Below are 56,198 nucleotides of genomic sequence, written 5' to 3'. Positions count from 1 at the left end.
GTGCTCATGCTCGTGGTGATGAACGTGGCGCCGATCGTGATCACGCCCCGCCTCGGCGACCAGGCCGCGACCGCCGCGGCCTTCGGCTCCGCGTTCGTGCTGGCGCGGATCCCGCTGTTCCTGTTCGCGCCGGTGCAGGCGATGTTGCTGCCCTCGCTGACCAGGGCGGCCACCCGCGGCGAGTACGGCGACGTGCGTGCCACGCTGCGCAAGATCCTGCTCGCGGTCGGCGCCATCGGGGTGCCCGGCGTCCTCGCCTCCTTCCTCGTCGGGCCGTGGGCGGTGCAGGTGGTCTTCGGCGCCGAGGTCCGGCTGCCGGCGGCGGTCGTCGGGTTGTTGGGGCTGAGCACCATCGGGTTGATGATCGGCCAGGTGCTCCAGCCCGGGCTGATCGCGCTCGGCCGCCACCGGTCGGTCACCGGCGCCTGGTTGGTCAGCGCGGTGGTCCTCGTCGGGCTGCTCGCGCTACCGGGTGACCCGATCCGTGCCGGGGTGATCGCGCAGCTCGTGGGTGCCGCCATGGTCGTGGTCATCATGCTGGTCACGCTCTCGCGTGCGCTGGGTGACCAGCCGGCGCCGACCGGAGCGCCGGCGGGGACCACTGCCGGCTAGTCTTGGTAGCCGTGTCAAGCAAGGCGCCTGTCGCGCGCGCGCTCATCGTGGTGCCAGCCTGGAACGAGCAGCGGACAGTGGGTGAGACCGTCCGCGAGATCCACGCCGCCAACCCGCACCTGCAGGTGCTGGTGGTGAGTGACGGCTCGACCGACCACACCGCCAAGGTCGCCAGGCAGGCGGGTGCGCTCGTCCTCGAACTGCCGTTCAACCTCGGCGTCGGCGGCGCCATGCGGGCCGGCTTCCGCTACGCGGTACGCCACGACTTCACCGCCGTCGTCCAGGTCGACGCCGACGGGCAGCACAACCCGGCCGAGGTGCCGGCGCTGCTGGCCAAGCTCGACGAGGCCGACGTGGTCATCGGCGCCCGCTTCTCCGACCGCGACGACGAGTACCGGGTCCGCGGCCCCCGCAAGTGGGCCATGGTGGTGCTGTCGAAGATCCTGTCCATGATCGCCAAGACCAAGCTCACCGACGCCACCTCCGGCTTCCGGGCGACCGGCGGGCGGGCGTTGCCGGTGTTCGCCGAGCATTACCCCGTCGAGTACCTCGGTGACACGATCGAGTCATTGGTGATTGCGATGCGTGCCGGATGCACGGTGACGCAGATCCCGGCGCGGATGCGTCCCCGCCGCGGCGGCAACCCGTCCCACCGGCCGATCAAGTCGATGATCTACCTCTTCCGCGCCGGCTTCGCGCTGCTGCTCGCGCTGATCCGCCGGTGGGAGATTCCCCAGCAGGACGAGCCGGAATCGGCCGACGCGCCGGTCAAGGAGGGCAGCTCCCGTGGATAACACCACCTACGTGGTCGGGCTGGTGGCCACGATCCTCATCTTCGCCGGCATCGTGGAGTTGCTGCGCCGCCGCCAACTCGGCGAGAAGTACTCGGTGCTCTGGCTGCTGGTCGGGGTCGTGCTGCTGATCTTCTCGATCTTCCCCGCCCTGCTCGGGTCGCTCGCCCTCGCGCTCGGGGTGGCGATCCCCAGCAACCTGATGTTCTTCCTGGCCATCATCTTCCTCGTGGGCGTCGCGCTGCACCTGTCCTGGGAGGTCTCCCGGCTGGAGAACGAGACCCGCAAGCTCGCCGAGGACCTCGCGATCCTCCAACTCGACGTGGCCGAGCTGAAGCGGGAGAAAGTGACCGAATGACCACGCTGGACATCATGGTCCCGTTCTACGGCGAGGTCTCGCTGCTGCGCGAGGCCGTCGGCAGCGTGCTCGACCAGGACGACCCCCGCTGGCGGCTCACCGTCGTCGACGACGGCGACGACCCCGAGGTGGCCGAGTGGTTCGCCACCCTCGACGACGACCGGGTCCGCTACCTGCGCAACCCGCGCAACCTCGGCATCACCGGCAACTTCAACCGCTGCCTCGATCTCGTCGAGCACGAGCTGTGCACGCTGATGGGGTGCGATGACCGCCTGCTGCCCAACTACGTCGGCAGCGTGCTCGCCGTCAGCGCCGACCACCCCGACGCCGGCCTGATCCAGCCGGGCGTGCGGGTCATCGGCGGCGACGGCCGGCCGACCAAGACCCTGGTCGACGAGGCCAAACGCCGGCTGTACGCGCCGAAGGTCGAGGGTCGCCTGGAGATGTCCGGCGAGGACCTCGCGGTGAGCCTGCTGCGCGGCGACTGGCTGTACTTCCCGTCGCTGGTCTGGCGGACCAAGCTGCTCACCGGGCTCCGGTTCCGGGAGGAACTGCGGGTGATCCAGGACCTCGCGCTGCTGGTCGACCTGGTGGTCCGGGGCGCGAAGCTGGTGGTCGACGAGACGGTGGCCTTCGAGTACCGCCGCCACGGCGCCAGCGAGTCCTCCGCCGCCGCCTTCGACGGCTCCCGGTTCACCGAGGCCGGGGACTTCTTCGTGGACACCGCCGACCGGATGGTCGCCCACGGCTGGCCGAGGGCGGCCAGGGTGGCCCGCCGGCACCTGTCCTCCCGGCTGTTCGCGCTCACCATGCTCCCGCAGGCGGTGCGCCAACGCGCCGGGATCGGCCAGCTGACCCGGCACGTGTTCGGCTCCGGGCGCAGCTGAGGCTCAGCCGGCCTCGCCCGAGTTCGCGCCGCAGGCGGTCAGCCGGTACAGCTTGTTGCCGCCGTGCTCGGCGACCAGCTCGAAGCCCTGGAGGGACGCCGGGTCGTCGACCCCGTCGTAGTAGACCCACTTGCGGTCGCTCGGGCGGAACTCCGCCTCGCCGATCAGCAGGTAGTCCACGCCGAGGTCGGTGGCCGCCTGGCAGACCCTCGGGTCGGTGGCCGCGTCGTCCATGTTGTTGGCCAGGTAGGTCTGCTCCGGGCTGTGCTCGCCGCGGAAGTGCGGGAACAGCACCTCCCGGTCGGCCAGCGCCCACAGCATCGCGCTCCCGTTGAACGGGTTGCCGGCCACCAGGGCGTCCTCGGGGATCTCGTCCTTGATCTGTTCGAAGAACTCGCGCATGTCCGGGGTGGTCAGCACCCCGGCCGGCCGGGGAGCGTAGCCGGCCACCACCCGCGTGTACCGGTCCTGCGGGTACAGACCGCCGGTGGCGGCCACCAGCGCCAGGGTCAGCACCACGGCGATGCCGGCGGCCGGGACGGCGCCGATCCGGCCACGCCAGTCGGCCTTCGCCGAGGTGGCCGAGAGCACCTTCGCGGTCAGCAGGAGGATGCCGCCGACCGCGAGCGGGACCGCGGTGATCGGGATCATCGCGGCCAGCCGGTGCGAGTCGTTGTACCAGTAGCCGGTGAACTTCCTGGTGTCCGGCCGGTTGATGGCCGCGGTGAGCACGTACAGGAACGTCGTCGCCAGGTGACCGGCCACGATCAGTCGCAGGTTGGCGTGCCGGCGGGCGGCGAAGAACCCGACGATCACCACCGCCGAGAGCAGCCACAGGGCTTCCTTGGCGTGGGTCGCGTTCAACGCGACCTCGCCGACGGCGTTGGCCGGGGTCTCGAACGGCGGCCAGTACACCTGGCGGGTCGCCTGGAACGCCGGCGTGGTCGCCGCCCAGTACCAGGCCGCACCCGCCACGACGACCAACAGCAGGGCCTCGACCGCGCCGCGCGCGGTCCGCCCGTCGCGATGCAGGCCCCAGGCGCGCACGAACACCCGCGCGCCGATCGGGAACAGCGCGAGCACCCCCACCGAGAACACCACATTCGGGTGCGCGAAACCGGCGCCGACCAGCGCGATCACGAACATGATCCAGGCACGGCCGACACCGATCGCGTCGTCCTTGGTCCAGCGGGTCAGGGTGAACACGATGGCCAGCGCCGCCGGCGCGAAGGACATGCCGAGCAGGTTGGGCCACAGCACCCCGAAGCCGAGCAGGTCCCACGGGAACGCGGTGAACCCGATGCTCACCACGCCGGTGATGGCCAGCGCGGCCCGGTTGCGGCCGAAGAGCTGGCGCACCAGCAGCAGGCAGGCCAGCGGCCAGACGAGCACCGCGCCGACGAAGGTCACCAGGTTGGCCGCCGCCGGGATGCTGGTGCCGGTCGACATCATCAGCAGCGACCCGACGTCGTGCCAGGCCGCCGGGTAGAAGACCGGCGCGACCTCGGGGTTGCCCAGCGTGCTCAGCGTCAGCGAGGACGCCTGGTGGCTGTCCTGGATGTAGGCCAGCGCGTTGTAGTGGAACAGCGCGTCATAGGTCTGGGACAGCGCGTCGGGCGCGCCGACCGCCTGGGCGATGGTGATCGCGCCGAGCACCAGCCCGGGTACCCAGCCGGCGAGCGCGGTCAGCGACAGGCTTCGCGGGTCGGGGTCGGCGGCCAGGAACGCCCGGCGGCGCAACAGGAACGCCCCGAGCCCGACGATCACGATCGCGATCGCGCAGGCCACGAGCACGACCCACACCGACCAGTCGATGCCGAGCTGCTCGGTGACCACCGCCGTCGCGGCGATGAGCGCGATGCTCGTGATGGGGGCGAGTCCCCAGGCGGCCACGCCACGCAGCCCGAGCAGGTAGCTGATGGCGACCCCCGGCAGGAGCAGCCAGGCGGCGGTGACCAGCGCGATCGGGACGGCGTCCAACCAGTTCATCGAAGGAATGACCTCTAATCCCATCTGCCGCGTCCCGAGATAACGCGCGGATCTCGGCCGGATTCTATGAGGTCAGTTGGGCACCGGCGAGGCGGTACGGCGTAGGCCCAGTTCCGCGTTTCCCCCCGCGCACGCGGCGAGCCGGTAAAGCCTGCTCTGGCCAGCGGAGTCCACCAGTTCGAGCCCCGGTACGCGCGGTGATTCGGCGACCGCGGCGATACCCACGTACACGCGTTCGTCCGGCCGGCCCGTCGGCTTGCCGATCAGCAGGTACTCGACGCCGAGGTCGGCGGCCGCCGCACACACCAGGGGATCGGTGGCCACCTGATCGATGTTCGCGGCGAGGTAGGCCTGCTGCTCGCTGAGGGCGGTCAGGAAATGTGGGTACAACACCTCCCGGTCGGCCAGCGCCCACAGCAGCACGCTGCCGTCGAACGGGTTGCCGGCGACCACCGAGTCCGGCGGGACGTGCTCGGCGACCCGGTCGTAGAAGGCCCGCATCTCGTCGGTCACCAACTGGGCTTCGGCTGTGCGCGGGTAGGTCACCGACACCCGGCCGGTGCGGCCGTCGGCGTAGAGCATGCCGGTGGCGCCGACCAGGACCATGGTGAGCCCGACCGTGGCGGCGGTGGCGGAGGTGGCGAGCCGGATCCGCGACGTCGGCAGCGTGGCGAGCTTCTCGGCCACCTTCGCGGCGAGCACCAGGATGCCGGCGACGGCCAGCGGGACGCCGGTGATCGGCAGCATGGCGGCCAGCCGGTGCGAGTCGTTGTACCAGTAGCCGGTGAACTTCTGGGTGTCCGGCCGGGCGATCCCGGCGGCGACCAGGTACAGGAACGCGGTCGCCAGGTGACCGAGCACGATCGGCCGTAGTACCGGGTACCTGCGGTGCGCCGCGAGGCCGCCGACCAGCACGACCGCCGACAGCACCAGCAGCGCGCCGTGTCGGTTGGTGGCGTTGAGCAGCACCTCGCCGACGGCGTTCGCCGGGGTCTCGAACGCCTGCCAGCCCCAGCCGCGGGCCACGGCGAGTGCCGGCGCGGTGGCCGCCAACCACCAGAGCCCGAGCAGCAGGGCCAGGAACACGCCGATCTCCGTGACACCGCGCGAGGTCCGGCCAGCCACCCGCAGCCGCACGGTGCGCCGAACCAGGGCCGCGGCCACGAAGAACACCGACAGCACGAGCAACGAGAACAGCACGTTCGGGTGGGCCAGCGCCGCCGCGCCGACCGCCACGACCAGCAGCGGCCAGGCGCGCGGCCGCCCGATCGCGTCGTCGGTGGCGAAGCCGGTCAGCGAGACGACCACGGCGAGCACGGCCGGTGCGAAGGCCAGGCCAAGCAGGTTCGGCCACAGGACGCCCCAGCCCATCAGGTCCCAGGGAAAGGCGGGGAACCCGATGCTCAGTACGCCGGCGATCGCGAGCGCCGCCCGGTGGCGGCCGAACAGTTGGCGCACCAGCAGCAGGCAGGACAGTGGCCAGACCGCCACCGCGATCACCGCGACCAGCATGTTCGCCGCCACCGGGATGTCGGCGCCGGTCGTGCGCATCACCAGCGACCCGAGGTCGTGCCACGCGGCCGGGTAGAACGTCGCCGGCAGGTCCGGGTTGCCGAGCGAGCCCATCGTCAGCGACGAGGCGTGGTCGCTGTCCCGGATGTAGGCGAGCGCGTTGTAGTGGAACGGGGTGTCGAAGCGCTGCGAGAGCGCGTCCGGGCTGCCCATGGCCGCCACGACGGTCAGCATGCCGAGCAGGGCGACCGGGACCATGCCCGCCGCCGCGGCCAGCGTCAGCCCGCGCGGGTCGGCGTCGCCGGCGAAGAACGCGTGCCGGCGCAACAGGTAGGCCGCGCCGCCGACCACCAGCACGGTCGCGGCGCACACCGCGAGCACGACGGTCACCGACCAGTCGACGCCGACGACCTCGGCGCCGACAGCGGTCGTCGCGATCAGCGCGATCCCGATCACCGGCGCCATCGCCAACGCGGCCACGCCACGCAGGCCGATGAGGTAGCCCAGCGCGAGGCCGGGGCCGAACAACCAGGCCAGCGCGACGAGCGCGATCGGAACCGCGTCCACCAAGTGCATCGATGTCTCCCCCAGGAGGCGGCTCGATCATCCGCACCGTGCGGGACTCGAGGCCGTCGATGCGTTAACACCCGCAACTACCTGAAAAGGTTGCATTGACCGCTGAAGCTCAGCTGTGAGCAGTGATTTGCGCGCTGGGTGGTCCTGATCGTGTGAAACATGCCGACTCGATCAAGCGATTAAGCTCTGACGGCGCTACAGAGCGCGGTTACTTCGGATCTTCGGTGGGGGCTCGGCGATGGTGGTTACCCGACGGCGAGCGGCGCTCACCCTGGTCCTGGCGGTGATCGCCACGCTCGCGGTGACGCTGCCGGCGCCACCGGCGGCCGCCGCGCCGGTGTTGCGACCCGACTTCGTGCTGCGCGACCTCGCGACCGGCCTGCGCCCGCCCAACGGCGGCGACCCCGGCGACATGCTCACCGACTTCGCCTACCTGCCGGACGAGAGCATCCTGGTCACCGGCAAGTACGGCAAGGTCATGTGGGTGCCGCGCACCGGCACGCCCCGCCAGCTCGCCACGCTGCCCACCAACGGTGCTGGCGACCTCGGGCTCAACGGCCTCGCGGTCGCGCCGGACTACGCCACCTCGCGCACGGTGTTCACCGCCCGCGCGGTCTCCGCGACCGGCACCGGCACCGGCGCCAACGGGGTGTTCCGGGTGAGCGCCTGGACCGTCACCGTGGGCGCGGACGGCACGCCGAGCGGCCTGGCCGACGAGCGCGTGCTGGTCCAGATGTCCGCCGACAGCCACGTGCACGGCATCTCCGGCCTGGTCGCCTCGGCCGACGGCACGCTGTGGGTCTCGGTCGGCGACAACTCCGACTACCGCATCACCGACCGGCTCGCCCTGCGCGCGCTGGACGTGAACGACCCGCACGGCAAGCTGCTGCGGGTCAACCTGGACGGCTCCGGGGTGGCGACCAACCCGTACTTCGACCCGGCCGCGCCGCGCGCCGCGCGGTCGCTGGTCTACGCCAGCGGGTTTCGCAGCCCGTTCCGGTTCAGCCTCGAGCCGGGCACCGGCCGGCCGATCCTCGGCGACGTCGGCAACGGGCGGATCGAGGAGATCGACATCGTCGCGCGGGGCAACAACTACGGCTGGCCGTGCTGGGAGGGCCTGACCCGCACGCCCGGCTTCCGCGACCTGCCGGAGTGCGCCGGCGTCGCGACCACCAGCCCGCTCCACACCTACCCGCACGTCGGCGGCAGCAGTGTCACCGGCGGCGTGGTCTACACCGGCACCAGCTACCCGCAGGACTACCGCGGCCGGTACTTCTTCGGCGACTACACCGACCGGATCATCTGGTCGCTTGGCTATAACGAGCGCGGCGAGGTCACCACCCAGCCGGAGAACGGCGGGTTCGGCACCGACCTCGGCGCCCCGGTGAAGTTCGCCAGCGTGCCAACCGGCGGCGACCTCATCTACGCCGACATCTCCTCGGCCACGCTGCGCCGGATCGTCTACTCGCCGGGCAACGCCCCGCCGGCCGCGGTCATCAAGTCCACTGTGGACGCGACGACCAGGACGGTCACGTTCGACGCGAGCGGGTCCACCGACCCCAACGGCGACGAGCCGACCTACGCCTGGGACTTCGGCGACGGGCAGACCGGCACCGGCGTCACCGTGACCCACACCTACCCGGCCGGCCAGGACAGCTTCGGGGTCACGCTCACCGCGCGGGACGCCGCCGGCGCCACCGGGACCGCGACCGCGACGGTCTTCCCCGGCAACCACGCGCCCGCGCTGACCCTGCGCGCCCCCGACCCGGCACGGACCTTCGCCGTCGGCGACGTGGTGGCCGCGTCGGCGTCGGCGACCGACCCCGAGGACGGCGCGGTCGAGGTGAGCTGGTCGACGGTGGTCGTGCACTGCGCCGCGGTCGCCGACTGCCACCTGCACCCCGGCGAGCAACAACAGGGCCCGGACTACCGGCTGACCTTCGATGGCCACCCCGGCGACAGCCGGATCGAGGTCACCGCGATCGCCACCGACTCCCGGGGCGCCACCGCGACCGAGACGTTCACCGTGCGCCCCAAGCAGCGTCGGGTCACCATCCAGTCCAGCGTCGCCGCCGGGTTCACCATCGGTGACGAGGAGACCTCGTCGGGGTTGTTCACCGTCGGCACGCCGCTCACGGTCATCGCGCCGGAGCGGGCGCTGGACGGCGTCGCGACCTTCGACCGCTGGGCCGACGGCGACACCTCCCGGGTGCGCGAGCTGACCCTGCCCGACGCCGACCAGGTGCTCACCGTCGACTACCTGACCCCGATCGACCGCCGCTACGCCGGTGACGCCGCGCTACGCACCGCGCTCGGCGCGCCGACCGATGTCGAGCAGGGCGACCCGACCGTGCGCTGGCGCCAGTACGCCAACGGCCGGCTGTACTGGTCGCCGGCGACCGAGGCGCACGCGCTGCACGGCGCGATCCTCAACAAGTACCTCGCGCTCGGCGGGCACCTGGCACTGGGCCTGCCGACCACCGACGAGACCGCGGGCAGCGACGGCACCGGACGGTTCAACCTGTTGAGCCGCAACCAGGGCATCTACTACCACCCGCAGACCGGCGCGCACTTCGTCGTCGGCGCCATCCACACCCGCTACCGGCAAATGGGCGCGGAGGGCTCGGTGCTGCGGTACCCGACGACCGACGAGGGCGGCGCGGCGAGCGGACGGTTCAACCACTTCCAGTCGGGGTCGATCTACTACACGCCGGCCGGCGGGGCGCACGAGATCTTCGGCGCCATCCTGAACCGCTGGAACGCCCTTGGTGGCGCGTCCGGGCTGGGCTTCCCGATCTCCAACGAACTACGCACCGGCGACGGCAAGGGAACGTACGAGAACTTCCAGTACGGCGCCGTCTACTGGTCGGCGAGCACGGGGGCGTGGGAGGTCGTCGGCGCGATCCGCACGCGGTGGAACGCGCTTGGCCGGGAACAGTCCTACCTCGGCTATCCGACCAGCGGCGAGTTCGCCGTCACCGGCGGCAGGCGGTCGAACTTCCAGCACGGCTATGTCACCTATGAGGCCGCCACAGGTCGGGTGACCGACCGGCGGTACTGACTCCCTGTCCCCGGAGGTCCGGTTGAGATCACTGCTGTCCGCCGCGCTGTCGCTCGCGCTCACCGCCGGGTTGGCCACGGTCGTACCGGCGGCCGCCGCGCCCGCGGCTGCCGCCGCCGACGAGTCGACGTACACGCCACGGACGCCGGTGCGGGTGCTGGACACCCGGGACAGCCCCGTGTCCGTCGGCCCCGGCCGCACGGTCGGCATCAACCTGGCTGCCCACGTCCCGGCCGGCACGACGGCGGTCGTGCTGAACGTGACCGGGGTGTCGCCGACGGCGGCGACCTTCGTGACCGCCTACCCGACCGGTGAGGCGCGCCCGGCCACGTCGAACCTGAACCTGGTCAGTGGTGAGATCCGGGCGAACCTGGTGACCGTGCGGGTCACCGACACCCGGGCGGTCACCCTCTACAACCACGCCGGCAACACCCACCTGGTCGCCGACCTCGCCGGCTACTACGCCACCGGCGCCGGCTCCCGCTACACCCCGCTGGAGCCGGTGCGGGTGACCAACACCCACCTCGGCCCCAACGCCACCACCACCGTCGACCTGACCGGCAAGGTGCCCGCGACCGCCAACGCCGTCGTGCTGACCGTGACCGGAACCAGGGGCACCGCCGACACCTTCCTGACCGCCTACTCGGCCGGCAGCGAGCGCCCGACGGCCTCCACGGTGAACCTGCGCCGGGGCGCGACCACCCCGAACCAGGCCACCGTCGCCATCGGCGCGAACCGCGGCGTCGCGGTCTACAACCTGGCCGGCGACCTCGACGTGCTGGTCGACCTCGCCGGCTTCTACACCCCGGAGTTCGGCGCCACCTTCGTGCCGGTCGCCCCCACCCGCGTGTTCGACACCCGCACCGGCGTGGGCACCGACTTCGGCCAGGCGGGTCCGGTCGGCCCGGGACACAGCGACGGGTTCGCCCCCGGCGAGCCGCTGCCGGCCGACGCGGTCGCCGCCGCGCTGAACCTGACCGGCATCGCGCCGACCGCGAGCACGTTCGTCAGCGCATGGTCCTCGCTGACCCTGCCGCCGCCCGGCACCTCGAACCTGAACCTGACCGCCGGCCAGACCGCGGCCAGCCACGCGGTGGTCCCGCTCGCCGGCACCCCGGCCGGCCACCGCTCGGGGTTCTACAACCACGCCGGCCAGGTGCATGTGGCCGCCGATCTCGCCGGCTACTTCCGGGTGCCGCCGGTGGACTGCGCGGTGGGCTGTGTGGCCGCGTGGGGTCGCGACGGCGGCGTCCTGGGCACCGGCTGGACCGCGCCGGCCGCCTCGAGTCCTCGGCTCGTCGGGCTGACCGACGTCGTGGATGTCGACGACGGCTACGCGGTGCGCGCCGACGGCACGGTCTGGGGCTGGGGGTTCAACTACCACGCCGAGCTCGGCAACGGCTGGACCTCCGCGCAGCTGCCGGTGACCACGCCGGTCCAGGTCCGGGGCCTGTCGGGGGTCACCCAGGTGGCGTCCGCGGGCGGCGCGGGGCTCGCGCTGCGTGCCGACGGCACCGTCTGGGCCTGGGGCGCCAACCAGTCGGGCATCCTCGGCACCGGCGGCGGCACCGACCCGACCGCGCCACCGGTCCTGGTCGCCAGCCTGAGCGAGATCACCGCGATCGCGGCCACCACCAACGTCGGCTACGCCATCCGCGCTGACGGCACGCTGCTGGCCTGGGGCTTCAACGGCGGCGGTCTGCTCGGCGACGGCAGCACGGTGACCGAGTCACCCACCCCGGTGCGGGTCGGCGAGCTGACCGGCGTCACCGCCGTCGACGCCGGCCCGTTCACCACCTACGCGCACACCGCCGACGGCACGGTGTGGGCGTGGGGCAGCAACGAGCACGGCGAACTCGGCGACGGCAGCGACGTCGACCTCTCCCGCGTCCCGGTCCGGTTCACCAGGGTGCCGGACGCGGTCGCCGTCAGTGTCGACCTCTGGGGCCGGGGTTTCGCGGTGCGCGCGGACGGCACGGTCGTCGGCTGGGGCACCAACCGCGAGGGCGAGCTGGGCACCGGCGACGACTGCGCGCCGCAGGACACCGCGCCCGAGTGCTTCGCCGAGGACCCGGTCCCGGTCGCGAACCTCACCGGGATCGTCGACGTCGAGCTGACCACGCTCGGCGGGCGGGCGCTCGGCGCGGACGGCCGGGTCTGGACCTGGGGCGGCAACCGGGACGGCGACCTCGCCAACGGCACGACCAGCGGCTACTCGACGGTGCCCGTCCAGGTGCCGGACCTCGGCGCGGCCAGTGAGCTCGGCGGTGGCGGCGCCCTCGTTCCCCAGGCGGGGAGGTAGCGATGCGCCGGAACCTGGTGGTGCTCGGCGTGCTGGCCATGGTCGCCGGCCTGGTCGCGGGCGCCGAGCGGGCCGACCAGCCCGCGCCGATGCCGGTGGCCGCCGAGACCGGGTCGGCGTTCACCCCGCTGACCCCCGTGCGGGTGCTCGACACCCGTACCGGCCCCGGCCCGGTCGGCGCCGGGCGCACCATCGCGCTGAACCTGTCGGCCAGGGTGCCGGCGGGCGCGACCGCGGTGGTGCTGAACCTGACCGGCACCGCGGCCACCGCGCCGACCTTCGTGACCGCCTACCCGGCGGGCGCGCCCCGCCCGGTGGCCTCGAACCTGAACCTGGTCGCGCGCGACACCCGCCCGGTGCTGACCACCGTCGCGCTCGGCGCCAACCGCGGCGTGACGCTCTACAACCACCTCGGCAGCGTGCACCTGCTCGCCGACCTGGCCGGCTACTACGCGCCGGGCGCCGGGTCGAAGTACACGCCGCTGTCGGCGACCAGGGTGCTCGACACCCGCGCCGACCCGCCGCCCGCGCTCGGCCCCGGCGCCAGCCAGGTCGTCGACCTGACCGGCAAGGTGCCCAGCTCGGCCACCTCGGTCACGCTCAACCTCACCGGCGTCGGCGCGACCGCGGCCACCTTCCTCACCGCGTGGCCGACCGACCGGCCCCGGCCGACGGCGTCGAACCTGAACCTCAACGCCGGCGGCACCCGGCCGAACCTGGCGACCGTCGCCATCGGCGCCGACCGGCGGATCAGCCTGTACAACCTGGCCGGCACCGTGGACGTGCTGGTCGACCTGACCGGCTTCTACACCCCCGAGTTCGGCGCGACGTTCGTGCCGAACGCCCCGGTCCGGGTACTCGACACCCGCAACAGCGCCGGCCAGCTCGGACCCGCGCAGCGGCTGCCGGTGAACCTCGGCGCGCCGGCGAACGCGACCGCCGCCCTGCTCAACGTCACCGGCGTGGCGCCGACCGCGGCCACCTACGTCGCGGTGTGGGCGGCCGACGGCCGGCCGGACGGCGCGGTGTCCACGTTGAACCTGGTGCCCGGCGAGACCGCGGCGAACCTGACCTCGGTCGCGCTGTCCACGATGTCACCGGTGGTCGCCTACAACTTCCGCGGCGGGGTGCACGTGGTCGCCGACCTGGCCGGCGTGTTCGTCACACCGACCGCCGGCTGCACGCTGGACTGCGCCTACACCTGGGGCGGCAACGAGTCCTGGGCGCTGGGCACCGGTGACCGGGCGTCGTCGTCGGCCAGCGCCGCGCAGGTGGTCGGGCTGTCCGGGGTGACCGCGCTGGCCGGCGGCCGCGGCGCGGTCCGCTACGCGCTGCGCGCCGACGGCACCGTGCTGGCCTGGGGCCAGGCGCCCTTAGGTCAGCTCGGCGGCGGCTGGAGCGCGGTCGGCTGGTCGGCGGTGCCGGCGCCGGTGCCCGGGCTGACCGAGGTCACCTCGATCGCCGCCGGCCGCTACCACGCGGTGGCCGGTCGGGCGGACGGCACGGTGTGGGCGTGGGGCATGAACGCCGAGGGCGGTCTCGGTGACGGCGGGCCGGTCCGGTCGGACGTGCCGGTGCGGGTGTCCGGGCTGACCGGGGTCACCTCGGTGGCGGCCGGCGAGGCCACCAGCTACGCGCTGCGCGCCGACGGCACCGTGCTGGCCTGGGGCAGCAACCTCGACGGCGCGCTGGGCAACGCCTCGCTGGCCGAGTACAGCCAGACCCCGGTCCAGGTCGCCGGCCTCACCGAGGTCACCGCGATCGCCGGCGGCAACGGCGGCGGGTACGCCCTGCGCGCGGACGGCACGGTCTGGGCCTGGGGCGCCAACTGGTCGGGCGAGCTTGGCGACGGCGCCGACTGCGAGCCGAGCGGCACCGGCTGCCGCTCGGTCATCCCGGTCCAGGTCACCGGCCTGACCGGGGTGACCGCGATCGCCACCTCGGCCGGCACCACCGGCTACGCGCTGCGCGCGGACGGCACGGTCTGGGCCTGGGGCGGCAACGAGCGCGGCGCGCTGGGCAACGGCGCCGACTGCCAGGACGGCACCGGCTGCCGGTCCAGGGTGCCGGTCCAGGTCGCCGGTCTCACCGACGTCACCGGCATCGCGGGCGGGTCGGGTGCCGGCTACGCGCTGCGCGCCGACGGCACGGTGTCGGCCTGGGGCGAGAACACCAACGACGAGCTCGGCGACGGCACCGTCTGTGACGATCCGGCCGGCTGCGTCTCACCGGTGCCGGTCCGGGTGACCGGCCTGACCAGGGCCGCGGCGGTCACCTCGGGTGGTGCGTTGGTGCCCAACCCATGACCTGGTAGGCAGATCCCCAACAGAGACGACGAGGAAAGGACGGCGCCGTGCCGCTTCGCAGATCGGTCGTGCTCGTCACCACGCTGGCCGCGGCGCTGGCCGTGACCGGGCCGGCGACGGCCGACCCGGCGCCGCCTCAAGTGGTCGAGCTGGACTCGGCGTCCGCCACACTCCCGCACCAGAGCAAGACCGACGCGCTGCTGGCCGCCGACGAGGAGTACGCCGTCCGGGAGCAGTCCCCCCGGCAACCGCGCAAGCCCCTCGCCACCACCGGCGCGCAGGCGGCGGCCACCTCCGCGGGATCGTCGTTCACGCCGGTCACCCCGGTCCGGGTGCTGGACACCCGAGGCGGGATCGGCGTGCCGGCCGGCCCGTTGGGCACCAGGGAACAGGCCGTGTTCGCGCTCGGCTCCCAGGTGCCGGCCAACGCGACCGCGGTGGTCCTCAACGTCACCGGCGTCACGCCGAGCGCGGCCACCTTCCTCACCGTGTGGCCGGCCAACCAGGCACAACCCGCCGTGTCGAACGTCAACCTGGCGTCGGGGGAGATCCGGGCGAACGCGGTGACCGTGGCCGTGGACGGCGACCTCGCGGTCTACAACAACTTCGGCGACACGCACGTGCTCGCCGACCTCGCCGGCTACTACGCGCCGGACACCGGCTCGCGGTTCACCTCGACGACGCCGACCAGGGTGCTGGACACGCGTAGCTCCGGCGGCGCGCTCGGCCCCGGCACCAGCCGCACGATCAACCTGTCCAGCAGGGTGCCGGCCTCGGCCACCGCGGTCACGTTCAACCTGACCGGCACCGCCGCGACCGCCGCCACCTTCGTCACCGCGTGGCCGACCGGCCAGGCCAGGCCCAACGCCTCCACGCTCAACCTGGCGCGCAACACGACCACGCCGAACCTGGTCACCGTCGCGCTGGGCACCAACCGCAGCGTGACGCTGTACAACAACTCCGGCAACGCGCACCTGATCGCCGACCTCGCCGGCTACTACGCCACCGACCGTGGCCACGCCTTCTACCAGGTGACCCCGATGCGGGTGATCGACACGCGCAGCGGTGACCCGCTCCCGGGCGGCTGGGTCGGCACGGTCGACCTGGCGCCCGAGCTGCCGCCGACGGCGAGCACGGTCGTGTTCAACCTGACCGGCACCAACGCGCCATCGTCTGGCACCTACCTGACCGCGTTCCCGACCGGCGGGACCGTGCCGACCGCGTCCAACCTGAACCTGGTCGCCGGCCAGACCTCGGCCAACCTGGTGACCGTCGAGCTCGGCAGCGGCCGACGGGTCGACGTGTTCAACCAGGCCGGCAACGTGGACTTCCTGATGGACGTCGCCGGCTACTTCGCCCCGCCGCCGGACGCCTGCACCGCCGACTGCCTGCACAGCTGGGGCGACAACGAGTGGGGCCTGCTCGGCGTCGGCACCACCGGCGGCCGGTCGTTCACCCCTGGCCGGATCGACGGCCTGTCCGGGATCACCTCAGTGGCCGGCGGCTACTACAACGCCTACGCGCTGCGCGCCGACGGCGCGGTGTTCTCCTGGGGCCTCGACGACTTCGCCGGCCTGGGCACCGGCAAGCCCTACGGCATGTCGACCGTGCCGGTCCAGGTGAGCAACCTGCCGACCATCACCCAGCTGGCGGTCGGCCGCACGGTGAACTACGCGGTCGACGCCCAGGGCAAGGCGTGGGCGTGGGGCGACAACTTCCACGGCGCGCTCGGCGACGGCACGATGACCGAGCGGCGCGCGCCGGTGGCGGTCGCCGGCCTGTCCTCGGGCGTCGCGCAGGTCGCCGCCGGCAACCACACCGGCTACGCGCGCAAGACCGACGGCACCGTGTGGGTGTGGGGCGCCAACGCCGGCTCCTTCGGCAACGGCTCCTACGGCACCGGCTGTGACCAGGCGCCGGTCGGCGCCGGCTGCCGGGCGTTGACCCCGGTCCAGATCCCCGGCCTGACCGACGTGGTGTCGATCAGCGCCACCTGGAACGCCACGTTCGCGGTGAAGAGCGACGGCACGGTGTGGGCCTGGGGCTACAACGGCGCCGGTCAGCTGGGCATCGGCACGGCAGGCGGCGCGGACTGCGGCGTCGAGACGCCGAACTGCCTCGCGCTCGCGCCGACGCAGATCCCCGGGCTGACCGACGTCGCGGAGATCGCCGCCGGCTCGGCCGCCGCCACCTACGCGCGCAGGACCGACGGCACGGTGCTGTCGTGGGGCTTCAACGGCGCCGCCCAGCTCGGCAACGGCACCGTGGGCAGCAACTGTGGCTCTCCCGACGAGCAGAACTGTGTCCAGCCGTCACCCGGTCCGGTGATCGGGCTCACCGACGTCACCGACATCGCGGGCGGCACCAACCACGCGCTGGCGGTGCGCGCCGACGGCACCGTGTACGCCTGGGGGCACAACGGTTTCGGGCAGCTCGGTGGGGGCGACAACCCGCCCGGCTGGCTGGCCGAGCCGGCCCAGCTGCCCGAGCTGACCGGCGCCGACGTGGTCGGAACGAGTGGCTGGACCTCGTTCGCGGTGTCCTGAGTGTCCCCCGAAAGCGCGATTATCGTGACCTAACAGTAATCACAAGTCGGCTCGCAGGTAGGCTCACTGACCAGAAGTGTCGATGGGCATCGTGATCGACTAAGCCCTCTGGAGGACTGAACTCGAATGCTCGGCAGCACCCCGATCTCCAGCGATACGGCTCCCGTCGAGCCCGTTTCCGCCCCGGACGCGGCTCTCGTCGAGCACGCGCCGAACGGCCGTCTGGTGGCCCAGCGCGGGCTGTTCCTCGGGCCGGACCCGGTGTGCCCGGAGGACCTGTACGCCCAGGTCGTGCACGGCAACGCGGTCCGGGAACGGCAGCGGCTGGTGGTGGCGCCCGGCTCTGAGGTCACCACCGACACCTACTTCGGGCGCTTCCCGGCCAGCTACTGGCAGCGCTGGACCGTGGTGGACACGGTGGACATCGAGGTCACCGCCACCGGCTCCGGCCGGCTCGCGGTGATCGCGTCGGACATCCAGGGCGAGATCCGCACGGTCGCCGCCCAGGACCTGACCGGCCTGCGCGGTGACCAGGTCATCACCGTGACCGCCGAGCTGGACAAGTTCGTCGACGGCGGCTTCCTGTGGGTGCAGTTCACCACGACCACCGAGGAGCTGGTGGTCGAGCGGCTGCGCTGGACGGTCGCCCCGCCGAAGCGGGTGCGCCCGACGGCCGTGGTCATCTGCACGTTCAACCGCGCGGACGACTGCACCAAGACCCTCCAGTCGCTCGGCCGCGACCAGGAGTCCCTGGACGTGCTGGACGCGATCTACGTGGTCGACCAGGGCACCGACACGGTGGAGTCCCGCCCGGCGTTCCCGGAGATCCAGCAGGCGCTCGCCGGCCGGCTGCGCTACCTGCGCCAGCCCAACCTCGGCGGCGCGGGCGGCTTCGGCCGTGGCATGTACGAGGTGACCGGTGCCGGCGGCGCCGAGCACGCCAACCTGCTGTTCATGGACGACGACGTGCTCTGCGAGCCGGAGATCGCGGTCCGGCTGACCGCGTTCGCCAACCGGACGCCGGCGCCGACGATCGTCGGCGGCCAGATGCTCAAGCTGCTGCACCCGACCCGGCTGCTCGCCGGCGCGGAGTACGCCGACTTCGCCCAGCTGATCCCGGGCAAGGTCGTGCGCAACGCCCTGGACGACGTCGACCTGCTCGAGGAGGACGGCGACGAGGACAAGACGCACACCAGCAAGGTCACCCGCGGCGACCGGCGGGTGGACGCCGACTACAACGCGTGGTGGTCCTGCCTGATCCCGGCCGAGGTCGTGGCCGCGATCGGGCTGCCGATGCCGCTGTTCTTCCAGTGGGACGACGTGGAGTACGGCTACCGCGCGCGGGCCAAGGGCTTCCCGACGGTCACCCTGCCCGGCGCCGGCCTGTGGCACGCCGACTTCGACTGGAAGGACGTCGACAAGTGGAACGAGTACTTCGCCGTCCGTAACGCCATGATCGTCAGCACGCTGCACGCCGAGATCGACCCCAAGCAGACCGCGCGGGTGCTGACCTCGCGGATCTCCCGCTACCTGCTCTCCATGCAGTACGGCCTGGCGGCGACGCTGATCAAGGCCGCGGAGGACTTCCTCGAGGGCCCGGACTTCCTGGCCGACGGTGGCGCGAGCGCGGCCAAGCAGGTCCTCGCCCTGCGCGCCGACTACCCGGACACGATCATGCACAAGGCCTCCGACGTGCCCGGCCTCAACACCGGGGACATCAAGCAGATCCAGGCCGGCCCCAAGCCGAGCAGCCACCGCCTCACGCTGCTCAAGCGCCTGGCCTACCTGGCGATGGACCGGACGGTGCACCCCATCGGCGCGGTCTCCAAGCCCGACTCGACCTGGTGGCACGTCTCCCAGTTCGAGACCGCGGTGGTGACCGACGGCTCCCAGGGCGGGGTCCGGGTGCGCCGCCGCGACCGGGACCTGACCATCAAGCTGGCCAAGCAGACGGCCAGGGTCGTGCGCCGGCTGATCAACGAGCTGCCCCGGCTGCGCGAGGAGTACCGCGCCGCCGCGCCCCAGCTGACCAGCCGGGAGAACTGGCGCCGGCTCTACGACCTGGACGACTGAGCAGCGACGACCGAGCACTGACAACTACCCCGCCGACGCCTCAGTCGGCGGGGTAGTTGTTGGTGAAGTTGGGGATCGAGTCGACGATCTCGGTCATCCACGGGTCGGGTGCCACCGGGCTTGGCCCGACGACCCGCAGCGAGGAGAGCACGGTGAGCAGCATGCCGGTGCCGAGGAACTCGCGGACCTGTTCGGGTGCCGCTCCGGTGAGTTCCCTGACCAGCTGATAGATCCGGCCGAAGCGCGCGCGCACGACGTCGCCGATGGCCTGCTCACCGCTGGCCGCGTAGGCGTGCAGCATCATCGCGAGCAGTTCTCGTTCGGCCAGCAGCCGGTCGTAGGCCAGGGCGAGGTCGGACAGTTCGGTGCCGGCCTCGCGGAAGGTCTGCTCGATCCGGTCGGCCGCGCGTTCGATGCCGGCGATGAACAGCCGCTGCTTGGAGCCGAACAGCCGGATGACGTAGGGCTGGGTGATGTCGGCCAGCCGCGCGATGTCGTCGGTCGTGGTGCCGGCGTAGCCGTTGGCGGAGAAGGCCGTGATGGCCGCGGCCACCAGTTGCTCGCTGCGTTCGGCCGCGGTCAGCCTGGTCCTGCTCATCGGGCCTCCCGTCCTCCGGTTGACATGTTATCAGTCGATTACTAACCTTCCTTGTTATCAGTCAATAACAACAAGGAGGAGTGCGCATGACCCCGTTGGCCAAACCGCTGACCAGGGCGTTCGCCAAGTACGTCACGCGGGGGACAGTCGCGGTGGCCGAACAGGTCACGCCGACGATGCGCCGGATCCGGATCGTCGCGGACACGCCGTGGACGACGCCCCACATCCCCGGGCAGCACGTGCGGATCCAGCTCACCGACCCGCTGTCACTCCAGGGGATCCTGCACCCGATCGACACCCTGCGCAGCTACACGATCTGGGACCACACCGCCGCCGAGTCGGCCATCGAGCTGCGGGTCCACCTCTACCGCGCCGCCGAGGAGGGCATCGGCCTGCGCTGGGCCCGCGCGGTCACCGCAGGCGATCCGGTGACCTTCTGGGGCCCGCAGGGCGACTTCGCCACCCGCTCGGCGCCCTACCACCTGTTCATCGGCGACGAGACCGCCACGGCCGCGTTCGGCCCCATGCTCGGCGCCCTGGGTGCCACCGAGCGGGTGCTGGGCGTGCTGGAGAGCGAGAGTGCCGGCGAAGACCTGCACATCCCCGGCCGACCGGGGCTACGCCGGGTGTACCGGCACGGTGAACCCGCGTACCGCTCGCCGACGCTGCTCGCCGCCGTCGCCGCGCTGGACCTGCCCGACGAGCCCGGCGCGGCCTACGTCGCCGGCGAGGCCCGCACCTGCCAGCAGGTGCGCGACCACCTCGTCCGGGAGCGCGGCTGGCCCCGCCGGGCGATCACCGTCAAGCCCTTCTGGACGCCGGGCAGACGCGGCCTGCACTGACGCCGGCTAGCGGTCGTCCCTCGACCGCACGATCAGGTCCGCGAGCAGCGCCATCGACCCGATGATCAGCGCGGTGACCATGGCCAGCATCGCGTTGCTGGTCACCCGGAAGTCGTAGCGGATGATGTCCACGATGCCCTTGCCCGCGCCGAGCACGAACAGCGTGAGCGCGAGCGGCATCAACACCTTGATCGGGTTGAAGTACATGACCATCCGCAGCACCTGCAGGATGTAGCGGTAGGCGTCCTTCACGAAGTGGAACTTCGACACCCCGGCCCGCTTGGCGTAGTCGATCGCCAGGTAGTCCACCGGGTGCTGGTTGGACAGGAACGACATGGTGATCGTCGTGACGCAGGAGAACCCGGGGGGCAGCAGCCGCAGGTAGGGCAGCGAGACCTCCCGCCGGAACGCGCGCAGCCCGGAGTTCAGGTCGGGGATCTTCGTGCCGGCCAGCATCTCGGCGATCTTGCGGATGGCCCACTTGGCCGGCACCCGCAGCAGCTTGTGCGTGCCCTGCTCCGAGGTCCGCGCGCCGACGACCTGGTCGACGTCGGGGTGGTCGTTCAGGTGCTGGATGAACTCCGGGATTCGCTCGTTCGGGTACGTCATGTCCGCGTCGGTCCAGACCACGATCCGGCCGTAGGCCTCGCGGGTGCCGATCCGGCGCGCGGTCCCGGAGCCGCCGTTGCGGCGGAAGGGCATCAGCCGCATCTTCGGGAACTGCGGCAGCGCCTCCTCGAGCACCGACAGCGTGTCGTCGGTCGACTTGTCGTCGATGACGAGCAGCTCGTAGGACATGCCGCTGGCGTCCATCGCACCGGTGATCCGCTTGATCTCGTCCAGCACGTGCTCCTGCTCGTTGAAGCAGGGCAGCACGATCGTCGCGTCCAGGGTGTTCGGGCCGCCACCGTGGGGTGGCGTCGCGCCGAAACTCGTGTACTGACCTGCGTTCACCGCACATACTCCCAACGCACTCATCGCGCGAGATGGTTTTGGGTGCCCGGACTGTAGCGCAGCACCACCGCGTGCTCCCCACGTCCACGCTGCCGGGCTGGCCGTTACCATGCCGGTACATCCTGTGCGGCCTTTTCCAAGACGGCCCGCTTCCCTATTCGGATCGGCGAGGACCAACAGCATGGCTTCCCTGGAATCGACCGAGGGCGAGGAGTACACCGACCGGCTCAAGCGGTTGGAGATGCCGCTCTGGAAGCGGTTGCTCGATGTGCAGGCGCCCTACCGCTGGAACCTCCGCCGCCAGTTCGGCGACCGCGAGGTGCTCGAGGTCGGCTGCGGGATCGGCCGCTGCCTGGCCCACCTCCAGCCCAAGGGCGTCGGCGTCGACCACAACCCGCACTCGATCGCCACCTGCCGGGAGCGCGGGCTGACCGCGTTCACCTCCGAGGAGTTCGGCGAGACCGACTACGCCAAGCCGGGCCGCTTCGGCGGCCTGCTGGCCGCGCACCTGGTCGAGCACATGCCAAGGGCCGAGGCCGTCGGCATCCTCAAGGGCTATCTGCCCTACCTGGCGCCCAACGCGCGCATGGTGCTGATCTGCCCGCAGGAGCGCGGCTACGCCAGCGACAGCACCCACGTCGAGTTCACCGACTTCGACGCGCTGGCCGACGTGGCCAACCAGCTCGGCTTCACCAGGATCCGCCGGCAGTCGTTCCCGCTGCCAAGGGCGGCCGGTAAGGCCTTCACCTACAACGAGTTCGTCCTGATCGCCGACCGCTCGGAGTAGACACCCCGGAGTTGTCATCCCCAAGGAGGAGCAGAACAGTGGCCGAACAGGCGAGCAGCAAACCCGGCAGCGGCACCAGCGGCACCAGCGGTGTCGATGCCGACCGGGTGCTGCAGCGGGTGGTGCTGCCGAGGGACCGCGACCCCCTCGACGTCCGGCCGCTGTACCTGGACGAACCGGACAACGTGCACAGCCACGTCGCCTCCCGGCGCGAGGTCGAGGTGCCCGCGTCGGCCAGGGTGTCCTTCGCCTCCTACTTCAACGCCTTCCCCGCCAGCTACTGGAAGCGCTGGACCACCGTCGAGCACGTCACGCTGCGGCTGACGGTGCGCGGCGCCGGCCGGGTCGAGGTGTACCGCTCCAAGCCCAACGGTGACGTCGTGCACCTCCAGGGCGCCCCGGTGCACGCCGAGAAGAAGGCGCGGACCCTGGAGTTCCGCCTCCCGCTCGCGCCGTTCGAGGACGGCGGCTGGCTGTGGTTCGACGTGTTCACCGAGAACGTGCCGCTGCAGGTCACCGATGCGGTGTGGCTGGCGGACGCGCCGCTGCCGACGCAGAAGATCGCGGTCGGCATCACCACGTTCAACCGGCTCGACGACTGCGTGGCGTCACTGATCACGCTGGGTGAGGACCCGGCGGTGCTGGACGTGATCAGCAAGGTCTTCGTCGCCGACCAGGGCAGCCGCAAGCTGCGCGAGCACGAGCGGTTCGCCGAGGCGGCGGCGGTGCTCGGCGAGCGGCTGGAGGTCATCGAGCAGGGCAACCTGGGCGGCTCCGGCGGGTTCACCAGGGCGCTCTACGAGGCCATCGAGCACACCCAGCCGGGCACCGTCGACCAGATCCTGCTGCTCGACGACGACATCGCGCTCGAACCGGACTCCATCCTGCGGTCCAACATGTTCGCCAGGGCCTCGGCCAAGCCGGTCATCGTCGGCAGCCACATGCTCAACCTGCAGGCCAAGTCCCGGCTGCACTCCATGGGCGAGGTCGTCGACATGGCGACCTGCCAGTGGCGCCGGGCGCCCGGCGCCGTGGTCAACCACGACTTCGGCACCGACTCGCTGCGGGACACCAGGGCGCTGCACAAGCGCATCGACGCCACCTACAACGGCTGGTGGATGTGCCTGTTCCCGAGGTCGGTGGTGGAGCGGGTCGGCCTGCCGCTGCCGCTGTTCATCAAGTGTGACGACGCGGAGTACTCGCTGCGCGCGCTGGCCAAGGACATCCCGACGGTCACCCTGCCCGGCTCGGCGGTCTGGCACGAGCCGTGGACCGACAAGAACGACACCAAGGACTGGACGGTCTACTTCCACCTGCGCAACCGGCTGATCCTGGCCGCGCTGCACAGCCCGTACGACATGCGTAAGACCCTGCTCGCGCAGGGTGCGCGGTCGGCGTTCAAGCGGCTGATGTCGATGGAGTACTCGACGCTCGCGCTCGAGCTCAAGGCGATCGAGGACTTCATGGCCGGCCCGGAGCGGCTGTTCGAGCGCCTCGGCACCGCGCTGCCGGACGTGCAGGCGCTGCGCAAGGAGTACACCGACGCCCAGTTCCTGCCATCGGCCAGGGAGTTCCCGCCGCCGACGTTCGACATGGTGCGCGCCGAGCAGATGCTGCGCCCGCCGGTGCACCCGGCGAAGATCGCGCTGCGCGCCGGCAAGGCGATCCTGCACAACCTGCGCGCGCCCGACCCGTCGTCGGCCGACCGGCCGCAGGTCAACATCCCGGCGAACGCGTCGCTGTGGTTCATGCTCGGCAACCTGGACAGCGCGACCGTGTCCAACGCCGACGGCAGCGGGGTGGCGTTCCGTCGCCGGGACCCGAAGGTGTTCCGTGACCTGGCGACCAAGGCCGCGCACGACTGGCGGCGGCTGACGCGGGAATGGCCCCAGCTGGTGGAGCAGTACAAGGCGGCGCTGCCGGAGCTGACCTCGGTCGAGTCCTGGCGCAAGGTGTTCAGCTAGCGAACATACGAAGAGGGCCACCCGGGTCGGCAGACCCCGGTGGCCCTCTTGCGTCAAGCTCTGTTACGTCAAGCGGATGGCGAGATCAGACCGCGCGCACGCCGGTCGCCTGCGGGCCCTTCTGGCCCTGGCCGATCTCGAACTCCACGCGCTGGTTCTCGTCCAGGCTGCGGAAGCCGTTACCCTGAATCTCCGAGTAGTGGACGAAGACGTCAGCGCTACCGTCGTCCGGCGCGATGAAGCCAAAGCCCTTCTCGGAGTTGAACCACTTCACAGTTCCCTGTGCCACTACGTTCTCCTGAACAGCGTATTGCCAGCCGCCGCGGTTGCGACGACCTTGGCCGGTTCCAGACGGCGACTCAACCTGGAGCTAACCCGCGCGCCCGCAACAACCTCTTGCGAGCGTGATCTTTCACGAACTCAAGAAATCACGACCAAGGCACAGTCAACCACACCAAGCACACTCAGCGCAGCAGAAGGGTTGCGAGCAATCAGATGCTGGTGGACGCTCGTAAGGGTGAGCGAGCTCGCTAGTGAACAGCCCCGATCAATCGCACTCGACCTCGACGACGCAGGTGTGTCGGTCGACCTCCCCAAGCCATCTCACCAGGGAGATCAGGTCTACGGCGTGCCGTACCGGCCGGTCGAGTTCCGCGACGACGATCTGCCGACGGCGCTGGAGCGGTCAGCCGCCTGGCTACGCCGAACCCAGGACTGGCTCGGCGAACCGGTCGATGTGATCGCCATCCACCTCGACTACGACGACGGCGGGGACGCCCCGTACTACGACGTCAAGCTGATGTGCAACGAGGAGGACCTTGCCGGTGCGCCGATCGCGTTGCGCGCCGCATCGGACCCGGTTTAGCAGCGGAAACCTCAGCCACGGGGCGTGGCCTGGGTGATCAGTTCGGCACTTCCTGCCCACACATCCGCCCAGGTCCCGCCCCAGTTCAGCACCGCGACCGCCGACGTCCGCAGCTCGACCGGGCGCCTGGACACCGACGACACCAGCTCGGTGAGCCCCGGGTTGTGGCCGACCAGCACGGCGGTCGTCACGTCGTCGGGGATCTCGTCCACCACCGACCGCAGCGTGCTGGGCTCGGCGGCGTAGACCCGCTGCTCGTAGCGCACCGAGGGCGCCGGGTCGAGCGCGGGCGCGGCCAGCCGCCAGGTCTGGCGCGCCCGAGTGGCGGTCGAGCAGACCACCAGCTCGATGGCGGGGACGTGGTCCCGGAGCCACTCGCCGAGCGCGGCGGCGTCCCGCCGGCCGCGCGCGTTGAGCGGGCGCTCGTGGTCGACCTCCCCGGTGTCCCAGTCCGACTTGGCGTGCCGCAGCACGACGAGCGTCCGGCCCGCCTTCTGCTCCATGCCGATCACCTCCACTCGATCACCTCACCTCGAGCGTGACTCAGAACCAGCGTTCCAGCACCTGTGCCACGCCGTCCTCGGAGTTCGGGGCGGTCACCTCGTCGGCCGCGGCCAGCACCTCGGCGTGCGCGTTGGCCATGGCCACGCCGTGCCCGGCCCAGCGCAGCATCGGCAGGTCGTTGGGCATGTCACCGAACGCGACCACCCGGTGCTGGTCGACCGAGAGCCGCTCGCACACCTCGGCGAGCCCGGCGGCCTTGGTGACCCCGGCGGCGGAGATCTCGATCAGCCCCTGGTTGGTCGAGTAGGTGATCTCCAGCGCGGCCCCGGCCAGCACCTCGGTGACCGCGTCGGCCAGCTCCTGGCTGGTCAGCTCGCGGTGGCGGATCATCAGCTTGGTCGCCGGGTGGCCGATGACCTCGGCCAGCGGCACGTCGTTGGTCTCGCCGTCCTGCTCGCCGAGCGGGTTGCCCCACGGGTTGGCGAAGCCTTCCTCGGTGACGAACGGGGCCAGCCCGGCGGTCACCCGCTCGGTCGCCAGCCGCGCGTCGGGCAGCGCGCGCCGCAGGGCGTGCGCGGTGTCCTGTAACCGCAGCGGGTCCAGATCCCGGGACGAGATCACCCGATCGTGGCCGATGTCGTACACAATTCCGCCGTTGCTGCACACCGCGTACCCGGTGAGCCCCGCGGCCTGCGCGACGTTGGGTATCCAGCGCGGTGGCCGCCCGCTGACCAGCACGAACGGCGTGTCCGACCCGATCACCCGCGCGATCGCGCCGACCGTGCGGGGGGTGACCCGTTCCACCGGGTCCAGCAGTGTGCCGTCGACGTCCGAGGCCACGAGTTCGGGTCTGTCCACAGGTACATCATTCCTGTCCGTGACAGCGTCATCCGCACTACGGTTCCTCAGGTGAGCTATCCACCACAGCCCGGTTACTATCCGCCGCCACCCGGATACCACCCGTATGGGGGATATCGCCCGCAGGGACCGACCAACGCGCCGGCCTACGTGGCCGCCGGGCTGTTCCTGGTCGGCGGCGTGCTCACGCTGATCATCGCCATCGTCGGCTGGGACGGCACGTCGGACAACGCCGACCTGCTGGTCGCCCTGGTCGGCGCCGCCTTCTCCGACGAGTTCACCGGCAACCTCGACTTCGCCATCTCGACCACCATGTCGGTCGCCTGCACGACGCTGACCTTCGGGCTGATCCTGCTGGCCAGGGTGGACTTCGTGCGCTGGATCCTGGGCTTCGTCGGCGCGCTGGTGACCGTCTACTACCTCTACGCGATCATCAAGCTGCTGGCCGACGGCGGCGCAGAGTACATCGCGATGGTCCTGGTGTCGCTGCTGCTGTGGGCGGCCGCGACGGTGCTCGTGCTGGTGCCGGTGACCGGCCGGGCGATGCGCGGCTACCAACGCAAACTCGCGCGGTCCGGGTATCGGCCGTACTGATCGGCTAGCGTTGGTGGACGTGCGCGTCGGCATCGTGATCCTCCCCGAGTACCGCTGGCTGCTGGCCGAGCCGAAGTGGCGAGCGGCCGAGAGCTACGGCTTCGACCACGCCTGGACCTACGACCACCTCGGCTGGCGGAACCTGGTCGACGGACCGTGGTTCGACGCGGTGCCAACGCTGACCGCCGCCGCCATGGTCACCAGGCGGATCGGCCTTGGCACCCTGGTCGCCTCGCCGAACTTCCGCCAGCCGGTGCCCTTCGCCCGTAGCCTGCTCGCGCTCGACGACGTGTCCAACGGCCGGATGATCCTGGGCGTCGGCGCCGGCGTGGTCGGCCGCTACGACAACGAGGTACAGGGCTTCGCGCCGTTGACCCCGGCGGCGCAGGCCGACCGGTTCGCCGAGTTCGTCGAGCAGCTCGACTCGCTGCTCACCAACGAGCGGACGACGCTGCGCGGCGAGTACTTCTCCTCGGTCGAGGCCCGCTCCGCGCCCGGCTGTGTGCGCCACCCGAGGCTGCCGTTCGTGGTCGCCGCCACCGGGCCGAGGGCCATGCGCCTGGCCGCCAGGTTCGGCCAGGGCTGGGTCACCAGCTGGCACACCGACGGTGACCTCGAGCGGTGGTGGGCCGACGTGGCCGGGCTGTCGCGGAAGTTCGACGACGTACTTGGCGACGGCGCGCCGGTCGACCGGTACCTGAACCTGGACTCCGCGCCGGTGTTCTCGCTGTCGAGCGTGGAGTACTTCCGGGACGCCATGGGGCGTGCGGGCGAGCTCGGCTTCACCGACGTGGTGTGTCACTGGCCGCGCGAGGACAGCCCCTACGCCGGCCGGCTCGCCATGCTGGAGCGGGTCGCGACGGAGATTTTGCCCTACCGGTGAGTAAGTGATCTGGCGCACGGAACGAGCCGTGGGCGCCGCACGTCATTAGAAGCGAGGCGCAAGCCGGAGGGAAACAGTAAGGGGATCACTGGGGGAAACACAGGGGTAGGGGTGCGAGAACCCCCGCGTTGGGGAGCGCGGGGGTTCTCCCATGTCTGGGGCCAGTGCCGCGCTCGGCCGGAAACCGGACTAGTACCCTCGGGCGGCGTGAACGCTCCTGCAGACGACTCAGACAACTATGCCGGCTACGACATCGTGGTCATCGGTTCCGGTTTCTTCGGCCTGACCATCGCGGAGCGGGTCGCCACCCAACTCGACAAGCGGGTGCTGGTGCTGGAACGCCGCTCGCACCTTGGCGGCAACGCCTACTCCGAGCCGGACGCCGAGACCGGGATCGAGGTCCACCGCTACGGCGCGCACCTGTTCCACACGTCCAACAAGCGGGTGTGGGACTACGTCAACCAGTTCACCGCCTTCACCCCGTACCAACACCGGGTGTTCGCCAAGTACCAGGGCCAGGTCTACCCGCTGCCGATGAACCTCGGCATGATCAACCAGTTCTTCGGCCGCTCGTTCACCCCGGACGAGGCCCGCGCGCTGGTCGCCGAGCAGTCCGCCGAAATGGACACCGAGGCCGCGCAGAACCTCGAGGAGAAGGCGATCTCGCTGATCGGCCGCCCGCTCTACGAGGCGTTCATCCGCGACTACACGGCAAAGCAGTGGCAGACCGACCCGAAGGAGCTCGGCGCCAACATCATCACCCGCCTGCCGGTCCGCTACACCTTCGACAACCGGTACTTCAACGACACCTACGAGGGCCTGCCGGTCGACGGCTACACCGCGTGGCTGGAGAAGATGGCCGAGCACCCCAACATCGACGTGCGGGTGAACGTGGACTACTTCGACGTGCGCGACCGGATCCCGGCCGGCACCCCGACTGTCTACACCGGACCGTTAGACCGGTACTTCGACTACTCCGCCGGCCGGTTCACCTGGCGCACGGTCGACTTCGAGTCCGAGGTCATGCAGACCGGCGACTACCAGGGCACCTCGGTGGTCAACTACAGCGACGCGGACGTGCCCTACACCCGGATCATCGAGTTCCGGCACTTCCACCCGGAGCGCAAGCACTACCCGAGCGACAAGACGGTGGTGTTCCGCGAGTTCTCCCGGTTCGCCGGCGACGACGACGAGCCGTACTACCCGATCAACACCCCGGAGAACCGCGCCAAGCTGGAGCGCTACCGGGAGCTGGCCAAGATCGAGGCCAAGGACCGCAACCTGATCTTCGGCGGCCGCCTCGGCACCTACAAGTACCTGGACATGCACATGGCGATCGGCTCCGCGTTGTCGGTGTTCGAGAACAAGGTCGCGCCGCACCTGACCGACGGTGCCCCGCTCGACGGCTCCCTGGAGGCCTGATGACCATCACCGCGCCGCGGACGCTGCGTGTGGTCGAACCGGGCACCCCGCCGCCGGAGCCGGAGCGCTCGGCCGAGATCGCGGCGCTGGTCGGCGTACAGCGCACGATCGGCCGGCCGCCGGTGGTCGCGGCCGCGCGCGGGTTGTCGCTGTTCGGCGAGCACGCGGCCGGCTGGTTCGCCGCCGGGCTCCTCGGCGCGGTGGTGGATCGGGGCCGGCGGCGGGACTGGCTGGCCGGGGCGGCCGGCGTGGTCGCCGCGCACGCCGCGTCGATCGCGGTCAAGCGGGTGGTGCGCCGGCAGCGGCCGATCGACGACGACGTCGAGGTGCTGGTGAGCACGCCGAGCACGCTGTCGTTCCCGTCGTCGCACGCGACCTCGACCACGGCCGCCGCGGTGGTCTACTCGGGGCTGACCGGCCGCAACCTGGTGCCCGCGCTGGTGGCGCCGATGTTGGTGTCCCGGTTGGTGCTCGGAGTGCACTACCCGACCGACGTGCTCGCCGGTTCGGCACTCGGCGCGGCGGTCGGCGGGTTGGTTCGCCGGCGGCTGCGCAACCGGCCGCGAAAGCGGTCGAGAAACGGGAGACGCGTCCGGTGAGCAGTACCGCGGAGAGCGAAGCGACCGAGTCCGCGCCGGCGTCGGGCGGCCTGGTGCGCGGTGTTCTCCGCACGGCGCGGCCACGGCAGTGGGTGAAGAACGTCCTGGTGCTGGCCGCGCCGTTCGCGGCGTTCGCCGCCGAGCCGGTGTTCCACCCCGAGGTGGTGTTCGACGCGGCGGTGGCCTTCGTCGCGTTCTGCCTGGTGTCCTCGGCGGTGTACCTGGTCAACGACGCCATCGACGTCGAGGCCGACCGGGCACACCCGACCAAGCGCAACCGGCCGATCGCCGCCGGAGTGGTGCCGGTGCGGGTGGCCTACGCGATCTCGGTGGTGCTGTTCCTGGCCTCGTTCGCGGTGTCGCTGCTGTCCAGCTGGCGGCTGCTGGTGGTGATCGGCGTGTACGCGGCGGTGCAGCTCGGGTACTGCCTCGGGCTCAAGCACCAGCCGGTGATCGACCTGTGCATCGTCGCGTCCGGCTTCCTGTTGCGGGCCATCGCCGGTGGCGCCGCGGCCGAGTTGCCGCTGTCGCAGTGGTTCCTGCTGGTGACCGCGTTCGGCTCGCTGTTCATGGTGGCGGGCAAGCGGTTCGCCGAGATCGTGCTCTACGAGCAGACCGGCGCGCGGATCCGCGCGTCGCTGTCGAAGTACTCCGCGAGCTACCTGCGCTTCGTCTGGGCGACCTCCGCGGCCATCATGATCATGGCGTACGCGTTGTGGGCGTTCGAGATCCGCCAGCGCACCGGCACCGACTCGGTGTGGGCGGTGATCTCGATCGTGCCGTTCGTGGTCGCGGTGCTGCGCTACGCCGTCGACGTGGACGGCGGCAACGCCGGTGAGCCGGAGGACATCGCGTTCAAGGACCGGGTGCTGCAGGTCCTCGGGGTGTCCTGGGTCGGCTGCGTCGCCCTCTCGGCGTTCCTGTAGCCCGGCCTAGATCGGCAGCTTGCGGAAGATCGCGCGCGGGACGTGGCGCAGGACCGACATCACCACGCGCCACGCCGCCGGCACCCAGACCAGCTGCTTGCGCTTGTGCACCGCGTCCACGACCGCGACGGCCACCTGGTCGGCGGTCACCGCGAGCGGCGCGGGCTTCATGCCCTCGGTCATCCTGGTGTGCACGAAACCCGGGCGCACCACGGTGACCGTGATGCCGTCGGGTGCCAGCGCCTCGCCGAGACCGAGGTAGAAGCCGTCCATGCCGGCCTTGGTCGACCCGTACACGAAGTTCGAGCGGCGCACCCGCTCGCCGGCCACCGACGACAGCGCGACCACGCGCCCGTGTCCCTGCCGGCGCAGCCGTTCGGCCAGCGCGACGCCGACCGACACCGCGGCGGTGTAGTTCACCTGGGCGAGCTCGACGGCCAGCGCGTGGTCCTGCCACACCTGCTCGGCGTCGCCGAGCAGGCCGAAGGCCACCACGGTCACGTCGAGGTCGCCGTCGGCGAACGCCTTGTCCAGCATCGCCGGGTGGCTCGCGGTGTCCGTGGCGTCGAAGTCCACAGTGGACACCGTGGCGCCGTTGGCGCGCAGGGTTTCGGCGGCCTCCTCGCGCCGGGGCGATGGGCGGGCGGCCAACACCACGCGCAGCGGGCGGCGCTTCGCGTAGCGCGTGGCCACCGCGAGGCCGATCTCCGACGTCCCGCCGAGCAGCAGCAGCGACTGGGGATTTCCGACGGCGTCAATCATAGAGCCAACCTTCTCGACATGTCTGAGGCGAAAACACCGTGGGGGTCGACGGCGGCGCGCACCTTGCGCCACTCGTCGATACGCGGATAGCCGCGCTGCACGACCTCGGGTGTCGCGCGGGACTCCTTGGCCAGATAGTGCCGGCCACCCGCGTCGAGCACCAGCCGGTCGAGTTCCTCGCACAGCTCGTGCAGGCCGGCGCGGATGGGCAGGTCGACGCACAACGTCCAGCCGGGCATGGGAAACGACAGGGGCGCCGGGTTGGCGTCGCCGAAGCGCTTGAGCACGTTGAGCACCGAGACGTGCCCGGCCTCGGTGATCAGCTCGACGGTCCGCCGGATCAGGTGCTCGGCGCTCAACGGCACGACGAACTGGTACTGCAGGAAACCGTGCGGGCCGTAGCCCCGGTTCCACTCGCCGATGATGTCCAGCGGGTGCAGGAACTGCGTGATGTTCTGCACCGCACCGTGCCGGGTGGGCGACTTGCGGTACCACAGCTCGCTGAAGACCCGGGCGCTCAGCTTGTTGAGCATGCCGGGCGGGAAGACGTTCGGCACGGTCAGCAACTGCGGCGCGTCGAACTTCAACGGGTTGGCGCGCAACCTTTTCGGCAGCTGGTCGATCGTCGCGTGGTTGGCCCTGGTGAGGATGCCGCGGCCGAGGTGGGGCCCGGTGGTCACCGCGTCGAACCAGCTCACCGACTCCACATAGGACTCGTCGTCGACCGACTGGCGGGCCATCAGGTCGTCCAGGTTGTCGACCTGGTCGGTGTCCACGGTGAAGTACGCGGTCGCCACGTGGTTGAGGTGCAGGGTCGCGCGCAGCACGATCCCGGTCAGGCCCATGCCGCCGACGGTCGCCCAGAACAGCTCCCGCTCCGGCCCGTCGGGGGTCAGCGTGCGCACCTCGCCGTCGGCGGTGAGCAGGTCCATCGACCGCACGTGGTCGCCGAAGCTGCCCTCGACGTGGTGGGCCTTGCCGTGGATGTCGCAGCCAATGGCCCCGCCGACGGTCACCTGCCGGGTGCCCGGCAGCACCGGCAGCCACAGGCCGAACGGCAGCAGCGTGCGCATCAGCGTGTCCAGCGAGACCCCGGCGTCGACCTCGACCAGCCCGGCGTCCGCGTCGACCCGGTGTACCTGGCCGAGCGCGGTCACGTCGACCACCACCCCGCCGGCGTTCTGCGACGGGTCGCCGTAGCTGCGTCCGAGGCCGCGGGCGATGACGCCGCGATCACCGGCCTCCCGGACCACCGTCGCGATCGCGTCGACATCCGCCGTGCGGACCACGTGCGCGGTGGTCGGTGCGGTTCGTCCCCAGCCGGTGAGCCTGGCCAGCTCGTCATGTCCTGGCTTCACCGCACCGAGGGTACGGGGCACCCGAATGGTCTCTAGACTCGCGTCGTGGTCACGACAGCGGAGGCGGGTGTGCGCAGGATCGGGCTGGTCGGCCAACTCGCCCGCTTCGTGCTGATCGGCGCCTTCTGCGCCGCCGTCGACTTCGGGGTCTACCAGGGGCTGCTCGCGCTCGACCTGTGGGTGCACCTGGCCAAGGCGCTGAGCTTCGTCGCGGGCACCACGACGGCGTTCTTCCTCAACCGCAAGTACACCTTCGCCGCCGGGCGCACTGACGGTGCCGGCCAGCTCGGCGGGTTCGCGGCGCTGTACACGGTGACGTTCTTCGTCAACGTCGGCACCAACGCGCTGATGCTCGCCGTGCTGGCCCCCGGCCGCTGGCAGATCCCGCTGGCCTGGGTGGTCGCGCAGGGCACCGCCACGGTGATCAATTTCGTGCTGCTGCGGACCGTGGTCTTCCGCGTACGTACCTGAGCGGGCCCCTCGTGTTGACATGCATCCGATCGGCTGCATAAAGTCTTAGGCAGCCGATCGGCTGCATGTGGGAGTGACATGGACGAGGTGTTCAAGGCGCTGGCCGACCCCAGCCGCAGGCGACTGCTGGACAACATGAACGCCCGTAACGGGCAGACCCTGCGGGAGCTGTGTGCCGACCTGGACATGGCCCGGCAGTCGGTCAGCAAGCACCTGGCCGTGCTCGAGGCGGCCAACCTGGTCACCACGGTGTGGCGCGGCCGGGAGAAGTGGCACTACCTCAACGCCGAGCCGATCAACGCCATCGCGCAGCGCTGGATCGGCCAGTACGACCGCGAACGGGTCCGCGCACTCGCCGACCTGAAGACAGCATTGGAGTCCGCACCGATGGATCACCCAGCCGAGTTCGTCTACACCACCTACATCAACACCACGCCCGAGCGGCTGTGGCAGGCGCTGACCGAGCCGGCGTTCACCAGCCAGTACTGGGGGACGACCTTCCAGACCGACTGGCAGCCAGGCTCGGTGATGACCTGGGAGCAGAACGGCTGGCGGGGCACCGACGCCAGCCAGGTCGTGCTCGAGGCCGACCCCTACCGCCGGCTGTCCTACACCTGGCACGCCATCACGCCGGACTTCGCCAGGACCTTCGAGGTGCCCGACGAGGTGTTCGCCACGGTGTCGGCCGAACGCCGCACGAAGGTGACCTTCGACCTCGAACAGCGCGGCCCCCTGGTCAAGCTGACCGTGGTGCACGACGACTTCGAACCCGGCAGCATCCTGTACGAAGGTCTGTCCCAGGGCTGGACCGAGATCCTCGCCAGCCTGAAAACCCTCCTGGAAACCGGCCACCCCCTCCCCGCCCCGGCCTAGGCCTCGCGTTTCGGGGGCGTCAGGTGGCGAAGCCGTGGCGTTTGGGTTGGCCGCTGCCGTAGACCCGCGCCAGCGGCGGCAACTCGTCGAGGTGGGCGGTGACCACGTGGGCGAAGTTCACCGCCACCGCGGAGCCGTCGGTGAGCGCCGGGCTGTAGACCGCGCCGTCGGTGAGCAGGTCGGTCAGCTTGGTTTCCAGGTCACGGGCACCCTCGTCGGACAGCGCGAACACCAGCGGTTCGCCGCCGTTGGACACGTGCAGCACGAGAGCGCGTTTGAGATCAGCCATACCCCGACTCCACACCTGTCCGGCCCGCCCGGCAAGACGAGTTCACCCGTGGCGGATCCGCTCACAGCGGACCCCCGCCGCGCCGTCCACCGCAGCGAAGGGTCCCTTCACTGCGGTGGACGCGGTGAAGGGACCCTTCGCTGCATGGCGGCGGAGTCAGGCTCGCCTGCGGTTGCGGACGAACAGCACCGAGACGATGCCCGCGCCGATCAGCACCGCGCCGAGCAGCACCGGGGCCAGGATCGACGCCCCGGTCTCGGCGAGGTTGGCCAGCGCGCTGTCGTCGTTCTTGCCCTGCGCGGCCGGGGCCGCGTCGGCGCCCCCGTTCCAGCTGCCCTTCGCGGTGGCGGTCACCTCGGTCTCCTCGGCCTTGGCCACGATCAGCGACTGGGTCGGCGCCTCGTAGTAGTCCGCGCCGACGAACAGCCGGCCGGTGTCCACCACGGCCTTCGCGGCCACCTCGATGGTCGCCTCGCCCGCCGCGGCGTCGGCCGGCACGGCCAGGAACACCTCGGTGCCGTTGCGCACCTGGTCCCCGAGCTCGTTGCCGTCGGCGTCGGCCACGATCACCCCGTCGGGCAGCTTCGCGGTCAGCGTGGCGACCTCGGCGGTGGTCGACACGGTGAACGGGCCGATCAGCTCACCCGCCCCGCCGACCAGGCTGTCCGGGTCGATCGCCAGCGCGGCGGTCGGCTCCTCGGCGATGCCGACGTTGGCCTCGCCGGTCAGGAAGTCGTAGAGCGCCAGCACGTCGGCGGCCGCCTCGGCGCTGGACTCCTCGCCGGGCAGCGGGTCGTCGCGGTCGAGGTCGGTGCCGTCGCTGAAGTGCCAGACCGCGGCCTGGGTGGCGGTGACCGCCTCCTGCTCGTCGATGGTGTCGGCGAGGTCGGCGCCAGCACCGGTCAGCGCCTCGGTCAGCGCGTCGGGCGCCAGCACGGGGAAGCCGTTGTGCAGCACCCAGTTGATCTTGGCCTGGTTCGCGGTGAACGGGGAGTCGACGGCCGGGTACTCCTCCCACGGCCGCTCGACCAGTTCCTGTCTGTCGTCGATCTCGGTCTGGATCTCGACGCAGTAGGTGCCGAGCACCGTGCCGTCGCCGAGCCGGAGCCCGATCAGGCTGGTGGCCAGTGCGCCGAACACGTCGTCGCCGACGTCGACGGTGAAGCCCGCCAGGTCCGACCCGTGGTCGACCTGACCGGTGGCCGCGTCGGCGGCCGCGGGGGCCGCGGCGACCACCAGCGCCACCGCTGCCGTGGTGAATGTTCCAGCGACCGCCGCACCCGCGCGCGCGAAATCAAACATGCTGGCCATGACCTTTCTTGCCATGCCCTGACCAGTGCTCTGCGCGCACACCCGCCGGGTGAGGCCGAATATGAGAAAGCGTGTTGGAGCCGCAATGTATCCACGGCCGGAGCCGCCAACAAGGGACCGGTCTACTTACTCACAAAGGCCGGCAGAACTGAACTTTCCGACTGCCGGATCCGTAGCGGAAAGGGGCTCACAGTCGGTAGAACGGTCACAGTCGGCAGAACGGTCACATCCGGAAGAAACGCTCCTTGCGGCCCTGGCGGCACAGCCGCAGCCACTGCACGAACGCCTTCGGATCCCGCTTGGTGCCGATGAAGTAGAGCCCGAAGCGGATGATCTCCAGCATGCCGATCTTGCGCAACCCCGGCTGGGAGAGCAGATAGCCCCGGTTGCGGTAGGTGTAGTACCGCTTGACCTCGTTTTCCGGGTCCTGCGCGTGGAACCGGCCGCCCAGCATCGGCTTGAACTCCTCCGAGCCGTCCGGGTGCAGGTAGGCCGCGCGCAGACAGGTGCCGAACGGCAGCCCGGAGCGCACCAGCCTGCGGTGGATCTCCACCTCGTCGCCGCGGAAGAACAGCCGGTAGTCCGGCACGCCGATGACGTCGAGGGTGGACGCGCGGAACAGCGCCCCGTTGAACAGCGAGGCGATCCCGGGCAGGAAGTCGGTGCCCAGCTCGTCGGTGCCGCGCTTCCAGGTCAGCCCGCGCCGCAGCGGGAAGGCCAGCTTGGTCGGCGTCTCGATGTTGGTCACCACCGGCGAGATCTCCGCCAGGTTGCGCGCGGTCGCCTCGGCCAGCAGGGTCTCGAGCACGTTCTCGTCGGCCGGGCGGCCGTCGTCGTCGGCACACCAGACCCACTCGGCGCCGAGCGAGAGCGCGTACAGCATGCCGAGCGCGAACCCGCCCGCCCCGCCCAGGTTGCGCTGGGATGGCAGGTAGGTCGTCGGCAGTTGGCTGGACTCGACCACGTCGCGCACCGGCTCGTCCGGTCCGTTGTCCACGACGACCAGGTGATCGGGCGCCCTGGTCTGCGCGGAGATCATCTTCAGCGACTGGGCGAGCAGCTCCCGGCGATGACGCGTGACGACCACCGCCACCACCGCGTCCGCCGGCAACCGCTCAGGAAGGTTCATCAGATCTCGCCGCTCTTGGTGATCAGTACGGGCGACTCACCGAGCCGCTCCAGCGTCTCCTTGTCCAGATGAGCGTAGGGGTCCCGTCCTTTGTACGCGGTGATGACCTCGCGCAGCGACCCCTGCATCTTCATCTGGCCCTCGTCCATCCACAGCGCCGAGTCGCACAGTTCGAACAGCAGGTCGTCCTGGTGGGAGGCGAACACCAGCATGCCGGAGCGCTTGACCAGGTCGACCATCCGCGAGCGGGCCTTGCTCAGGAACGCCGCGTCCACCGCGCCGATGCCCTCGTCGAGCAGCAGGATCTCCGGGTCGATCGAGGTGACCACCCCGAGCGCGAGCCGAACCCGCATGCCGGTCGAGTAGGTGCGCAGCGGCATCTGCAGGTAGTCGCCGAGTTCGGTGAACTCGGCGATGTCGTCGACCCGCTTCTCCATCTGCTTGCGGCTCATGCCGAGGAACAGGCCCCGGATCATGATGTTCTCCAGGCCGGAGATCTCCGGGTCCATGCCGACCCCGAGGTCGAACACCGGCGCGATCTTGCCGACGATCCGCGAGGAGCCTCTTGTCGGCTCGTAGATGCCGGCCAGCAGCCGCAGCAGCGTGGACTTGCCAGCGCCGTTGTGCCCGACCAGGCCGACCCGGTCGCCCTCCTTGAGGGAGAGCGTGATGTTGTGCAGGGCTTCGATGATCGGCACCTTCTGTTCGGTGCCGATCTTGCCGCCCACCTTGCCGAGAACCGCCTTCTTCAGTGACCTCGTCTTCGCGTCGAAGATCGGGAAGTCGACCGAGGCGTCCCAGACGTCGATGCTCACCATGTCGTTATCGCCTCACTCAGACCCAGTAGGAGACCCGGGCACGGTAGTTGCGCATGGCCACGAGAGCCAAGCCCCACCCCACCACGGTAAACGCCGCGACCACCACCCAGTGGTGCCAGCTCTGTTCGTTACCGATCAGCGGAGCGCGCAGCAGCTGGATGTAGTGGTAGAGCGGGTTCAGCTCGGCCACCAGGCTTCGCCAGCCCACGTCCTCCCCGGGGAACTTCGCGGTGAGGAGGTCGGTCGACCAGACGATCGGCGTCATGAAGAACAGCAGCTGGGTGAGGCTCTGGATGACCGGCGGGATGTCCCGGTACCGGGTGGAGATGATGCCGAACAGGATGGCCACCCAGCCGCCGTTGATCGCCAGCAGCACGAACGCCGGGATCGCCAGCAGGATCGTCCAGCTGATGCCGGGCTGAGGGGTGCCGTTCTCGGTGATCTCGTAGCCGACCTTGGTCAGCGAGGACCAGAAGATGGCCAGGACCACGAGGTACACGAGCAGGTTGTGCGCGAACATCAGGGTGAGTCGCCACACCGTGCGCAGCGCGTACACGGTCAACGGTGCCGGTAGGTGCTTGATCAGGCCCTCGTTGCGGATGAACGTCTCGGTGCCCTCGATGAGGCAGCCGTTCATGAAGTTCCACACGATGAACCCGACCGTCAGATATGGCAGGTATGTCGCGATCGGGCTGCCGAACAGCTGCGAGTACAGCAGTCCGAGGCCGGCCGCGGTGACGGCCATCGACAGCGTGATCCACAGTGGGCCGATGACCGACCGTCGGTAGCGCTGTTTGATGTCCTGCCATCCGAGATGGCCCCACAGCTGACGCTGCTTGAAGCCCTCGGTGATGTCCCCCCACGCCCGGGTCCAGCTTCTGGACGACGGTGTGGGTGGGGGGGTGGCCTGCTCCTGCTCGGCCGGGCTGGTTACTGGCACGGTTGTCGAGACTACCGCCGGCCCGGCGGGCACCCGCAGGGGCCGCAGGTCTCCGGAAATGTCCTTGTTACTGGGAAGTCGCAGGCAAGTCCACCCATTTGGCCCCCCGTGAGGCTGGTAACTTCTGGCCCCATGGTCGACGTCGTCCCGCAGCCCGGTCTGCTGCGCTCGCTGCTCGACGTCTACGCCGAGCACCCGCTGCCCAGGACCGTGGCCGTCGTGGGGAACCAACCGCTCACGCCGGACGTCGAGCGGGCCAAGGCCATCGACGCCGCGGACCTGGTGGTGCGGGTCAACGGTTTCAAGATCGACGAGCCGGGTACGCCGCCGACCGTGGGCAGCCGGACGCACGTCGTGGTGTTCAACCGGGCACTGCGCGCGACCAAGTGGGTCTTCGAGAACTACCGCGAGCGGCTGTACCTGATGGTGGAGCCCGGCAGGCTGCACTGGGAGCCCGACGACGTGCCCGGCTGGTGGCCACCCGACCTCGGGTTCGTCCCGGTGTCCAACCGCGAGGTCACCCTGCCGCTCTCGGACGCGCTCGGCCTGCCGACCAGGCAGGAGAGCACCTGGGCGACGACCGGCACGATGGCCGCCTGGATCGCGCGCACCAGCTACCCGGAGGCCGACCTGATCCTCACCGGCTTCTCCTTCGTCGACGACCCGAACCAGACCTCCTGGATGCATGCCGCGGGCGACTCCTGCATCGTCGGCCCGGAGCACCAGATCGCCGCCGAGGGGCGGTTGCTTCACTCCTGGACGCAGACCAGCCGAACCATGCTGCTGCGCTGAGCCATCTCGAGGAAACGTGAATATGGTTGAGAACCGTCCGAGCTCGCCCCTGCGCGTGGTGCTCGGGTTGCGCAAGAAGGTCGCCGACCGGCTCGGCCGGATGATCGACTGGCGGATCGTGCACCCGCTGGAGGGCAACCGGCTCTACCGGCTCTACGGCGCGGTCGACGAGCACGAGCGGCAGGTCAGCGAGCTGCGGGCGTCCCGGGACGACCTCGGCCGGCGGCTCGGCGACCTCGAGCGGCGCTTCGCCGAGGTGAGCAAGCTGCAGCACTGGTCGGCCGGTGAGCTGGAGCGGATCATCCCGCAGATCGGCGCCCAGGAGTCCCAGCTGGAGTCCCTGCGGGAGAAGCTGTCGGCCGCGCCGGCCGCGGACGGCCCCGAGCTGGCGGAGTCCCGGTCGCTGATCGAGGAGATCCGGCGCGAGCACAGCCAGATCCGGGTGCGGCTGACGGCGGTCGCGCAGTACGAGGACCGGCTGCGCAAGCTTGAGGATCGCACTCCGTAACAACGGACTACTGTATACAACGCTCCGTTACCAGTATTCACAGTTTACCGTTCAACTGTGAATTGTTGACCGCAATAGTCTACGACTCAACGGCTCAACTTCACCCTGTTGTGGGGGATCCTTGGCATACACAGGGTTTGGTAAAGGGGTCCGGGGCATGATCGATGTTCAGTGGTGGTTATCGGGCTACGACAATCGGGTGCACGCGTTCGGCAGCGAGGAAGCCGAGCGTGACTTCGGTGAGGCACTGTGTGAGCACAGCGTGCCCAACACGAAGATCACCTGTACCGACATCGGGGAGCGGTGTATCGCCTGTCTGTTGATCTTCGGGGACATGCTCGCCGACGTCCACGGCCAGGGAGCTTGGCGCGCCTCGTAGCGTAGTTTCGTGCGCATGCGCGAGGTTCGGATCGGCAAGCACACCATCGGCGCCGGGCATCGGCCGTTCGTCATCGCCGAGATGTCGGGCAACCACAACGGCGACCTGGACCGCGCGCTGGCCATCGTGGACGCGGTGGCCGCCACCGGCGCGCAGGCGCTCAAGCTGCAGACCTACCGGCCGGACACCATCACCATCGACGTCGACCTGCCGGCGTTCCGCATCTCCGCCGACCACGACCTGTGGGGCGGGGAGAACCTGTACCAGCTCTACCAGCGGGCGCACACCCCGTGGGAGTGGCACGAGCCGATCTTCCGCCGGGCACACGAGCTGGGCCTGACGGTGTTCTCCAGCCCGTTCGACCCGACGGCGGTCGAGCTGCTGGAGTCGCTGGACGCGCCGGCGTACAAGATCGCCTCCGCGGAGATCGTCGACCTGCCGCTGATCGAGCTGTGCGCGCGCACCGGCAAGCCGCTGGTCATCTCCACCGGGATGGCCGACGTCGCCGAGATCCACGCCGCGGTCGCCACCGCGCGGGCCGCCGGCAACGACCAGCTGATCGTGCTCGGCTGTACGGCCGCCTACCCGGCCTCGCCCGCCGACAGCAACCTGCGCAGTCTCCCGCTGCTGGCCGACACCTTCGAGGTGATCCCCGGCCTGTCCGACCACACCATGGGCATCGGCGTGCCGGTGGCCGCGGTGGCCCTCGGCGCGTGCGTCATCGAGAAGCACGTCACGCTCGCCCGGGCCGACGGCGGCGTGGACAGCGAGTTCTCCCTCGAACCGGCCGAGCTGGCGGCGCTGGTCACCGAGTCCGAACGCGCGTGGCAGGCGCTGGGCAGCCCACGTCTTGGCCCGAGGGAGGCCGAGCGGGAGGTCCGCCGCGTGCGCCGCTCGCTCTACGTGGTCGCCGACGTGGCCGAGGGCGACCAGGTCACCAGGGACAACGTCCGCTCCATCCGCCCCGCCGGCGGCCTTCCCCCCGCCGACCTCCCCAAACTCCTCGGCCGCACCTTCCGCGCCCCTGCCCCCAAAGGCACCCCGCTGACCTGGGACCTGGTCTGAACCGCAACTAGACATGATATCATCGATATCATGTCTGATATCCTGATCAGGGATGTGCCAGAGGGAACCCTCGTTGAGCTCGACCGGAGGGCCAGAGAGAGTGGTATGTCCCGCAACGAGTATCTGCGCCACTGGCTCGATCGGGAGATCCGGCCGCAGGTCAGCGTGACCAACGGCGACCTCGACCGGCTGAGTCAGCTCACCGGCGACCTGACCGATCCTGACGTCATGCGCCAGGCGTGGTCATGACGACCTCCCGTCCCTGGCTGATCGACAAGTCCGCGTTGGTCAGGCTTGCTGTCAGCCCGCAACGGGAGACGTGGCGGCAGCGCATCGAGCGCGGTTTGGTGCATGTCAGCACGATCACCCTGCTGGAAACCGGATACTCGGCTCGCTCCGCCCCGGACATGGCCGCGATCCTGCACCAGCCGCCGCTTGTCGACATGCCAGTCGAGCACCTCACGCCCACCGCGGAGAAGCGAGCACTGAACGTGCTGGAAGCCCTCGCCGAGCGGGGCCAGCACCGAGCGCCGTCAATCCGGGACCTCCTGATCGCGGCCATCGCCGAGCAGGCCAGGCTCGTCGTGCTCCACGTCGACAAGGACTTCGAACTCATCGCCGACATCACCGGCCAGCCTGTCGACCGGCTCCCGTAGGCCAACCACCTACCCGTCGCGGCAGGTCGCGTTCAGCGCAGTTCGGCGAGGCGGGTGCGGGCGTAGGCGGGTTCCAGGGTCCAGCTGGTGGCGGCTTCCCAGGCGTTGATCGCGGCTCTGGCGACGCGGTTGCGGGGGTGGGGGAGGCCGGCGGGCACCGGGAGGTCGGCCAGGTCGAGGTCGGGGTGGTCGACCCTGGCCTCGTCCCAGTCCAGCAGGCCGATGCCCTGGTCGGTGACCCGGACGTTGAGCTCACCGGGGTCGCCGTGCACGATCGTGTGGTCGCCGTCGAGCGCGCGCCAGGCGGCCCGCACGGCGGTGACCGCGTCGGCGGGCATGGCGCTCAGGTCGACGTCGCCGCCCTGGTCGGTGGTCAGCAGGTCCCTGGTGGAGGCGAAGCCGGGGCGCTGTGGCCAGTCCGCGGTGAGCGCGTGCAGCCGGCGCAGCTGCTCGGTCACCGCCGGCCAGTCGTAGGAGGTCGGCGCGCGGCCGGTCAGCCAGCGCGCCACCACGACCCCGTCGACGTGCCGGCGGCCGTCGTCGGCGGGCACCGTCTCGGGCACGATGAAGTCGTTGGCCGCCAGGAACTCCAGCAGGTCAAGCTCCCAGTCGAGCGACTCCGGGGTACGTCTGGTCACCCTGGCGACCAGCCGCTCCCCGCCCCGGCGCAGCTCCAGCACCTCGTTGCGGTGCCCGCCCGCGAGCCGGCCGACCACCGCCACCTGGCCCCACGGCGACAGATCCGTCATCGGAAGAACCCCCGGATCTCGTCGATCACCCGGTCGACGTCGGCGTCGTGCAGGTCCGGCCACAGCGGCAATGACAGCTCCTGGGCGTAGAAGGCCTCCGCCCCCGGACACAGTCCCCGCCGGTAGCCGAGGTCGGCGAACACCGGGTGCCAGTACACCGGCACGTAGTTGACCTGCACCCCGATGCCCCGCTCCCGCAGGTGCTCGTACAGCTCCCGGCGCCGACCGCCGAGCACCCGCAGCGGGTACAGGTGCCAGGCCGGCTCCGCGCCCGGCAGCGTCACCGGCGTGGCCACACCGTCCACATCGGACAACCCGGCGTCGTAGCGCGCGTGCAGCTCGGCCCGGCGGGCGACGAACGCCGCCAACCGGGTGAGCTGGCTGGAGCCAAGGGCGCACAACACGTCCGGCAACCGGTAGTTCAGCCCGAAGGCGTGCACCTCCTGGTGCCAGCCGCCCTCGTCCGGGAACCGCTGCCGGTCCCGGTCGCGGACCAGCCCGTGGTTGCGGAACTCCCGCGCCCTGGCGAGCAGCTCGGGGTCCGCGCAGCACACCGCGCCACCCTCGCCGGTGGTGAGGTTCTTGGTCGGGAAGAAGGAGAACGTGGTCAGGTCGGCCAGCGAGCCGACCGGCCGCCCGCGCCACGACCCGCCGACCGAGTGCGCGGCGTCCTCCAGCAGCAGCGCGCCCGCGTCGTTGGCCACCGTGGCCAGCTCGTCGAGCGCGGCCGGATGCCCGGCGAAGTCGACCGCGGCCACCACCCTGGTCCTCGGCGTGATCGCCGCCGCCGTCGCGGCCACGTCGAGGTTCCCGGTCTCCGGCGACACGTCGGCGAACACCACCGACGCGCCGTGCAGCGCCGCGGTCGCCGCCGTGGCGACGAAGGTCATCGGCGTGCACACCACCTCGTCGCCCGGCCCGACGCCGGCCGCCGCGTAGGCCACGTGCAGGGCCGCGGTGCCCGAGGTGACCGCGACCGCCGGCACCCCGCCGGTGACCCCGGCCAGGTCCGACTCGAACCGCTCGACCGCCGGTCCGGTGGTCAGCCAGTCGCCGCGCAGCACCTCGGCCACGGCCGCGACATCGTCCTCCACAATGGACTGGCGGCCGTAGGGCAGGAAGTCAGCCATCCTGCTCGACCAGCGCGTGCAGCTCGTCGTCGGTCAGCCACAGGTCGTTGGTGTCCGAGCGGTAGGCGAAGCCCTCGGCCACCGGCGTGCCGTTGGCCGGCGGCTGGTAGCCCCAGCCGGCGATGTGCGGCATCACCACGTACCGGTCGCCGAGCAGCAGGGTCCGGCGGGAGTCGTCCGGCGAGATCATCTCCTCGTGCAGCTTCTCACCTGGCCGGATGCCGACCTCCCTGAGCTGCGAGCCCGGCGCGATGGCTCGCGCCAGGTCGGTCAGCCGCATGCTCGGGATCCGCGGCACGTACAGCTCGCCACCATGCATCTGGTCGAACGAGTCGACCACGAACTTGACCGCCTGCGGCAGCGTGATCCAGAACCGGGTCATCCGCAGGTCGGTGATCGGCAGCGGCTCGCCCTGCTCGGCCAGCGACCGGAAGAACGGGATGACGCTGCCGCGCGAGCCGAGCACGTTGCCGTAGCGCACCACCGAGAACCGGGTCGGATGCCCGGAGGCGTAGTGGTTGCCGCTGACGAACAACCGGTCGGCGCACAGCTTGGTCGCGCCGTAGAGGTTGATCGGGCTGGAGGCCTTGTCCGTGGACAGCGCGACGACCTTGGACACCCCGCAGTCGATCGCGGCCTCGATCACGTTCTGCGAGCCGGTGACGTTGGTCTGCACGAACTCGAACGGGTTGTACTCCGCGGTGTCCACCTGCTTGAGCGCCGCCGCGTGCACCACGTACTCGACGTCGTGCATGGCGCGCTCGAGGCGCCGCCGGTCCCGCACGTCACCGATGAACCAGCGCAGCCGGGGGTCGTCGTCGAACAGCCTGCGGGCCTCGTACTGCTTGAGCTCGTCGCGGGAGAGCACCACCAGCCGGCGTGGGTTCAGGTGCTTGAGCGCGTGGGCGATGAACGCCTTGCCGAAGGACCCGGTTCCGCCGGTCAGCAGAATGCTGGCTCCGTCCAGCAGCGCCATCGTTACCTCCGTGGGGTCGCCCGTCGTCGCAGTGCGCCATCATGGCACCCGTGCGAGTCAACGCGGTCATCCAGGCACGGTTGTCCTCCACCAGGCTGCCCGGCAAAGTCCTCCGCTCGCTCGGCACGCGCAGCGTGCTGACCTGGGTGGTCCGGGCCGCCAAACAGGTGCCGGCGTTCGGCGAGGTCATCGTGGCGACCTCCGAGGCGGACGACGACGACCTGGTCGCCAACGAGGCCACCAGAGCGGGCGCGACCGTGGTCCGCGGCCCGCTCGACGACGTGCTCAGCCGCTTCGAGCTGGCCGCCCAGCAGCACCCGTGCGACGCGGTGGTGCGGCTGACCGCGGACTGCCCGCTGCACGACCCGGCGCTGCTCGCGCAGGTCGTCGGCCTGTGGCTGGCCGACCCCGACCTGCACTACGTCAGCAACACGCTGGTCCGCACGCTGCCCCGCGGCCTGGACGCGGAGCTGGTGCGCCGCGACGTGCTCGCCGAGCAGTACCGCAACGCGACCGGGGCGCACCGCGAGCACGTCACCTCCGCCATCTACACCCAGCCTGCGCTGTACCGCTGCGCGGGCGTGGTGAGCGGCGAGGACAACTCGGACCTGCGGGTCACCCTGGACACCGTCGAGGACGCGGCGCTGCTGGAGGCCGTGGTGACCGAGCTCGGCGACGGCCTGCCGAGGTGGCGCGAGGTGGTGGCGCTGCTGCGCTCCCGGCCCGACCTGGTGGCGATGAACGCCGAGGTCCCACAGAACCCCGTGCCGACGGTATGACGACACTATGACGACACTGCTGCTGCGCGCGGACGGTGGCCCGGCGATCGGCGTCGGGCACCTGGCCCGCTGCGTGGCGTTCGCCGAGGCGGGGGTGGCCCGTGGCTGGCAGGTGGTGTTCGCCGGTGACCTCGGCGGCGCGGACTGGCTGTCCGCCCGGCTGACCGCGCTGGCGGTCCCGGTCCTGCCGGCGACGGCCATCGACGAGGTGCCCGCCGACGTGGTGCTGGTCGACCACTACGGCCTGGGTGAGCTGCCGGCGGTGCGGGCGCGGGCGACGCTGATCTCCCTGGAAGACGGTCACTACGGCCGCCGGGCCGCCGACATCGTGGTCGACTCGAGTCTGTCGCCGGTCGCCCGCCCGGCCGACGGGTCGGCCGTGCACCTGGCCGGTCCCCGGTTCGCCCCGATCCGCGCCGACGTGCTCGCCGCCCGCGACGCCCGGTCACCGGTGGCCGGCGACCCGCCGAAGGTGGTGGTCGTGATGGGCGGCGGTGCCGCGGCCCCCACGGTCGCCGCCGCGCTCGTCGCGCTGCGCGACACCGGGCTGCCGATGTCGGTCCTGGCGGTGGCCGCCGGCGAGGTCGCGCTGCCCGAACCCGCCCCCGGCCAGCACTTCACGGTCGGGCCGCCGACCCCGACGCTGCCCTCGGCGCTGGCCGAGGCCGACCTCGCGGTGAGCGCCGCCGGCGTGACGCTGACCGAGCTGTGCTGTATCGGCGTCCCGGCCGCCATCGTGCGGCTGGTCGACAACCAGGCCGTCGGCTACCGGGCCGCGCTCGACCTCGGCCTGGCCGTCGGCCTCGGCACCCCGGCCGACCTGCCGGCGGCCACCGGGACGCTGCGTGCGCTGCTGGGCGACCAGGCCCGCCGGGCGGCGCTGGCCGAGGCGGGCGCCGCGACCGTGGACGGCGCGGGCGCGGCCAGGGTGCTGACCGCGGCGACCCTCCAGGTCCGCGAGGCCACCGCCACCGACACTGCCACCGACACCGCCACCGACACCGACATGCTGCTGGCCTGGCGCAACGACCAGGAGACCCGGGCGTGGTCGCGCGACCACCAGCCGGTGACCCGCGCCGCCCACCAGGCCTGGCTGGCCGCCACGGTCGCCGATCCCGACCGGCTGCTGCTGGTCGTCGAACGCGGCGGCCAGCAGCAACCGGTCGGCCTTGGCACCGTGCGCTTCGACCGGTTGGCCGGCGCGACCTGGGAGGTCAGCATCACCGTGGCGCCCGAGCACCGCGGCCGAGGGCTGGCGTCGGCGATCCTGATGGTGGGCGAGGGCGCGCTGTGCGCCCGCGCCGAGGTGGCGACCGTGCTGGCCAACGTGCACGAGGACAACAAGGCCTCGCTCGCCCTGTTCGGCCGGGCAGGCTACCGCCCGGTCGACTGCACGGCCGACGGCCAGTACACCTGGCTGGCCAGGACCGTCGGCTGATCGGCGTTGGAGCGAACTCACACCTGTTCACCCGTGATTACGTGCGACGATGCCGGTATGTCAGCTCGGTTCAAGGACCTGGTCATCGACTCGGCCGACCACCACAAGCTCGCGGACTGGTGGTGTGCCGCGATGGGATATGTCCGCAAGGACGAGCACGAGGAGCCGGCCGACGGCTGGCTGCGCCCGCTCGACTGGCCGGTGCCGATCGTGGACCCCGCCGGGGAGGGCCCGGCGATCTGGGTCGTGCCGGTGCCCGAGGGCAAGACCACCAAGAACCGCCTGCACCTTGACGTCTGGGGCAGTGTCGACGAGCTGGTCGAACTGGGCGCCTCGGTGCTGCGCGCCCAGGACGACGAGATCGACTGGGACGTCTTACTCGACCCGGAGGGCAACGAGTTCTGCGTGTTCAGCCCGCCCGCGTGACCCCGCTCGAAGCGGGCATCGTCGGGTTGGTCGGGGTGATCGCCGGGGCGATGAACAGCGTCGTCGGCTCCGGCACGCTGGTGTCCTTCCCGGTGCTGCTCGCGATCGGCTACCCGCCCGTGGTGGCGAACATCTCCAACGGCCTCGGCCTGGTGCCCGGCTCGATCAGCGGCGCGATCGGCTACCGCCGGGAGCTGGTCGGCCAGCGCGACCGGCTGCTGCGCCTCGGCGCGGTGACCGTGGTCGGCGCGGTCGGCGGCGCGTTGTTGCTGCTGGTGCTGCCGGCCGACGCGTTCGAGGCCATCGCGCCCGCGCTGATCCTGCTCGCGCTGGTGCTGGTCGTGCTCCAACCCTGGCTCGCCCGCCGGCTGGCCAAGCGGGAGCGGCGCCATGAGCACGGTGGGCCGGTGCTGCTGGGCGGTGTGCTCGCGGTCGGCGTCTACGGCGGCTACTTCGGCGCGTCCCAGGGTGTGTTGAACCTCGCACTGATGGGGATCATGCTCGACGAGCACCTGCAGCGGCTGAACGCGGCCAAGAACGTGCTGACCGCGACCGCGAACCTGGTGTCCGGCCTGGTGTTCGTGTTCGTCGCGGACGTCGCGTGGCCGGTGGTGGTGCTGCTCGCGGTCGGGTCGATGATCGGCGGCCAGGTCGGCGCCCGGTACGGCAGGCGGCTGCGCCCGGTGTGGCTGCGTGGGATGATCGTCGTGGTTGGCGTGGTCGCCATGGTCCAACTGTTGATGTCCTGATTACTCCATTCGGAGTCCAACCGTTGACTCCTGTTCACCTCCTCATGGTTGGGTATCGAGATGTCTGCTACCGCAACCCGCACCGAACCAGTGCAACTGGCCGACGGGCGCGCGCTCCGGATGACGATCGCCGAGCCGCCTGCGGTGGTCAGAGGTGGTTTGGTCGTGCTGCACGAGGAACGCGGGGTCACCGACTCCGTGCCGGCGCTCGTGGACGCGCTGGCCGCCGAGGGCTGGCTGGTGGTCGCGCCGCAGCTGGACGCGGAGACCATGCTCGCCGGCACCGACCTGGCGTTCGGTTGGCTGGCGCAGCAGGGGATCGGCGCGGACATGATCGGCATCGTCGGCTTCGAGCTTGGCGGCTCGGTCGCGATGGTCGTCGCGGCCAGCCGGGACATCGGCGCGGCGGTGTCGGTGGCCGGCGGCGGCATCCGGCAGCCCTCGGCGCCCGGTCTGCCGGCGCTGATCGACGTGGCCGGTGAGCTGCGCTGCCCGTGGCTTGGCCTCTACGCCGACAAGTTCACCGACGAGGTCGAGCTGCTGCGCGAGGCCGCCGCCCGCTCGGTGACCGCGACCGACGTGGTGGTCTTCCCGTCGACCGACCATCGTTTCGACCTGCACCCGGACGCGGCTTTCGAGTCGTGGCAACGGATGCTGAACTGGTTCGACGCCCATCTTCGCTGATGACCGGGACCACCCTGTCGCACCTGGAGTTCGATCTCCTCTGGGAGCACCTCGGCGCGGGTGAGCTGCCCTACCCGCTCGAGGTCGCCGCGCACGGCCACACGATGGCCGCGCGCGCCGAGCTCCGTGACCAGGTGCGGGAGTCGTTGCGCGCCAAGGGACTGCACGACGGCAGCCGGGTGTCGCCCCGGCTGGAAGAGCAGTTGATGTTGTTGGCGCACAACACGTTCACCGTGGACGCGCAGCTCTCGGTCGGCGAGTACGTGCGGGTGCTCGCGGCGGCCGACGGTGAGGTCGGGGTGCTCGCCGCGCAGACCGACACCGAGCTGCGGGTGGCCCAGGTGCGCGACGGCAGGCTGGTGCCCGCGGTGATGTCCATGCTGCCGCCGGAGAAAGCGGGCCCCGGCGGTCCGGCGCGATTACCGAAGGCGATCTTCGACGCGGCGATCGATGATTTCGTCGGCGGTGGTTATGCCGGGTTGGAACGGGCGATGACCACCGCCGGGGTGACCGGCCGTGAGCTGCGCGCCGTGCTCACCCTGGTCGAGTCGAGCAGGCACGGCGGCGGTCAGGCGGCGGCCACCCGGACCGACAACCTGGGGCGGCGCACCAGAACCAGGGTGGTGAACTGGTTCGACACCTCGGCCGGGCGCTACCTCGTGCACACCGAGACTGCCCGCGACCGGGTCGACTGGTTGACGATCGTGCCCGCCGACACCGCGCGCGTCGAACAACGGCTGACCGAGGTGGCGACGGCGGGCGCCAACCGGCCCGAATGGTCCTGATCGGCTACGAATCGCACGGTCAGCTCGGTACTGTGACAGTCACCGTCGAATCGTCAGATGGGGGATGTTCACGATGGTCGAGCCAGCGCCACCGGCCGGTCCGTTCCCGGCGGCGGCCGCGCGGGCACTAGCCCCGGTCGCCGGACAGGTCGAGCAGGTCAGGGAGCAGGCGGCGGCCGGTGGCCTGCGCATCGACCTGACCGCGGCCGAGCAGTTGCTGCGGCAGGTCCAGCAGGTCCGCCAGCGCGCGGGCGACCTCGCCGCCAACGGATCCACATTGGACACACCGCTGCACTTCGGCGACAACTGGGTCGGCCGGATCATGTCCGCGCGGCTGCGCTCGGTCGCGGTCGACGAGCACGGCGGCGTGACCCCGGTGCTGCGCATGTTCCACGACGTACTCGACTCGGTCGAGGCGGTCATCCGGCTCGCCGCCGGCTTGTACCGGACCACCGACGAGCAGGTGGAGAGCGACCTGCGGCTGGCGGCCAGCCGGCTCGGTGACCACAGCGGACTGATCGGAAACCAGTCATGAACGCCATCGTGCCCGGCGGCTGCTACCCGCCACACTGGCCGGCCCCGCCCAGTTGCTGGCCGCCATACCCGCCCCAGCGGGAGCCGGACCCGGAGTCGTTGGACGCCGAGGTCGACTGGCTCACCTACCCCCACCACGAACTGCACCGGATGGTCCACGACGGCCTCGACCTGACCGGGGCGATGGAGGTGTCCGCCCAGTGGGCCAGGCTCGGCGAGGACCTGGCCGAGATCGGCACCGCGCTGCGCGACATCGTCGAGGAGTCGGCGGCGGCCTGGGAGGGCCCCGCGGCCGACCTGGCCCGGCAGACCATCGCCGCGCTCACCCACTGGGCCACCGACACCGGCACGCTGGCCACCAAGGTCTCCGCGTGCGTCACCATCGAGGTGGACAACGCCACCAACGCCCGGGACGAGATGCCGGCGCCGCCGTTCCCGGTCGTGGAGCTGCCCACACCCGAGCTGCCCCGCATCGAGGCGTTCACCACCAACGACTGGGCGATGGCGCCGCAGATCACCGCCGACCCGTCCGGCCCGCTCAAACACGAGCAGGCACTGCACGAACAGGCGGCGCGCACGCTGGAGCGGTTCCAGACCTCCTCCCGGGAGGTCTACGAGACCGTGCCGCAGTTCAGCCCGCCCCAGGTTGGCGGCCCGCTCATCAACCTGCCCGAGCAGCCACCCCAACCACCCCAGCCGCCGCAGCCACCCCAACCCCCGCAGCCCCCACCCCCGACGGTGCCGCAGACCGGCCCACCGCCGGCGCCGCCCGGCCCGGCCGTGCCGCCGGGCGCCCCCATCTCGGCGGGCGGCTCGACCAGCACCCCGGAACGACCCGTGGCGGCGCCCCCCGCCGCCGGCCCGCTGCCGGGCACCGCCACGCCCCCGGCCAAACCCCAACCAGCGGCCCCCGCCGCCGCGACCGGGGGTCCGGACCGTTCCCCAGGACACGCGCCGATGGGCGGCATGCCGATGGGCGGGGCCGGCGCGGGCGGGGCAGACGACACCGTGCGCAAGACCGCCGCGTACCTCAAGGAGGACGAGGACGTCTGGGGCGATCGGGACACGCCGACGGCCAACTCGGTGATCGGGGAGGAGCGGCGCCGTGCGTGACCAGGCGTCCGGCTGGATCCAGGTCAGCTCGATCGAGTTCTTCCTGTTGTGGACGTCGCTGGGCCTTGGCGAGCCACCGGTGCCCCTCGAGGTGGCGCACGTAGGCCGGACCAGGGAGTCCCGCGCGGCGATGGCGCACGCCGCCTCGCAAGCGCTTGCCGACCGCGACCTCGGCACGGTGGCCGCGCCGGCCAGGGACCTCGCGCTCATGCTGCGCCAACTCGCCGGCGACGGGCTCACGCTCGACTTGCGGGTCCTCGGCCAGGGCTCACCCCTGGTCGGCTACGCCACCGCAGGCGACCGTGGCGGCGCCGTCGCGGCCAGGGTCGACGGCGAGATCCGCCTCGGCTCGGTCAGGTCGACCGCCGTCGCGGGCTCGCTGCTGGCGTCGCTACCGCCGATGCCCGCCGGCGACGGCCGCCCGGCGAACATCCCGGTCGCCGACTACGAAAGCGCTTGCGCCGAGGCCCGCCGCGAAGGCGTGAACGGCTTCGTCCGGGTCCTGCACGAGGCCGGCGTCCGCCAGCAGGAGGTCAGCGTGCTGGCCCACGCACTGACCACCAGGCGCGGTGGCGGCCAACTGGGCGCGTCGTACCGGGGGACCAGAGCCCCCGGCCTGCTCACCTGGCTGGACGCCGAGGACGGCCGATACGCGCTGCGCCGGCACGGCCCCTGGCTGACGGTCACGCCGGCCGATCTGCCGAGACTGACGTCGATGGCCGAGGACGTGGTGGCCGACCTGCGGTAGGTATGGCGGAGGGCACCATGGCCAGGGTCCCGTTTTTGGGATAGGAACAGGTCATGACCTCCACTCCAGAGTTGCTGTGGCGTCCGGACCCGGAACGGGCCGCGGCGAGCCGGATGGCCGCGTTCCGCTCGTGGCTGGGTGCCCAGCGGGGGGTGGCGGTCGAGGACTACGACGCGCTGTGGCGGTGGTCGACCACGGAACTGGCGGGGTTCTGGGGCGCGTTGGCCGAGTTCCTCGAGGTCAGGTTCCACGACCAGCCGACAACGGTGCTGGCCGAGGACCGGATGCCCGGGGCGGTCTGGTTCCCCGGCGCGACCCTGAACTACGCCGAACACGCCCTGAGCACCGGCCCAGGCAAGTCCGACGAGGACCTGGCGGTCATCTTCGACCGCGAGGACGGCCGATCCGAGCGCCTGACCTACGGAGAGCTGCGTAGTCAGGTGGCCGCCGTCCGCGCGTCCCTGGTCGAACTGGGCGTGCAACGGGGTGACCGCGTGGTGGCCCTCGCGCCCAACGCGCCCAGCACGCTGGTGGCCTTCCTGGCGGCCGCGAGCCTGGGCGCGACCTGGTCGTCCTGCTCACCGGACTTCGGGGTGCGGGCGATCGCCGACCGGTTCACCCAGATCGAGCCCAAGGTCCTGTTCGCCGTGGACGGCTACGTCTACAACGGCCGCGAGTTCGACATCCGCCCAACGGTCGACCGCCTCCGCGCCGAGATCCCGACGCTCGAAGCCACCGTGCTCATCAACTACCTGTCCGCGGAAGCGGAGCTGCCCGGCACCATCCCCTGGCACACCCTGTCGCGAGATGCCGAGCTGGCCTTCGACCCAGTCCCGTTCGACCACCCCCTGTGGATCCTGTACTCCTCCGGCACGACCGGCCTGCCGAAAGGCATCGTCCACGGCCACGGCGGCATCGTCCTGGAACACCTGAAGGCCCTGGCCCTGCACTGCGACTTCGGCCCGGGCGACCGGTTCTTCTGGTTCACCACGACCGGCTGGATGATGTGGAACTTCCTCATCGGCGGCCTGCTGGTCGGGTCGACGGTGGTCATGTACGACGGCAGCCCAGCGCACCCCGACCTGAACACCCTCTGGTCCCTGGCCGAGAAGAACAAGGTGACCTACTTCGGCACCTCCGCCCCCTACATCCAGTCCTGCCTGAAACAAGGCCTCACCCCCGCCACCACCCACGACCTGTCCACCCTGAAAGGCCTCGGCTCAACCGGCGCCCCCCTGAGCCCGGAAGGCTTCACCTGGATAGCCGACGAGGTCGGCAAGGACGTGCAGATCTGCTCCATCTCCGGCGGCACCGACCTGTGCGCGGCCTTCGTCGGCGCGGCCCCCGACGTCCCCGTCTGGCGAGGCGAACTCAGCTGCCGCATGCTCGGCGCCGCCGTCGAGTCCTACGGCGACGAGGGCAACGCGCTGGTAGACGAGGTGGGCGAGCTGGTCATCACCCGCCCCATGCCCTCCATGCCCACCGAGCTGTGGAACGACCCCACCGGCGAACGCCTCCGAGCCGCGTACTTCGAGCCCTACCCGAACACCTGGCGCCACGGCGACTGGATCCGCATCACCCCGAGGGGTTCAGCAGTCATCTACGGCAGAAGCGACAGCACCCTCAACCGAGGCGGCGTCCGCATGGGAACCAGCGAGTTCTACCGCGTGGTCGAGTCGTTCCCCGAGGTTGAGGACTCCCTGGTCATCGACACCTCAGCGGGCTCGGAAGGCGAGCTACTGTGCTTCCTGGTGGTAGCGGCGGGGGCGGACCTGACAGCCCTGGAGCCGCGCCTGAAGGTCGAACTGCGCCAGGCCCTGTCCCCGAGGCACGTGCCGGACAGGTTCATCCAGGTAACCGAGATCCCCAGGACGCTGAACGGCAAGAAGTGCGAGGTCCCGGTGAAGAAGATCCTCGCCGGCACACCCCCGGAGCGGGCCGTGAGCCGGGACGCGCTGGTGAACCCGGACTCGCTGGGGGTGTTCGTGAACCTGGCCCCGTGAGAGGGGGGTCCACCGCTGTAGTAGGCTTCGGCGCGAGCGGCCTGGGGCCCCGGGAGGCTTCGCCTAGTCTGGTCTATGGCGCCGCACTGCTAATGCGGTTGGGGGCAACCCCTCCCGGGTTCAAATCCCGGAGCCTCCGCCATCCGGCCCTGGCTGGATGACAACTGAACATGCGCCCGTAGCTCAACGGATAGAGCATCTGACTACGGATCAGAAGGTTAGGGGTTCGAATCCCTTCGGGCGCGCTGTCTGGTTGAGACAGTAAGACCAGGTCAGGGCCTTGTCTCTCGAGTTAGAGACAAGGCCCTGCCTGTTGCTCCGTCTCACTCTCCGTCTCAGTTGGCCAGTTTCACGCCACCACCGGCACCTCAGTCGTTCCGTCGTCGTCGCCGGGCCGGCCGGCCCACAACAGACCACCGATCTGCCGCGCGATCCGGTGCCGAACCTCGTCCGGGACGTGCATGTAGCGCTTGGCCATGTCGGCCTTCGACCACCCCATCATGTCCATGGCGGCACGGTCCGAGACACCGAGGACGAGCAGGAAGGTCGCGGCGGTGTGTCGCGCGTCGTGAAGCCGTGCCTCGCGCACACCCGCGGCTGCGAGCAGTTCCTTCCACTCGCCGTAGTCCGCGCGCGGGTCGATGGGCTTGCCGGCTGGCTGAGCGAACACCCATCCGTTGTTCTGCCACAGGTTGGCCGCGTGCGTACGTTCCTCAGCTTGCGCGCCTTGGTGCTCGATCAGCGAGCGAGCGAGTGGTGAGGGCAGGCTGACCACCCGGCGTCCGGCCCGGGACTTGGGCTCTACTATCACCAGCCCGCCACCGTGCCTGGTCGGGCACTCAGCACCACGTTTCCGACCACACGGCGCATCTGGGTCGCATCCGTGCTGCCAGGTCTGGCGCTGCAACGCCCGGCGAACGGTGAGGGTGCCGCTTGGGAATGCCTGTGGACAGTCCACGGGAGCGCTGCCGCATGGGTCTTTCTCCGGACACCCGTGGTGCCATTCCGTGGTGATGTCCGGCCATTTCAGACCCAATGCCTCTCCTTGCCGAAGTCCAAGGGCTAGCGCGATGGCCCATCGAACACCGTTCCGCCGGTCGTGCGCAAGGGACAGAATAGATTGCGCGTCATCTACGGTTAGCGGCTCGATTTCGGTTTCCGTCATCTGTGGTGAGCGGACAACCCGAATCGGGTTACGCGTGATCCGGTCCCGCTTCTCCGCCTCGTTTAGGGCGGCTCGGAGGGTCCGGTGCACCTGTAGAAGGGTGGACGGTTTGGCTCCCGATTTGCGGAGACTGGCGTAGAAACGTTCCACCTGTTCCGGTTCCAGCTTTTCCAGTCGGTGCGCACCCAAGCCGGGAGTCAGGTACTTGTGAATGGCCGTGCTGTAGTACGTCTGAGTCTTGTACCGCACGTTTGGCTGCGCGATGTGTTCGAACCAATGGAGTAGCCATTTCTCAACGGTCCATTTACCACCGCCAGCTTTTCGGGCCTTCCCGCTGTCACGTTCCCGTTCGAGGGCGCGCACGCCACGGATTACCTCCGCCTCAGTTTTGCGTTCGACGTGTCGCCGGTCCGGTGTGCCGTTATCGCGAACACCCATTGTTACGCGTCCGTGCCATTTGCCGTCTGTGCCGAGGTAGATGGTTGAGGCTCCGTTGGGCGCGCGTGTTCCTTCGGCGCGTTTCTTGCGTGGCATTGGGAGTGTGGTTCCTTTCCGGGTCGGTTTTGGGCATAGCTTCGCCCCGGCCGGTTTGTGGTGTGAGGAAAGAGGCTGTACCAAAAAAGGGGGGTTGGTCTACGGCGGTGATCAACCCCCTCTTTGGTACAGCCGTGGTTAGGCCGCGTGTTGGGTGGTGAGTTGTGTGGCGTAGGTGTCGAGTGCGGTTGTAGGGATGCGGCGTAGGCGTCCGATTTGGACGGA

At 70.8% G+C, this 56,198-nt stretch carries 54 protein-coding genes and 2 tRNA genes (1 of these 56 running past the window's edge); 38 read left to right on the top strand and 18 right to left on the bottom strand.

All coding sequences use genetic code 11. The features are described 5' to 3' along the window. The 4 genes in view from ACYVIP_RS00970 to ACYVIP_RS00955 are tightly spaced (at most 2 nt apart) and all read left to right on the top strand, a layout consistent with a single transcriptional unit that may run on beyond the window. On the top strand, nucleotides 1–612 hold the end of the coding sequence (locus ACYVIP_RS00970; RefSeq protein WP_460390910.1) for a lipopolysaccharide biosynthesis protein. The gene continues 696 nt to the left of window position 1, outside the view; only the last 612 of its 1,308 coding nucleotides appear in the window; its start codon lies off the left edge, out of view; it ends in the stop codon at nucleotides 610–612. A gap of 2 nt (nucleotides 613–614) precedes the next feature. Continuing rightward, nucleotides 615–1,406 carry a glycosyltransferase family 2 protein gene (locus ACYVIP_RS00965; RefSeq protein ID WP_460390908.1) on the top strand — a complete coding sequence of 264 codons (792 nt, stop codon included), beginning with the start codon at nucleotides 615–617 and terminating at the stop codon, nucleotides 1,404–1,406. Then, nucleotides 1,399–1,761, top strand: a complete 363-nt coding sequence (locus ACYVIP_RS00960; RefSeq protein WP_460390906.1) for a DUF2304 family protein — start codon at nucleotides 1,399–1,401, stop codon at nucleotides 1,759–1,761. The genes ACYVIP_RS00965 and ACYVIP_RS00960 overlap by 8 nt, the downstream gene beginning before the upstream one ends. Further along, the gene (locus ACYVIP_RS00955) at nucleotides 1,758–2,648 is read left to right on the top strand and encodes a glycosyltransferase family 2 protein (RefSeq protein ID WP_460390904.1); all 891 of its coding nucleotides are present in this window, start codon (nucleotides 1,758–1,760) and stop codon (nucleotides 2,646–2,648) included. The genes ACYVIP_RS00960 and ACYVIP_RS00955 overlap by 4 nt, the downstream gene beginning before the upstream one ends. Nucleotides 2,649–2,651: 3 nt before the next feature. On the opposite strand, the gene ACYVIP_RS00950 is transcribed toward ACYVIP_RS00955, so the two are convergent. Continuing rightward, on the bottom strand, nucleotides 2,652–4,637 hold the full coding sequence (locus ACYVIP_RS00950; RefSeq protein ID WP_460390902.1) for a DUF6541 family protein: 1,986 nt from the start codon (nucleotides 4,635–4,637) through the stop codon (nucleotides 2,652–2,654). A gap of 72 nt (nucleotides 4,638–4,709) precedes the next feature. Next, a complete protein-coding gene (locus ACYVIP_RS00945; protein ID WP_460390900.1) occupies nucleotides 4,710–6,725 on the bottom strand; it encodes a DUF6541 family protein in 2,016 nt (671 codons plus the stop codon). A 238-nt stretch (nucleotides 6,726–6,963) separates the two neighbouring features. Here ACYVIP_RS00945 and ACYVIP_RS00940 point away from each other — a divergent pair, with 238 nt between their 5' ends. From ACYVIP_RS00940 to ACYVIP_RS00920, 5 genes are all read left to right on the top strand, one after another. Continuing rightward, nucleotides 6,964–9,786 (top strand): PQQ-dependent sugar dehydrogenase, encoded by a 2,823-nt coding sequence (locus tag ACYVIP_RS00940; protein WP_460390898.1) that lies wholly within the window; start codon nucleotides 6,964–6,966, stop codon nucleotides 9,784–9,786. A 22-nt stretch (nucleotides 9,787–9,808) separates the two neighbouring features. Then, on the top strand, nucleotides 9,809–12,088 hold the full coding sequence (locus tag ACYVIP_RS00935) for an RCC1 domain-containing protein (RefSeq protein ID WP_460390896.1): 2,280 nt from the start codon (nucleotides 9,809–9,811) through the stop codon (nucleotides 12,086–12,088). A gap of 2 nt (nucleotides 12,089–12,090) precedes the next feature. Then, nucleotides 12,091–14,394, top strand: coding sequence for an RCC1 domain-containing protein (locus tag ACYVIP_RS00930; RefSeq protein ID WP_460390894.1), 2,304 nt, complete (start codon nucleotides 12,091–12,093; stop codon nucleotides 14,392–14,394). Nucleotides 14,395–14,441: 47 nt separating this feature from the next. Further along, nucleotides 14,442–16,940, top strand: a complete 2,499-nt coding sequence (locus ACYVIP_RS00925; protein ID WP_460390892.1) for an RCC1 domain-containing protein — start codon at nucleotides 14,442–14,444, stop codon at nucleotides 16,938–16,940. 126 nt (nucleotides 16,941–17,066) lie between these two features. Further along, nucleotides 17,067–19,013, top strand: coding sequence for a glycosyltransferase (locus tag ACYVIP_RS00920; protein WP_460390890.1), 1,947 nt, complete (start codon nucleotides 17,067–17,069; stop codon nucleotides 19,011–19,013). A 40-nt stretch (nucleotides 19,014–19,053) separates the two neighbouring features. Here the strand turns inward: ACYVIP_RS00920 and ACYVIP_RS00915 are convergent, their stop codons facing one another. Then, nucleotides 19,054–19,611, bottom strand: a complete 558-nt coding sequence (locus tag ACYVIP_RS00915) for a TetR/AcrR family transcriptional regulator (protein WP_460390888.1) — start codon at nucleotides 19,609–19,611, stop codon at nucleotides 19,054–19,056. Between the two features lie 86 nt (nucleotides 19,612–19,697). Between ACYVIP_RS00915 and ACYVIP_RS00910 the strand changes: the two genes are divergently transcribed. After that, on the top strand, nucleotides 19,698–20,453 hold the full coding sequence (locus ACYVIP_RS00910) for a siderophore-interacting protein (protein WP_460390886.1): 756 nt from the start codon (nucleotides 19,698–19,700) through the stop codon (nucleotides 20,451–20,453). A 6-nt stretch (nucleotides 20,454–20,459) separates the two neighbouring features. Here the strand turns inward: ACYVIP_RS00910 and ACYVIP_RS00905 are convergent, their stop codons facing one another. Next, on the bottom strand, nucleotides 20,460–21,407 hold the full coding sequence (locus ACYVIP_RS00905; protein WP_460390884.1) for a glycosyltransferase family 2 protein: 948 nt from the start codon (nucleotides 21,405–21,407) through the stop codon (nucleotides 20,460–20,462). A gap of 181 nt (nucleotides 21,408–21,588) precedes the next feature. Here ACYVIP_RS00905 and ACYVIP_RS00900 point away from each other — a divergent pair, with 181 nt between their 5' ends. Continuing rightward, nucleotides 21,589–22,194: a class I SAM-dependent methyltransferase gene (locus ACYVIP_RS00900; RefSeq protein ID WP_460390882.1), complete on the top strand. Its 606-nt coding sequence runs from the start codon at nucleotides 21,589–21,591 to the stop codon at nucleotides 22,192–22,194. A 38-nt stretch (nucleotides 22,195–22,232) separates the two neighbouring features. Then, the gene (locus ACYVIP_RS00895) at nucleotides 22,233–24,158 is read left to right on the top strand and encodes a glycosyltransferase (RefSeq protein ID WP_460390880.1); all 1,926 of its coding nucleotides are present in this window, start codon (nucleotides 22,233–22,235) and stop codon (nucleotides 24,156–24,158) included. Nucleotides 24,159–24,243: 85 nt separating this feature from the next. Here the strand turns inward: ACYVIP_RS00895 and cspE are convergent, their stop codons facing one another. Beyond that, the gene (gene cspE, locus ACYVIP_RS00890; RefSeq protein ID WP_075126052.1) at nucleotides 24,244–24,447 is read right to left on the bottom strand and encodes a transcription antiterminator/RNA stability regulator CspE; all 204 of its coding nucleotides are present in this window, start codon (nucleotides 24,445–24,447) and stop codon (nucleotides 24,244–24,246) included. Between the two features lie 228 nt (nucleotides 24,448–24,675). On the opposite strand from cspE, the gene ACYVIP_RS00885 reads away from it, so the two are divergent. Beyond that, a complete protein-coding gene (locus ACYVIP_RS00885) occupies nucleotides 24,676–25,023 on the top strand; it encodes a hypothetical protein (RefSeq protein WP_460390878.1) in 348 nt (115 codons plus the stop codon). 11 nt (nucleotides 25,024–25,034) lie between these two features. Here ACYVIP_RS00885 and ACYVIP_RS00880 read toward each other — a convergent pair whose 3' ends face one another. Both ACYVIP_RS00880 and ACYVIP_RS00875 read right to left on the bottom strand, forming a co-directional pair. Then, on the bottom strand, nucleotides 25,035–25,526 hold the full coding sequence (locus ACYVIP_RS00880; protein ID WP_460390876.1) for a SixA phosphatase family protein: 492 nt from the start codon (nucleotides 25,524–25,526) through the stop codon (nucleotides 25,035–25,037). A gap of 40 nt (nucleotides 25,527–25,566) precedes the next feature. Beyond that, nucleotides 25,567–26,385: an HAD family hydrolase gene (locus tag ACYVIP_RS00875; protein WP_460390874.1), complete on the bottom strand. Its 819-nt coding sequence runs from the start codon at nucleotides 26,383–26,385 to the stop codon at nucleotides 25,567–25,569. 51 nt (nucleotides 26,386–26,436) lie between these two features. Between ACYVIP_RS00875 and ACYVIP_RS00870 the strand changes: the two genes are divergently transcribed. From ACYVIP_RS00870 to ACYVIP_RS00850, 5 genes are all read left to right on the top strand, one after another. After that, nucleotides 26,437–26,979, top strand: a complete 543-nt coding sequence (locus ACYVIP_RS00870) for a hypothetical protein (RefSeq protein WP_460390872.1) — start codon at nucleotides 26,437–26,439, stop codon at nucleotides 26,977–26,979. Between the two features lie 19 nt (nucleotides 26,980–26,998). Next, a complete protein-coding gene (locus ACYVIP_RS00865; protein WP_460390870.1) occupies nucleotides 26,999–27,862 on the top strand; it encodes an LLM class flavin-dependent oxidoreductase in 864 nt (287 codons plus the stop codon). Between the two features lie 207 nt (nucleotides 27,863–28,069). Further along, a complete protein-coding gene (gene glf / locus ACYVIP_RS00860; protein WP_460390868.1) occupies nucleotides 28,070–29,284 on the top strand; it encodes a UDP-galactopyranose mutase in 1,215 nt (404 codons plus the stop codon). Then, complete coding sequence (locus tag ACYVIP_RS00855) at nucleotides 29,284–29,883, top strand: phosphatase PAP2 family protein (RefSeq protein WP_460390866.1); 600 nt, start codon at nucleotides 29,284–29,286, stop codon at nucleotides 29,881–29,883. Before glf ends, ACYVIP_RS00855 begins: the two co-directional genes overlap by 1 nt. Continuing rightward, complete coding sequence (locus ACYVIP_RS00850; RefSeq protein WP_460390864.1) at nucleotides 29,880–30,809, top strand: decaprenyl-phosphate phosphoribosyltransferase; 930 nt, start codon at nucleotides 29,880–29,882, stop codon at nucleotides 30,807–30,809. Before ACYVIP_RS00855 ends, ACYVIP_RS00850 begins: the two co-directional genes overlap by 4 nt. A 6-nt stretch (nucleotides 30,810–30,815) precedes the next feature. On the opposite strand, the gene ACYVIP_RS00845 is transcribed toward ACYVIP_RS00850, so the two are convergent. Next, complete coding sequence (locus ACYVIP_RS00845; protein ID WP_460390863.1) at nucleotides 30,816–31,571, bottom strand: decaprenylphospho-beta-D-erythro-pentofuranosid-2-ulose 2-reductase; 756 nt, start codon at nucleotides 31,569–31,571, stop codon at nucleotides 30,816–30,818. Then, nucleotides 31,568–32,929 carry an FAD-binding oxidoreductase gene (locus tag ACYVIP_RS00840; protein WP_460390861.1) on the bottom strand — a complete coding sequence of 454 codons (1,362 nt, stop codon included), beginning with the start codon at nucleotides 32,927–32,929 and terminating at the stop codon, nucleotides 31,568–31,570. The genes ACYVIP_RS00845 and ACYVIP_RS00840 overlap by 4 nt, the downstream gene beginning before the upstream one ends. Nucleotides 32,930–32,974: 45 nt before the next feature. On the opposite strand from ACYVIP_RS00840, the gene ACYVIP_RS00835 reads away from it, so the two are divergent. Next, nucleotides 32,975–33,400 (top strand): GtrA family protein, encoded by a 426-nt coding sequence (locus ACYVIP_RS00835; protein ID WP_460390859.1) that lies wholly within the window; start codon nucleotides 32,975–32,977, stop codon nucleotides 33,398–33,400. A gap of 78 nt (nucleotides 33,401–33,478) precedes the next feature. Next, entirely contained in the window at nucleotides 33,479–34,273 is a 795-nt protein-coding gene (locus ACYVIP_RS00830; protein WP_460390857.1) for an ArsR/SmtB family transcription factor, read from the top strand. A 19-nt stretch (nucleotides 34,274–34,292) separates the two neighbouring features. Here ACYVIP_RS00830 and ACYVIP_RS00825 read toward each other — a convergent pair whose 3' ends face one another. From ACYVIP_RS00825 to wzm, 5 genes are all read right to left on the bottom strand, one after another. Further along, nucleotides 34,293–34,562, bottom strand: a complete 270-nt coding sequence (locus tag ACYVIP_RS00825; RefSeq protein WP_460390855.1) for a hypothetical protein — start codon at nucleotides 34,560–34,562, stop codon at nucleotides 34,293–34,295. 156 nt (nucleotides 34,563–34,718) lie between these two features. After that, complete coding sequence (locus ACYVIP_RS00820) at nucleotides 34,719–35,864, bottom strand: thioester domain-containing protein (protein WP_460390853.1); 1,146 nt, start codon at nucleotides 35,862–35,864, stop codon at nucleotides 34,719–34,721. Between the two features lie 232 nt (nucleotides 35,865–36,096). Continuing rightward, on the bottom strand, nucleotides 36,097–37,002 hold the full coding sequence (gene glfT1 / locus ACYVIP_RS00815) for a galactofuranosyltransferase GlfT1 (protein ID WP_460390851.1): 906 nt from the start codon (nucleotides 37,000–37,002) through the stop codon (nucleotides 36,097–36,099). Next, the gene (wzt, locus tag ACYVIP_RS00810) at nucleotides 37,002–37,820 is read right to left on the bottom strand and encodes a galactan export ABC transporter ATP-binding subunit Wzt/RfbE (protein ID WP_460390849.1); all 819 of its coding nucleotides are present in this window, start codon (nucleotides 37,818–37,820) and stop codon (nucleotides 37,002–37,004) included. The genes glfT1 and wzt overlap by 1 nt, the downstream gene beginning before the upstream one ends. Nucleotides 37,821–37,836: 16 nt before the next feature. Then, a complete protein-coding gene (wzm, locus tag ACYVIP_RS00805) occupies nucleotides 37,837–38,760 on the bottom strand; it encodes a galactan export ABC transporter permease subunit Wzm/RfbD (protein ID WP_460390847.1) in 924 nt (307 codons plus the stop codon). A gap of 162 nt (nucleotides 38,761–38,922) precedes the next feature. On the opposite strand from wzm, the gene ACYVIP_RS00800 reads away from it, so the two are divergent. From ACYVIP_RS00800 to ACYVIP_RS00775, 6 genes are all read left to right on the top strand, one after another. Next, nucleotides 38,923–39,552, top strand: a complete 630-nt coding sequence (locus ACYVIP_RS00800) for a hypothetical protein (RefSeq protein WP_460391089.1) — start codon at nucleotides 38,923–38,925, stop codon at nucleotides 39,550–39,552. A 22-nt stretch (nucleotides 39,553–39,574) separates the two neighbouring features. Further along, complete coding sequence (locus ACYVIP_RS00795) at nucleotides 39,575–40,060, top strand: hypothetical protein (RefSeq protein ID WP_460390845.1); 486 nt, start codon at nucleotides 39,575–39,577, stop codon at nucleotides 40,058–40,060. A 157-nt stretch (nucleotides 40,061–40,217) separates the two neighbouring features. Continuing rightward, nucleotides 40,218–40,439 (top strand): hypothetical protein, encoded by a 222-nt coding sequence (locus ACYVIP_RS00790; RefSeq protein ID WP_460390843.1) that lies wholly within the window; start codon nucleotides 40,218–40,220, stop codon nucleotides 40,437–40,439. Nucleotides 40,440–40,454: 15 nt separating this feature from the next. Further along, nucleotides 40,455–41,504 carry a pseudaminic acid synthase gene (gene pseI, locus ACYVIP_RS00785; RefSeq protein ID WP_460390841.1) on the top strand — a complete coding sequence of 350 codons (1,050 nt, stop codon included), beginning with the start codon at nucleotides 40,455–40,457 and terminating at the stop codon, nucleotides 41,502–41,504. A 30-nt stretch (nucleotides 41,505–41,534) separates the two neighbouring features. Next, nucleotides 41,535–41,753: a type II toxin-antitoxin system VapB family antitoxin gene (gene vapB / locus ACYVIP_RS00780; RefSeq protein WP_460390839.1), complete on the top strand. Its 219-nt coding sequence runs from the start codon at nucleotides 41,535–41,537 to the stop codon at nucleotides 41,751–41,753. Beyond that, nucleotides 41,750–42,160, top strand: coding sequence for a PIN domain-containing protein (locus tag ACYVIP_RS00775; protein ID WP_460390837.1), 411 nt, complete (start codon nucleotides 41,750–41,752; stop codon nucleotides 42,158–42,160). The genes vapB and ACYVIP_RS00775 overlap by 4 nt, the downstream gene beginning before the upstream one ends. Nucleotides 42,161–42,192: 32 nt before the next feature. On the opposite strand, the gene ACYVIP_RS00770 is transcribed toward ACYVIP_RS00775, so the two are convergent. Genes ACYVIP_RS00770 through pseB form a run of 3 tightly spaced genes read right to left on the bottom strand, consistent with a single transcriptional unit; the run spans nucleotide 42,193 to nucleotide 45,015 of the window. Next, nucleotides 42,193–42,909, bottom strand: coding sequence for a phosphotransferase enzyme family protein (locus ACYVIP_RS00770; RefSeq protein ID WP_460390835.1), 717 nt, complete (start codon nucleotides 42,907–42,909; stop codon nucleotides 42,193–42,195). Continuing rightward, nucleotides 42,906–44,039, bottom strand: a complete 1,134-nt coding sequence (locus ACYVIP_RS00765) for a DegT/DnrJ/EryC1/StrS family aminotransferase (protein ID WP_460390833.1) — start codon at nucleotides 44,037–44,039, stop codon at nucleotides 42,906–42,908. Before ACYVIP_RS00765 ends, ACYVIP_RS00770 begins: the two co-directional genes overlap by 4 nt. After that, a complete protein-coding gene (gene pseB, locus ACYVIP_RS00760) occupies nucleotides 44,032–45,015 on the bottom strand; it encodes a UDP-N-acetylglucosamine 4,6-dehydratase (inverting) (protein WP_460390831.1) in 984 nt (327 codons plus the stop codon). The genes ACYVIP_RS00765 and pseB overlap by 8 nt, the downstream gene beginning before the upstream one ends. A gap of 41 nt (nucleotides 45,016–45,056) precedes the next feature. Here pseB and ACYVIP_RS00755 point away from each other — a divergent pair, with 41 nt between their 5' ends. The 12 genes from ACYVIP_RS00755 to ACYVIP_RS00700 all read left to right on the top strand — a co-directional run bounded on the left by ACYVIP_RS00755 (nucleotide 45,057) and on the right by ACYVIP_RS00700 (nucleotide 54,519). After that, a complete protein-coding gene (locus ACYVIP_RS00755; RefSeq protein WP_460390829.1) occupies nucleotides 45,057–45,794 on the top strand; it encodes a cytidylyltransferase domain-containing protein in 738 nt (245 codons plus the stop codon). A 7-nt stretch (nucleotides 45,795–45,801) separates the two neighbouring features. Then, nucleotides 45,802–47,232, top strand: a complete 1,431-nt coding sequence (locus tag ACYVIP_RS00750) for a GNAT family N-acetyltransferase (protein ID WP_460390827.1) — start codon at nucleotides 45,802–45,804, stop codon at nucleotides 47,230–47,232. 57 nt (nucleotides 47,233–47,289) lie between these two features. Next, nucleotides 47,290–47,658, top strand: coding sequence for a VOC family protein (locus ACYVIP_RS00745; protein WP_460390825.1), 369 nt, complete (start codon nucleotides 47,290–47,292; stop codon nucleotides 47,656–47,658). Then, nucleotides 47,655–48,407 carry a sulfite exporter TauE/SafE family protein gene (locus tag ACYVIP_RS00740; RefSeq protein WP_460390823.1) on the top strand — a complete coding sequence of 251 codons (753 nt, stop codon included), beginning with the start codon at nucleotides 47,655–47,657 and terminating at the stop codon, nucleotides 48,405–48,407. The genes ACYVIP_RS00745 and ACYVIP_RS00740 overlap by 4 nt, the downstream gene beginning before the upstream one ends. Before the next feature lie 60 nt (nucleotides 48,408–48,467). Continuing rightward, nucleotides 48,468–49,091 (top strand): dienelactone hydrolase family protein, encoded by a 624-nt coding sequence (locus ACYVIP_RS00735; RefSeq protein ID WP_460390821.1) that lies wholly within the window; start codon nucleotides 48,468–48,470, stop codon nucleotides 49,089–49,091. Then, nucleotides 49,091–49,876, top strand: a complete 786-nt coding sequence (locus ACYVIP_RS00730; protein ID WP_460390819.1) for an ESX secretion-associated protein EspG — start codon at nucleotides 49,091–49,093, stop codon at nucleotides 49,874–49,876. Before ACYVIP_RS00735 ends, ACYVIP_RS00730 begins: the two co-directional genes overlap by 1 nt. Before the next feature lie 73 nt (nucleotides 49,877–49,949). Continuing rightward, entirely contained in the window at nucleotides 49,950–50,411 is a 462-nt protein-coding gene (locus ACYVIP_RS00725; RefSeq protein ID WP_460390817.1) for a hypothetical protein, read from the top strand. Further along, nucleotides 50,408–51,523, top strand: a complete 1,116-nt coding sequence (locus tag ACYVIP_RS00720) for a PPE domain-containing protein (RefSeq protein WP_460390815.1) — start codon at nucleotides 50,408–50,410, stop codon at nucleotides 51,521–51,523. The genes ACYVIP_RS00725 and ACYVIP_RS00720 overlap by 4 nt, the downstream gene beginning before the upstream one ends. Next, nucleotides 51,516–52,271 carry an ESX secretion-associated protein EspG gene (locus ACYVIP_RS00715; protein ID WP_460390813.1) on the top strand — a complete coding sequence of 252 codons (756 nt, stop codon included), beginning with the start codon at nucleotides 51,516–51,518 and terminating at the stop codon, nucleotides 52,269–52,271. The genes ACYVIP_RS00720 and ACYVIP_RS00715 overlap by 8 nt, the downstream gene beginning before the upstream one ends. Before the next feature lie 53 nt (nucleotides 52,272–52,324). Next, nucleotides 52,325–54,274: an acetoacetate--CoA ligase gene (locus ACYVIP_RS00710; RefSeq protein WP_460390811.1), complete on the top strand. Its 1,950-nt coding sequence runs from the start codon at nucleotides 52,325–52,327 to the stop codon at nucleotides 54,272–54,274. Between the two features lie 52 nt (nucleotides 54,275–54,326). Next, a tRNA-Ser gene (locus ACYVIP_RS00705) sits at nucleotides 54,327–54,416 on the top strand. Between the two features lie 30 nt (nucleotides 54,417–54,446). Beyond that, nucleotides 54,447–54,519, top strand: a tRNA-Arg gene (locus ACYVIP_RS00700). A gap of 104 nt (nucleotides 54,520–54,623) precedes the next feature. On the opposite strand, the gene ACYVIP_RS00695 is transcribed toward ACYVIP_RS00700, so the two are convergent. Next, nucleotides 54,624–55,973, bottom strand: coding sequence for a tyrosine-type recombinase/integrase (locus tag ACYVIP_RS00695; RefSeq protein WP_460390809.1), 1,350 nt, complete (start codon nucleotides 55,971–55,973; stop codon nucleotides 54,624–54,626). Nucleotides 55,974–56,198 lie beyond the last annotated feature (225 nt).

Source organism: Actinophytocola sediminis, from assembly GCF_054779715.1.
Note: the sequence above shows the minus strand (reverse complement) of the source record. Positions and strands in the feature narration are given on the sequence as shown.

Excerpts from the sequence above, each read along its gene's own strand:
- ACYVIP_RS00955 (WP_460390904.1), top strand. The coding sequence starts at position 1,758 with ATGACCACGCTGGACATCATGGTCCCGTTCTACGGCGAGGTCTCGCTG.
- ACYVIP_RS00950 (WP_460390902.1), bottom strand. The coding sequence starts at position 4,637 with ATGAACTGGTTGGACGCCGTCCCGATCGCGCTGGTCACCGCCGCCTGG.
- ACYVIP_RS00945 (WP_460390900.1), bottom strand. The coding sequence starts at position 6,725 with ATGCACTTGGTGGACGCGGTTCCGATCGCGCTCGTCGCGCTGGCCTGG.
- ACYVIP_RS00940 (WP_460390898.1), top strand. The coding sequence starts at position 6,964 with ATGGTGGTTACCCGACGGCGAGCGGCGCTCACCCTGGTCCTGGCGGTG.
- ACYVIP_RS00930 (WP_460390894.1), top strand. The coding sequence starts at position 12,091 with ATGCGCCGGAACCTGGTGGTGCTCGGCGTGCTGGCCATGGTCGCCGGC.
- ACYVIP_RS00920 (WP_460390890.1), top strand. The coding sequence starts at position 17,067 with ATGCTCGGCAGCACCCCGATCTCCAGCGATACGGCTCCCGTCGAGCCC.
- ACYVIP_RS00915 (WP_460390888.1), bottom strand. The coding sequence starts at position 19,611 with ATGAGCAGGACCAGGCTGACCGCGGCCGAACGCAGCGAGCAACTGGTG.
- ACYVIP_RS00910 (WP_460390886.1), top strand. The coding sequence starts at position 19,698 with ATGACCCCGTTGGCCAAACCGCTGACCAGGGCGTTCGCCAAGTACGTC.
- ACYVIP_RS00900 (WP_460390882.1), top strand. The coding sequence starts at position 21,589 with ATGGCTTCCCTGGAATCGACCGAGGGCGAGGAGTACACCGACCGGCTC.
- ACYVIP_RS00880 (WP_460390876.1), bottom strand. The coding sequence starts at position 25,526 with ATGGAGCAGAAGGCGGGCCGGACGCTCGTCGTGCTGCGGCACGCCAAG.
- ACYVIP_RS00855 (WP_460390866.1), top strand. The coding sequence starts at position 29,284 with ATGACCATCACCGCGCCGCGGACGCTGCGTGTGGTCGAACCGGGCACC.
- ACYVIP_RS00845 (WP_460390863.1), bottom strand. The coding sequence starts at position 31,571 with ATGATTGACGCCGTCGGAAATCCCCAGTCGCTGCTGCTGCTCGGCGGG.
- ACYVIP_RS00830 (WP_460390857.1), top strand. The coding sequence starts at position 33,479 with ATGGACGAGGTGTTCAAGGCGCTGGCCGACCCCAGCCGCAGGCGACTG.
- ACYVIP_RS00825 (WP_460390855.1), bottom strand. The coding sequence starts at position 34,562 with ATGGCTGATCTCAAACGCGCTCTCGTGCTGCACGTGTCCAACGGCGGC.
- ACYVIP_RS00820 (WP_460390853.1), bottom strand. The coding sequence starts at position 35,864 with ATGTTTGATTTCGCGCGCGCGGGTGCGGCGGTCGCTGGAACATTCACC.
- glfT1 (WP_460390851.1), bottom strand. The coding sequence starts at position 37,002 with ATGAACCTTCCTGAGCGGTTGCCGGCGGACGCGGTGGTGGCGGTGGTC.
- wzt (WP_460390849.1), bottom strand. The coding sequence starts at position 37,820 with ATGGTGAGCATCGACGTCTGGGACGCCTCGGTCGACTTCCCGATCTTC.
- ACYVIP_RS00795 (WP_460390845.1), top strand. The coding sequence starts at position 39,575 with ATGGTTGAGAACCGTCCGAGCTCGCCCCTGCGCGTGGTGCTCGGGTTG.
- ACYVIP_RS00790 (WP_460390843.1), top strand. The coding sequence starts at position 40,218 with ATGATCGATGTTCAGTGGTGGTTATCGGGCTACGACAATCGGGTGCAC.
- pseI (WP_460390841.1), top strand. The coding sequence starts at position 40,455 with ATGCGCGAGGTTCGGATCGGCAAGCACACCATCGGCGCCGGGCATCGG.
- vapB (WP_460390839.1), top strand. The coding sequence starts at position 41,535 with ATGTCTGATATCCTGATCAGGGATGTGCCAGAGGGAACCCTCGTTGAG.
- ACYVIP_RS00775 (WP_460390837.1), top strand. The coding sequence starts at position 41,750 with ATGACGACCTCCCGTCCCTGGCTGATCGACAAGTCCGCGTTGGTCAGG.
- ACYVIP_RS00770 (WP_460390835.1), bottom strand. The coding sequence starts at position 42,909 with ATGACGGATCTGTCGCCGTGGGGCCAGGTGGCGGTGGTCGGCCGGCTC.
- ACYVIP_RS00765 (WP_460390833.1), bottom strand. The coding sequence starts at position 44,039 with ATGGCTGACTTCCTGCCCTACGGCCGCCAGTCCATTGTGGAGGACGAT.
- pseB (WP_460390831.1), bottom strand. The coding sequence starts at position 45,015 with ATGGCGCTGCTGGACGGAGCCAGCATTCTGCTGACCGGCGGAACCGGG.
- ACYVIP_RS00755 (WP_460390829.1), top strand. The coding sequence starts at position 45,057 with ATGGCACCCGTGCGAGTCAACGCGGTCATCCAGGCACGGTTGTCCTCC.
- ACYVIP_RS00750 (WP_460390827.1), top strand. The coding sequence starts at position 45,802 with ATGACGACACTGCTGCTGCGCGCGGACGGTGGCCCGGCGATCGGCGTC.
- ACYVIP_RS00745 (WP_460390825.1), top strand. The coding sequence starts at position 47,290 with ATGTCAGCTCGGTTCAAGGACCTGGTCATCGACTCGGCCGACCACCAC.
- ACYVIP_RS00735 (WP_460390821.1), top strand. The coding sequence starts at position 48,468 with ATGTCTGCTACCGCAACCCGCACCGAACCAGTGCAACTGGCCGACGGG.
- ACYVIP_RS00730 (WP_460390819.1), top strand. The coding sequence starts at position 49,091 with ATGACCGGGACCACCCTGTCGCACCTGGAGTTCGATCTCCTCTGGGAG.
- ACYVIP_RS00725 (WP_460390817.1), top strand. The coding sequence starts at position 49,950 with ATGGTCGAGCCAGCGCCACCGGCCGGTCCGTTCCCGGCGGCGGCCGCG.
- ACYVIP_RS00720 (WP_460390815.1), top strand. The coding sequence starts at position 50,408 with ATGAACGCCATCGTGCCCGGCGGCTGCTACCCGCCACACTGGCCGGCC.
- ACYVIP_RS00710 (WP_460390811.1), top strand. The coding sequence starts at position 52,325 with ATGACCTCCACTCCAGAGTTGCTGTGGCGTCCGGACCCGGAACGGGCC.
- ACYVIP_RS00695 (WP_460390809.1), bottom strand. The coding sequence starts at position 55,973 with ATGCCACGCAAGAAACGCGCCGAAGGAACACGCGCGCCCAACGGAGCC.